The organism is Sphingomonas sp. ID0503, assembly GCF_048565625.1.
GTDB lineage: Bacteria > Pseudomonadota > Alphaproteobacteria > Sphingomonadales > Sphingomonadaceae > JBLZUR01.
Window position 1 is genome coordinate 114,792 of sequence record NZ_JBLZUR010000001.1, and the last position, 54,139, is coordinate 168,930.

Sequence of the window (54,139 nt, forward strand, 5' to 3'; positions counted from 1 at the left end):
ATGCCCGCGCTGGACCGTGCAATGATCCGGCCCGATCTCGCCGCCGGGCTCGGCGCGCTTGAGCCGAAACCTCGCATCCTCCTCCTCTACGGCTCGCTGCGCGAGCGGTCGTTCAGTCGCTTCGCGGTCGAGGAAGCGGCCCGGCTGCTCATCCTCTTCGGCGCCGAAGTGCGGATCTTCGATCCGGCCGATCTCCCGCTCCCCGACCAGATCAAGGACGATGATCACCCGGCGGTGCATGAGCTTCGCGAGCATGCGCTCTGGTCCGAAGGCATGGTCTGGTGCAGCCCCGAACGGCACGGCCAGATCACCGGCATCATGAAAGCGCAGATCGACCATTTGCCGCTCGAATTCGGCGGCATGCGTCCGACCCAGGGCCGGACCCTGGCCGTCATGCAGGTTTCGGGCGGATCGCAGTCGTTCAACGCAGTCAACACGTTGCGGCTGCTCGGGCGGTGGATGCGCATGTTCACCATCCCCAACCAGTCGAGCATTGCTATGGCGTTCAAGGAGTTCGACGAGGACGGCCGTCTCAGTGCCTCAAGCTATTATGACCGGATCGTCGACGTCATGGAGGAGCTGGTGCGCTTCACGGTGCTGACACGTCGCCATGCCGATCAACTCGTGGACCGCTATTCGGAACGCAAGGCGGCAGCCGCCAAGCGCGACGCGGCACAAGATCTGGCCTCACGGTCGACGGCCTGACGGCCCGGCGCTTGCGATGCGACGCGCTTTCATGCCGTCCTGTGCGCATCGGGAGATCGGGTTGCGGGTGCCCTTCTTAAGGTCCTCTGCGCCATGAATGCCTGACGCGACAGGGCCTTCGCGCCTTTCGCCAGAGGATGCGGCACATGGGCCATCGCGCTGGCGGCGGCAACCCGAACGCTCCGGCCGTGTTGGCGCGCCGAGGCGCGCCGGCCCGCACCACCCGGACCTTATCGGGTTCCCCTTGGGCGTTGCCCGGCGGTGCCGCCGCCGCTTTTTCGATGGCCCGGAGGGTGCGCATCCGGCGGGAAGGCCGCCGGCCCTGCGACACGGAAAGGCAATCCCTCATGACCAGCTCCCTTTCAGCAGTGCTCCAAGCACTCGAACTCGGCCATCTCGACCTGACGGGCGACCAACGCACGATGGAAGCGCCGCCACCGGCCGAGGCGCTCGAACAGACCGTCAGCGCCATCTGGAGCGATCTCTTCGCGCTCTTCCCCTTCACCGCGCTCGAACGCGACATCGAGGATCTGGGCTGGGGCTTCGTCAATCTCTTCCACCGCGCGGCCGCCAAGAAGCATCAGCTGATCGACCGCCTGACCGACGAGATCCGGCTCCTGCTCGCCGAGCAGGACGGGTCGGAGATCGCGACCGCCGATCTCGAGGACAAGATCGATCTCGCCCGCAAGGTCGAGCAGTCCGCCCAGGCCTATGAGGGGATGCGCGACACCGCGGCGCGCCACTATCTGCACGAGACCGGCCGCTCCTGGGTGCCCGCGACCGGCAACCGCATCTCGCTCGGCACGACCGCTGCGATCGTCGATGGCCGGGCCTATTTGCAGGCGCGGCGCGAGCGGGTGCGCGATGCCAATATGGTCCATGGCACGCCCGTGGTCTTCGCCGGCGGGCGCCTTCGCTTCGCCAGCGACGACGAGGCCAAGCAGTTTGCCGACAATCTGCTGCGGACCCTCAAGGCCGTGCGCGAGCGTGTGGGCGACATGTATCTCGTCCATGGCGGCGACATGAAGGGCATCGAGCGTCTTGCAGCATCCTGGGCCGAGCAGAACGGCATCCAGCAGCTGCGGTTCGGCCTTGATCGCAAGCTTGGCGATCGTGCCGGCTTCCGGCGCAACGAGCAGATGCTCTCGGTCAAGCCGCGCTACGTCATCGCCTTCCAGGGCAACGGCGTCACCGAAAGGCTGGTGATCGAGGCCAAGGCGCGCGGCATCCATGTCGTCGATCGCCGCGGACCGCTCGGAACGCCGCCGGCGGCTTTATCCCGCGGCTGACCGCCGTGCCGGCCGCTTCGGCGGCCGGCTTTTCTCAATCTCACGAATGCCGGTGCCGGAGGGGAGGGGGCGGGGTGGATGCGTCCCTTGTTCCCTTTCGGAGGTTCCGCATCATGTTCATGCCCGATCGCGCCAGTGCGTGCGCGCTCCTTGCCTTCCGCGCCGCGCATGGCCGCCACTGGAAGGCGAAGCTACTGTCGTTATGGTCAACGGGCAGCGATGTGGACGAAGCCGATGGCGCTTACTTACGGCATTTGCGCAACCAGGCCGGTCCCTCCTGGCTCCGCCAGCTGACGCCGCGCCGCTGGCGCGCGATCGAAAGATTGGCGGCGCCCGGCGATCCGGTGCTTGCAGCCGTGTTTCTTGATCGTGCGCGCGAATTTCATCGCGGCGCGCAGATTGGCGCGCCTATTGCGCTTGCGCCGGCACTGCACTTGCTCGCGATCTCCTGCGAACTGGGTTTGAAGGCGCATCTTTTGGGTCATGGCTGGACGGACGATGCGCTGGCCCGCGATATCCGTCATGACCTTGTCCGCGCCCTCGACGAGGCGCGGCAGCTAGGCCTGCCGGCGCCCGGTCGTCCGCTGGCCGATTTCATCAAGAGCCTCGGCCCGGCCTATGCGGTGCATCGGATCGACGCGCTGGTGGCAGGTGGCTATGCCTGCAACATCGGCGCCGTGCTTTGCGAGACCGGGCAGCTCCTCGATGCCGTGGCGGCCCGCCTGAGCCCAGCCATGCCAGGCGCCGCCACCTTGCTCACCTCCTCATCCCCCTCCGCGTGATCGTGCAACGGACATCGTGTCGAGCCCGCGAGAGGCCATGCGAAGGACCTACAATCCCGTCCTGCGGCTCAAGGGACGGGCAGATAAGGCACGGGCGTAAGGTCCGCGAGATGCCGGACCGGCGAGCTCAGTAAAGCCGGCAATATCGGCGGTTTCGATGGGTGGGCTCCGGTCATGGCCCAAGCGACGCACCGTCCTTCTCCTCATCTGACCCCTAAGCCGGCCGTCCGGCCCATCCAACCCGCAAGCCATCGGGCCGAGTTGCCGTGTGCCACGGCTGCCCGCACCACCCCTTGTCTCGGGGTTCCCCGGCGCTGCGCTGCCGGTGGATGGGCCGTCCTGTCCGCCTTGGCCGGGGATCAGTCGAAGGGACGGTCCCTTGGACCCACATCGAAGGAACTCAGGCCATGCAGAACCTCGTCATCCTCGCCGGCAATGTCGGTGGCACGCCGGAAACCCGCACCACCCAGGGCGGCACCCGCATTACCCATTTCAGCCTCGCCACCTCGCGCCCGAAGCGCGACAGCAACGGCAAGATCCTGCGCGACGACAACAATCGCCGCCTCGAGGACACCGAATGGCACCGGATCACCTGCTTCAACGGCGTCGGCAAGACGGTCGAGCAATATGTCGACAAGGGTATGAAGGTCATGGTCCGGGGCCGTATCCACTACACCCGCTGGACCGACAGCGAGAATATCGAACGCTACGGCGTCGAGATCATCGCCGACGAGGTGACCTTCCTCACCCGCGCCAAGTCCAACGAGAATAGCGGCGGCGGCAACGAGCCCGAAGACGATGAAATCCCCTTCTGAGCTCGGACAGGGCGGCCCGGCGGCATCGCCGCCGGGCCTCTTATCCTGTTCAGGCGCGGCATGGTCCCAAGCGGATCAGCGGGATCGGCATCGCCCCTTGGCATAGCGCTCCCAGCGCAGCACGGTGCCGGTCGCAATCATCGCGCAGCTGAGATCGCCGATGCCGGGCGCGTTGCACCAGGCGCCGGTCCGGTTGCCCTTGGCTTCGCCGGTCGAGACGCAGCGCATGGTGGGGCCAGCCACGCGAATATGCCCGGTGGATGTCTGGCCGCGCGGTCCGCCAAGCAGGCGCACCAACGCATCGCGGGCGGCCGGGCCACTTGCTCTCGGACAGGGCTGGCCGGGGCGGCAGCTGTTGTCGATCTCGCGCGCGGCAATGCCGGCGAGCCGCACATGGGCGCCCTCGCGGCACCAGATCGGGCCATCGCCATCCCAGACGCGCGTCGGTGTGCAGGCGAAGGTCTGATCATTGGGGACCACGGCGGCGGCAAGCAGGAGCGGGAACAGCATCCGGCGGGGCTAACCGACAAGCGGCGGCCTGTCATCCGGACCCGTTGGATGGAGCGGCAGGCAGGGCAAGGGGTGGGGCGCGACATCGGCGGGGACCTGGCCTCCTGGCCGGCGGGTTCGCCCGCTCTCAATCGGCGCGATCCTTGGTCCACCCGGTGACCTTTTGCGATCAACCCGCAAGGGGTCCGGTCGCTTCGCTACGGCTTTTTGGGCCTCCAGCCAAAAAAGTGATCGCGGCCACCGGCCGGACACATCGGGCGCCTGTCGAGCGGGACGAACCCGCCGGCGCGCAAAGGAGCCTCGACATGTTCACCGACATCGCAATCGCTCGCCGCCACGCCTTCAGCCTCTCGCGCAGCCTCATGATGGTCACCTTCGTCATCGCGATCGGGCAGCATTACGGGGTCATCACCGCCGAAGACGCCGACGGCAGCGTCGCCATCGTCACCGAATTCGATCCCTTTGCCTGACGGCTCGACCGGGAGCCGCTCGGCTCCCGGTTATTCCCCGCGCTTCGCTCGCGGCTTGCGCCGAAGACGAGAACCGATTGTTCAGATGCCGCGACTATGCTGCGATAATGACGATTGAGGCTGCGATAGCGAATGCCGGCGATGATGCCCTGTGGGCGCGCGTCACCCAGGAGGTGAACGCCTGGCGCGGTGCCTGTCTGCAATGCTTCGCCGCGGTGGAGGTGGCCGTTACCGAGACTTTGCTGCATCTGAGCGCTCAGCCGGGACGAGGACAGTCGGTGAAGCTACGGCATTTGGTCGGGCAACGGCTCGATGACCTTGCTGCACTCGTCAATGAGGGCGGCCCCTTTTCCGTGGAGGGAAAGGGTGTCGCGAGCCTGCTGGCGGAATTTCGGCACCAGGAAGGGCTGCGCACGATGCTCGCCCATGGCCAGGCGAAGCTGACAGTCGAACGGACCAGTCGATGGGCCGCCATCTTTCGTGTGATCGCGATCCGGGCACGGCAGGCTGATCGTTCGACGCTCGTGATCGAAGAGAACGAGGCGGCGGAGAGGCTTCAGCAGCTCCGTAAGGTATCGCAGAAATTGTGTTCTGCACTTGGCAATCTGCGACGGGCGGTTGCCGTCTGAAAGTCGGATTTCTCTGCATCTATGCGCTGAGAATGGCGGCTCCGGCGCGGCCGGACCGGGCTCTAGGCTTCGCCCTGAGCCTTGTGCCAAGTCTCAGCCCATTCGGGTGACGATCCCTGCCGTGACTGCTCGCACTTCTCAACCCTGCGCGCAAACTATGGCCCGGCCGGTCGCGCCGCGCGCTGGAGGGCAGTTGGCCAGGCCCGCACGCAGGTGCTCATCGTGCAGCAATATGTGCCAGGGACGGTCATGGCCCCGCGCCGCGAGATAATAGGCCGCGCCGTCGCAGCCGACCATGCGGCATCGGGCCTGCCGGTCGATGAGGCTGGCGCCTGCTCCATGGAGCCCGATCAGGGCATCGACATCCTCGCGCATCAACGCACCGCAGCGGCGGCATTGCGATCGGACGAGGATCTGGCGCAGCCGCATCGCCTGGAGTGACGCGGTCCAGGCCGGGGCAAGGCGGAAGAGAGTGGCGCTGCTCGTCATGATGGGCGGAGGATAGCGCCGGGCTCTCCGCGGAGCCAGAGAATCAGGACACCGCGATCATCTCTTCGCGATCCCGCCCGCCAAGACCTTCCTCCTGTCGGCTTGCCTGGCCGGCGCGCGCGCCCGCGCAAGCCCGCTTTGCGGGCTTCTCCACTGCCGTTGCGACCCTGCCGGTGCGCGGCCGCGCTCTGCCGCCGGCCCTTGGCACGCCTGTCGGAAGGCCCCGGCGGGCGGGGCCGGACAGATCAGGAGCGTTCTCATGTCCCAATCCTCCCCGAATGCGATGAGCCAGGCCGAGCGGATCGCCCGCGTCGCCGAACTCAATGACGCGCTTCGCCGGTCCATCCATAGCCCGGGCCGCAACCAGATCGTGATGACTGCGGGCGTTGCGGCGCTGATCGGCGACGTCGCCCTGTTCCGCGGCTTTCGCCGCCGCGCGGAGATCCTCCGGATCGTGCGCGACTATGACAGCTTCACGCCCGACAACGATCCGATCGACGAGCATGATTTCGGCCGCTTCGAGTTCGAGGATGCGATCCTCTACTGGAAGATCGACTATTACGATCTCGAGCTCGCCTATGGCTCGCCGGATGCCGCGAACCCCGAGGTCACGACGCGCGTGCTCACTATCCTGCTGGCCGACGAATATTGATCCGGCGCAGCCATCCCCCCGACCGGGGGGATGGCCCGCATAGTCTGCTTGAGCAGACTATGCGGGCAACGGACGCCGCATCCGCAAATGCGGGAGGGGAGGGCGCGGGTCCGAGATGTCGCGCGATTGCGCGTGGCCGGCGCCAGTGGCGCCGTTCGCTTGCCCGTTCACTGGCTCCAAGGAGACTTATCATGGCCGCATATTTCGCCGCGCATCCCGATCACGCGTTTCTCTTCGCGTTCGGCTGCTTCGCCCTCACCGTCTATCTGTTCCGCTATGTCGGTCCCGGCATTGGGGGTGGCGGCGACTGGTCCTCGCGCGATCATTATGAGCGCAACCTGCGCGATGGTCCTGACGACTATTGCTGAGGTGCCGCGGTCATGAAGACGATCGTCGTCAGCCTGCTCAAGGGCGGGGTCGGCAAGACCTTCCTCGCCAGTCATCTCGCCTGGTATCTTGCTGAACCGCCTGAGCGCCGCGTCGCCTTCGTCGATCTCGACCCGCAGGGCAGCTCGACGCGGCGCCTGGGCGCCGAGCGGCAAGGCGGATTTTCCGCCGACCTGTTCGATCCTGCCGCTGCCCTGTGCGCCGACGGGCAGGCCGGGCTAACCGTGCTCGGTGCCGATCCCCGTCTCCAGATGGTCAAGGCGGCGCAGGATGTGCGCGACTTCATCGGCCGCTTCCCGGCGCTCCGCCCGCATTTCGACTATTGCGTTATCGATACCGGTCCCAAGTGGGACGAGCTCACCTTGAGCGCGATGGCGGTCGCCGATGCCGTGATCGCGCCGGTGCAGGTTGCCGAGGATTCGGTCGAATGCGCCAAGATGCTGCTGACCGCGCTGCGCAAGGCCGAGGCCGCGCGCGCCGGCCGCAAGATCGCTTTCCTCGGGCTCCTCCCCTCGATGGTCAATCCGTTCGACCGGCGCGAGATGGAGAATGCGGTGAAGCTGGCGCATGCGGTCGGCGAGAAGCTCATGTTCCCGGCCTTCATCAAGGCGCGGCCGACCTACAAGCATGCCGCGGAAAATCATCGTCCGGTATGGCAGGAGACCGGCAGCGGCGCCAAGGCGGCGGCCGAGGAGATCCGCGCGGTGCTCGCCGAGATCGAGGGGCGCATGACAAGCCAGGAGGTCGCGGCCGCCTGATGGGCAAGTTCGACGAGCGCATCGAGGAGTTCGGACTTCTTGTCGGCGACCATGAACGGGCGCGCCGGGTCGAGGATATCGAACTTGCGCGCATCCTGCCCGACCCCGGCAATCCCCGGCGCAGCTTCGACGATGACGCGCTCGCCGAGCTGGCCGCCTCGATCGCGTCGCGCGGCGTGCTGCAGCCGATCACGGTTACGCCGCCCGACGCGAACGGCATGCACCGGATACGTCTGGGCGAGCGCCGCTTCCGCGCATCGCAGCTGGCGGGCCTTGCCACGATCCCCGCGATCGTCGTGCCGGTCGGCGAGGGAGTGCAACTGCTGGCCGACCAGATCGTCGAGAACGACCAGCGCGCCAATCTGTCGTCGGTCGAGCTCGCCCATGCGATCGCCCGGATGCTGAAGGGCGGGATGAACCAGGTCGAGATCGCGGCGGCACTCGGCCGATCCAAGCAGTTCGTCTCGCTCTATGCCGCCTATGGCGACATGCCGGCCTATCTCAAGGCGGCCCTGCCGTTTGCGCCTATTCGCCTTCTCTATGATCTGCACCGGACGGCGAGGGACTACCCTGCCGAGGTCGAGGCCTATGTCGCCAGCTGGGGCGACGCCGGCGCAACGCTCGCCGCAGGATCGCGCTTCATCGCCGAACTCAAGCAGACGCACCCGGCGCCGGTCCCTCCGCGGGCGCCTGTGGCACAGCCATTGGCCCCCACCGACCGCGATCCGGTTCGATCGGGCCTCACGGACAAACCCTCCGCGCCGATCCGATCTCCTAGACTACCGGTCTTGGTCGACGGCTTCCCTGCGTGGCTCCCGCTGGCGCCTTTGGTCACGGTGATTTTCGAGGATGGCCGCGAGCGTGAAGTCGCTGCCTCGTCGATCGGTCCGACCGGCGAGAGAAGCGAGGCCTTGCCAACAACTGACCCGCCTCCTCCGCGTTCGTAGTTTATCTTGCACGATGGTTTGGGCCGTACCCTTCGGGGTGCGGCCCTTTTCGTGTCGATGGGCGGGGGCGGCGCCGAAGGCGCCGCCCCTTGCTGCGGACGATCGGTGTTCGAGAGGGGTTCGCTGGCCGAAGAACAATAGTCTGCCCAAGCAGACTATAAGATGAGTTGAGTAAAGGTAAGGGCCGGATAGGCTTGGCGCCGGGGATGTATGACAATAGCGTTGGCGACATGCCCGTCCTCACCTTTCGGCTCGACGATGATGTCGCCCAGCGTTTCGCCGCGCTCGCGGCGGTATCGGGCGGCCGCTCGGCGCTGCTGCGCCGCTTGATCGGTGACGCCTTGGCCATGGAGGCGGGGGAGGGGCATCAGGCGCCGCGCGCCCGCCAGCGCGCAACCTGCCGGGTCGAGGTTCGGCTGATCCCGGAAGAGATCGCCGCGCTCGACCGCGCGGCGGATGTGCTGGGGATGAAGCGTACCGACTGGATCACCACGTTGCTGGCGCGGCGCTTGCGCGCAAACGCGCCCTTGCCGCGCGAGGAGCGGGCGGCCGTCGCGCAGGCGTGGCGCGAGCTCAACCGGATCGGGATCAACCTCAACCAGGCGACCCGCGCGCTCAACGCCTCGGTGATGGTCGAGTCCGGGCTAGACGTCGCGCGGGAAGCGGCCAGGGTCGCAAGCTTTAGGTCCGAGATCGTCGATGCGCTCGCCGGTCTCGGGGCCGCGCTCAAGGGCGATCTTCGCTACTGGGACATGGCCGATGCGTGAGGAGGAGGGGGTTCTCCCGCTTCCCAGCCTGATGGAGGCCTGGCGGCCGCCGGCAGGCGGCAAGCGGACCCTGCGCGGCGCCTATGTTCGGATCAAACCGGGCGGAAGCGGGGGCGGGGCCGGACGGCCGATGTCGATGGGCCAGGCCGAGGCGCGCGCCAAGCTTGAGCGGATCGTGCGCAAGGCGCCCGAGGTGATGGTGAAGGTCTCGGGCAAGCAATATGGCGCTCATCATGTCGCCGAGCATTTCGGCTATGTGGCGCGTCACGGGAAGCTTGCCGTTCGATCAAGCGAGGGCGAGGTCATCACCGAGCCTGGACGGCTCAAGGCGATCGCCCAGGACTGGGCGATGCTGGACGAAGCCATGAATGAGCATGGGCGCGAGCGGCCGACGTCGCTGTCGCTGGTGCTCTCGATGCCGGGCGGATCGACCGACGCCGAGACGCTTCACGATGCCGCACAGGCTTTCGCGCGGATACTCTTCGAGGGGAGCCACGGCTATATGCTGGCGCTGCATACCGACACCGATCATCCGCACGTCCATCTCACGGTGGCGACCGAGGGAGCGGACGGAAGACGCTTCAATCCGCGCAAGGCAGACCTCCATCATATGCGTGAGACCTTCGCGCACGAATTGCGCGCGCGCGGTGTCGCAGCGGAAGCGACGCCCCGGCGCGCGCGCGGCCATGTCCAGAAGCGGGTCCGCTCGCCGGCGCTCCATCTCGATGCTCGGCTCGGAGCCGAGGGGCGCAGGCTCAATCTCGAGCAGCTGAACGAGCTGCGGGCGCAAAGCTTCGTGCGCGGGGCCGACCAGGAGCGCCGCGCAGAAGATGTCATGGCGCTGGCGCGCCAGAAGCAGATACGCGGCGCCTATGCCGAGGCCGCCGTCGCGCTCGCGGGCACAGGGAAACCGGACGATCATGCCTTGTCCAACGATATCGCCGGCTTCCTGGCGGACATGCCGCCGGCGGTGTCGCGGCGCCTCGCTCGCGCGCGCGAGATCCTGCAAGCGGCGCGGCGGCCGCAGGATCGTACACGCCCGGCGCAGGATGGCTCTGCGGGGACGGACGAGCGGCAGCCGCAAGGCCGGGACCGCGAGCGATGATGTCGGCCGCGCCGGCTTCGGCGACTCGGGCGGCTTTCCAGCCTTGCCGACAAAGGGAGCAAGCCTATCTATGAGGGAGGGAATTTCCCGGAAAAACAAGAATATTCAATGTAAGATCGGGCTCATAGCTTGTTAGAAAAAACCATGTTATTATCTAACAAGGAGGAGCATCGATTCAATGTCTGCGGTAGCCGATCGGATCATGAAGCGTGTGCGCGGCAAGGGCCGCGGCTGGGTGTTCACGCCCAAGAACTTCGTCGACTTCGGCACGCGCGGGTCGGTCGACATGGCGCTGTCGCGCCTCGCGAGCGCTGGCGACATCCGGCGCATCGGCCGAGGCCTTTATGACTATCCACGCCAGCATGACAAGCTCGGCGATCTTAGTCCCGATCCCGCCAATGTCGCCAAGGCTCTCTCGACGCAGAGCGGGGACAAACTTGCGCCGTCCGGAGCGACGGCAGCCAACAACCTCGGCCTCTCGACCCAGGTGCCGGCCCGGGCCAGCTATGCCACCACCGGGCGGTCCCGGGTCAGGCAAGCGGGCGGGCGCAGCCTGACGCTCAAACACAGCCGCGCACCGGTGCTCGACAATGCGCCTGAACTCGGTCAACGCGGTCGTGCAGGCGCTCGCGCATCTGGGGAAGGACAATATCGACAGCGGCAAGATCCGGCACTTCGCAACGCGGCTCGATGATCGCGACATGCGGATGCTCATCCAGGCCCGGCCGGAGATGCCCGGATGGATGGGCGACGTCGTCTTAAAGATCGGCGCCGCCCGCAATGGATGAGTTCGCGCGCAGACCCGCCGAGGACCGGCGGGCCTACATTGATGAAGCCGCCGCGCGGCGGGACCTCACGCTCATCATCATCGAGAAGGATTTCTGGGTCTGCTGGACGCTGCGCCGCCTGATCATGTGCCCCGACCTTGCCGGTCATATGACCTTCAAGGGCGGAACGTCGCTGTCGAAGGCCTATGGGATCATTGCGCGGTTCTCCGAAGATATCGACCTCACCATCAGCCGCTCGGCACCGCTTCTCAGCGACGTTGCGTCGCCGATGGACAGCGACATTACCGGCAAGGAACGCGAGCGCCGGACCAAGGCGCTCAAGACGGCGGCGCAGGCCTATGTCGCGACCGTCGCAATGCCGCTCCTGGCGCGCGAAATCGAAGCCGCTCTCGGCACAGCCGAGGGTTGGAGCCTCGCCCTAGATCCCGACGACAAGGACGAACAAACGCTGCTCTTCGTCTACCCGCGCACTTCGGGCTACGGGCTCGCCTATGGCGAGAACTACGGCGGTGCGGACGAAAGCGGCTACATCAAGCCGCGCATCAAGCTCGAATTTGGCGCCCGCGGCGACACCGAACCGTTCGAACTCCGACCGATATCATCCTATCTGGCCGAGGATTTTCCCGAGGAGCTGCCGAATGCGGTGACCGAGGTGCCGACGCTCGCCGTCGCGCGGACCTTCTGGGAAAAGATCACGATCCTTCATGCCATCCATCACAACGGCAAGCTGCGCGAGGGCATGTCGCGCCATTATTATGACGTGCTGATGCTTGACCAGGCCGGCGTCACGGCCGAAGCGCTGGCGCGGATCGAGCTCTTGGAACAGGTGGTTCACAACAAGAGCCTGATGTTCGCCGACAAGTCGGCATCCTACGAGACGGCCCTCATTGGAACGTTGCGCCTGTCGCCTGATGGCGCGACCCGGGAAAAGCTCGAGCGGGACTATAGCGCGATGGCGGACATGTTCATGGCCGCGCCTCCGAAGTTCGATGCTCTTATGGAAGGACTGGCGGCGATCGAAGTCACGATCAATGGTCGTTAATGCCAGGGACCGGAAAAAGGCCACCAGTCTAACACATTGAAATACAACGATAAAAGACTGATAACATAGATTATGTTAAATCCGTGCCGACCATCCCGCAAGCGAGCGGCTGCTCAGCCGAAAAGCTGCTGTTCTCAGGTGGGATGCCGAAACCCGACAGGCGTTGGCCAGCTGAGTTTCACGCCTGCACAAAAATGGGCTAAATGCGGCACCAATGGAAGCGAGCGAGGGAACTGCATGATCACCGCCAAGCACATCCCTTGGGAGCCGATCGGCACTTTGCCGGAAGACCGGAAAGATGGCCGTCGCTTGCTGCTCTGGGAAGTTGACCTCCCTGTGATCGGGCGATGGGGTAGCGACCGCGAAGGCTGGGAAGATCCCGACAGCATGCATATCCTGGAAGAAGTCACCTACTGGGCCGACATCAATCCACCCGCGTGATGGGCGGATAGCAAAGGGGCTGGCCGAGCCCCCCTTTGCGGGCGGGCGCTTCATGCAGAACGCTAACTAGAAGGGTCGCAGCAGCGGTAGCAGGGTCACCTTCAACAAGCGCCCGAAATCCTTCGGCAAAGCGGTCGTTCGAGGAGCAGTTTGACACCCCTAATAGCTGTCCTTCGTTCATCGCCTCGTTATCGTTTGGGCCCGGGGCCAGGATATGGCCCGGCGACAGTGTTCAACTCTTGGGCAAGGCAGGCTTTCTCGTTCCGATGTCATCCATGATGCCTGCACCCTCGATGCTGCGCGGAGCGACGCCCATGATTGGCAGGGGCTGCATGAGCAGCCCTGCCTGCGAGGTCAGAGTGGCGACCAGGGTTCGAAAATAAGGATAGGTGGCGATCTTTCCGACGCGCTCCAGAAAGAGTTCGCAGGCATCGCCATCGCAATCGCCTTCCACCCGGTAGTTGGTCAGGTAGGTCGCGCTGATGCCGAGCACGCGCTTGCGTCCCTGACGGCAAACCACATCGAAAGCGAATATGCCGTATAGCGAGCCCGATTCCGCCTCGAGGAAGCTGTGCGCCAAGGCGGCGCTAATGCCGTTGCGCCAGCCATCGGGATCAAGCCCCAGCGCTTCCGGCTTCAGCTCGAACTTGCTGGTGGTCAGCCGGATCGTCCGGAGATGCGCGCGCGACACCAGATTGTTGTAGACGGTGGCGTCGGCTGCGTGAGGATCCTGGACCAAGTCGTGCTCCTCAAGCGGCTGCAGCAGCGGTGCGTCGTGGTAGTGCTGCCTCGGCGCGCAGCCAGCGCTCAAAAGAAAGGTGCGAAGCTGGTACGTCGGCAACGGTCGGCGCATCGGCCAGTGCAACGTCGCCTGCCATCTGGAATTTATCGGACTCCAGACCGATCACGGTCCAGCGGTGTGCATCGTCGGCCTGCGCGCCGCGCGCGTCTGCGAGCTGCCGCTCAAACTCTTCGAGTGTGGTCAGATAAGCGGTTTCTCCGAGCTGATGGAACACGCGGGCAACCGTTTTGATCGTCAGGTTTGTAGCCGTGTCGCCAAACATCTGGCTCACGCGCGCTTCGGTCACGCCCATCCGCCGCGCAAGATCACGATAGCGCAGGCCTTTGCGATTCATGATCTTTTGCATCTCGGTCTGGGCGAGCAGGATGAACGCGGCCTCGGCCGCCTTCGCGGCATAGGTGTCGGCATCGCATTGGCTGATGCTGTTGGCCTCTTGTGATTTCATCGTTCTGCTCCTCTCGAATGGCTGTGATGGAAGGGCAAATTGCCCTGAACCGCGCGTGGCGCTGCCGCCGCGGGTTCGGCGGCAGCGCCACGCACTTCCGTCACAAAGAAAGTCCGAATCGGCTCTTCGGTGGCGCGGCGACCGATCACATGGACGCCGAACGCGACAAACTCCTCCAACCGCGCGGATTGCGCGCCAGGGACGGGGTGAAAAAGCTGCTCGGGCAGATTGTCGCCGCCATGGGCGCAAAAGTGGTCCAGCGCGCTGCGCAGACGAAAATGGGCATCTGCGGGAACGGCGGTATTGAGCTTGTCCCAATCGGAATTTCGCATGGCGATGCGCCAGCGCCGGCCGGACAACCGGACCTCATACAGTTCACCAGCAATGCGCTCGTCCGCATCCAATCGCCACCTCGATGGCTTAATCTATAACTTAAGGCCGCGACCGTCCAGCGCAAAGCGGCATACTGGATTTTCTGGTTAACATTAGGTATATGTAATGTTCAGACGACGCTCTCGTAGCAGGGAGACAGGGCGCCGCCGAAGCGCAAGCGATTGAAAGGGAATTCAAAAATGGCGGCAACTACCACCCACTTCCGAGTCGGCAACGGAGACATGACCCTCGTCGAGCTCGAAAGCGGACGTACGATTCTGATCGACATCCGCATCCGCGCGGACGCGGACCATCCCGACGGTGAGGCCTCCGATGTCGCGGCCCAGCTGCGCAGCCGGCTGAAGCGGGATGCGGCGGGCCGCCTCTATGTCGATGCCTTCTTGTTGACGCACCCCGATGCCGACCACATCTGCGGTCTGCGCAATCATTTTCATCTCGGGACGCCGGAAGGCTGGTCAAAGTCGAGCGACAAGATCCTCATCCGCGAAATGTGGTCGTCGCCGATCATCTTCCGCCGCGCCAACCGCAAGTCGCACATCCTGTGCGACGACGCCGCCGCGTGGGCCACCGAGGCGCGCCGCCGCGTCGCCTATTTCAAGCAGTGGGGTTTCGCGAACACCGGGGACCGTATCAAGGTCCTGGGTGAGGATATCGACGGCAAGACCGATGCCCTGAGTGCGATCCTGATCAAGGTCGACGAGACCTTCTCGACGATCGACGGCGCTTTTGACGGCAGCTTCTCGGCGCGATTGCTGGGGCCGCTTCCGCCCGCGGACGAAGCTGAGGAAGAGGTGCTGTCGAAGAACGACTCGAGCGTTATTATCCAATTGACGCTCGCGTCCGGCACCCAGCCGCAGGCCGCGCGCTATCTGGTCGGCGGCGACGCGGGGGTAGCGATCTGGGAGCGGCTGTGGACGAAGCACAAGCTGGCCCCCGAGGTTCTGGCCTACGACATCCTGATCGCGCCGCACCATTGCTCGTGGCGCAGCCTGTCCTGGGACAGCTGGTCCAAGAAGCGCGAGGAGGCAAAGGTATCGTCCGACGCGCGGTCTGCATTGGCACAGGCTCGCCCGGGTGCGGTCGTGATCGCCAGTTCCAATCCCGTCAAGGATGACGACAATGATCCGCCGTGCATCCGCGCGAAGCGCGAATATGTGGCGATCGTGAAGCCCGTCGGCGGTGAGTTCCGTTGCGTATCGGACGGCGGCGGCGACGAGCCGCTGGTGATCGAGACCAACTGGGCCGGCCCCAAGCTCAAGCGGGCCAGCCTGATCGGCGCCGGCCTCTACGCGACCGGGGTTGGCTCCGAGGCTTTGGCTCACGGGTGACCGAATCGAGCGCAGCGCCCACGGCGCCGATCCCCATCCAGGTTGCCCGCGCGCTGCGTCAGGCAAGTGTGCACCCCTCGGTTGTCGGCGTGAAGATTGTCGCTCGCGAAGACGATGAGCTTGTCTGCGCGATCGACATTCGCACCGAAATGCCGGCGGCGTGGCGCGCCGCAGGCCAAAGTCCCATCGGCGTCAAGGTGGTTGAGGCGGTGACGGTGACGTTTCCGTCGCTCTATCCCGTGTCGGCGCCGCTGATCGAGCTTCGTGCGGATTTCGATCGGTCACATCCACATCTCAACCCGGCGCAGGCTGGTGCGCCGCCGGTCCCCTGCCTTGTCGCCGGAAGTCCGCGCGAACTGATCCAGACCCGCGGCTTCATCGGGCTGATCGATCAGCTGGTCGAATGGCTGGAGAAGGCTTCGACGCTGGAACTCAACAACCCTGCGGCGGGTTGGGAGCCGGTCCGGCGCGACCATATCCACGATATTTCGGTTGTCGATTCGGCCGCATTGCACGCTCTGGTCGAGCGCAAGGGCGGCGCGGCCTATATGTGGGCCCCGTACATCCATACCCGCGGCGACATCGGCCATTATCGGTTGCATGTTCCGATCGAACCGGGTCCCTTCGGCCCAAACGACACGCGGCTCTTCGCGCGGCGCAATTTCAGGTCTCGCGAGGACAGCGGTCTCGGCCTGGCGATCGCGGCGTGGGCCGGCAAGGGGCCGGACGGCCAGCTGCAAGTAGCTGACGGTTACAGGCCCGAGGACGTCGCGACGCTGGCCGATCTGCGGGCGCGTGCGGCGGAGTACGGGTGCCTGGAATTTCTGGATGCCAAGCTCAAGCATGTCGCATCCCGGCTGACTGCGCAGCCGATCAGCATCATCGTCCCGATCGTCGTGCTGCTGTTGCCCCGGCGACCGTATGTCGTGGTCGGCACAGGCAGCAGCATCGAGACCTGCGGCTACCTCGTTGAAGTCGCCAAGGGCGCTGACCTGCTCAATCCGGAGACGGCGGTCCGCCTTCTGGGTCATCGTGACACGCCGTCGGTGGCGGTCCTGCGGCGCACCTCGGGCGATGATCCGGCGGCTGCGACACCACCATGGACCCTGATTGGCTGCGGGAGCGTGGGGTCGAAGCTCGCGCTTCACCTCACACGGGCCGGTCGGGCGCCGGGTGTCCTGGTCGATCGTGATTTGCTGGAGCCGCACAATTTCGCGCGCCATGCGGCGCTGCCCTTCGATGGCGAGCGGCATTCGCTCTATATGATATCGAAGACGTACAGCGTCGCGGAGATGGTGCGCAGTCTCGCCCTCGAACCCAGGCGGCTTGATCTTGACGCACTTGCTCTGCCGCTCCGCGCCGAGGGCCGCAGCGTGGTCGCACCGCCTGGGACAGCCATGATCGTCAACACGACCGGCTCGGCGGTCCTGCGCGAGGTCTATGGGCATGCCGATTGGGCCGGCCGCCCGCCGCTGGTCGAAACCTGCCTGTTGGGGGCCGGCAGGGCCGCCTTCGTGGGGATCGAAGGAGCCGGCGCCAATCCCAACGCCAGCGATCTGATGGCGGAGGCGTATAATGTGATCCGGCAGGACGCCGGGCTTGCCGAGATCGTCTTCAGCGCCGAGGCCGAAGCGATCCAGATCGGCCAGGGCTGCTCGACCTTTTCTTTCGCGCTGTCTGATGCGCAGCTTTCTGCGTTCACCGCGTCCATGGCGATGGTGGTCGCCGAGGGACAGCGCGAAGGTCTGCCGCAAGGCGGCGAGGTCCGGCTGGGACGGCTTGGCGATGATGGCGTCAGCCAGCAATGGTCGCGCCATGCGGCGGCGCCATGGATCGTGGTCGAACGCCAAACACCCGACCAGCCGGCAATTCGTATCCACACCCGGGTTCACGCGGCGATCGAGGCAGACATCGCTCGATGGCCGGGCGTCGAAACCGGCGGTGTCCTGATCGGGCGTTTCTCGCAGATCGGCAATTGCTTCCAGGTCGTCGATACGCTGCCGGCGCCGGAGGACAGCACCCGCTCGGCCGCCGAGTTTGTCCTGGGAACGCGCGGGCTCAAGACGTCGATTGATTCGCTCGTTCAATCCAGTCGCGGAACGCTGCAAGTGGTCGGGACCTGGCATAGCCACCTGCAGCCGAGCGGTCCGTCAGGGACGGATATTGCGACAGGGTCGTTGCTGGCAACGCACCAATTGGGGCCGCTGCTCATGCTGATCCATACGCCTGGAGGTTACAGCGCATTGACGGCCGAAGCGGTGGGCGGCGGCAAAGTGCTGTCCATGGCGGCGGCGAGGGGGAGCGAAAGCAATGGCACTTGATGCGGTTATGAAAGAGCTCAATTTCGATCGCTATGATCGCAACGCAAGGTTGCGCCCGGCGCTTTTTACGATTCTGCCGATCCTGGTGTCGATCGCGATCTGGTATCCAAAAATCTGGAGCCTGTTCGGTGCCCTGGCGTCGCTGCTTGTCACCTGCGGCGTGACCTTTCTGTTGGCACAGCTCGCCCGTCAACGTGGGCGGCGCCTTGAAGCGCGCTGGACGCCGGCGATCGGCCGCCCCCACAGTGCCAAGCTCCTCAGCCATGCCGATCCGAAGCTGCCCGCGGCGACGAAGGCCCGGTATCATGCTTATCTTTCGAGCCATGGTGTCGTACTCCCGACCGTCCAGCAGGAACGGCGTGATCCTGCAAAGGCGCAGGATCAATATCTCTCTGCGGTCATGTGGCTGCTTGAGCATACGCGGCAAAATGCCGACAAGTCGCTGCTGCTCGACGAGAATATCGCTTATGGTTTCCGGCGCAATTTGCGGGGGCTCAAGCCGTTCGCGCTGGCCATCCTCGCGCTCGCGCTGGCGGCGAACGTCGCGCTGGTTTGGCGAGGAGGTGGGTGGGCATCACCGATGCTCGAGACGGGCGTCATGCTGGGCGGCGGGCTGGCGCTGGTGACGCTGATCTGGATTTTCTATATTACGAAGCCCTTCGTTGAAGATGCCTCGTTGGCCTACGCTCAGCGGCTGCTGGCGCAAAGCGATGTAACCGCATCCGCCGCTGCTGCGAATGGAGCGCAAAATCGCTAACAGGACCGATCGGCGAACAAGGGGACATGCGAGGATATCATCCTGCGCGATGAGATGGATCCGAACCCGCAATCGAGCAACGAAGGCCGCTATGCGGGTCATCATCTGCAGGGCCCGATAGTCTTCAACCGAGACCCCCCGCCGATCCGGCAAAACGTAAATGCTCGATGAAGCGTCGGATTGCCTGCATCTGAACGGCGTGAAATGAAGAAAGCACCTACCGGCTGCGAGACCGTTGAATAGTCGGACGAACTTTCGATGCTTCTTGTCGGCTGAGCTCAGCGCCGACAACTTTCCCTTCCCGCCCTTCCCTGACCATAGCAGAACGAATTTGACGACCCTGTTCGATGTGCCCCTGCAGCTTCGTGGCCGCGACCTTCATCACACGCGAGATCGCCTCGGGATTGTCGAACAGTGCGGTTCGCACCACGGCTTCGATCACCCGCAACTGACTTTGTGCGGCTCGCTCGTTTCTGCCCCCGGACGCCGCAGCTCGGGATCGAGCCGAGCGCTCGTGAGCCTGTGACTGATCTCCGCCGGACTCCCGGCTGACTGACCGAACGGCCGCCGGCGCGATGCTGTTGCGGCTATTGCCAAGCTTGAAGCGATCCAGCTCCTGCAGATCGCGCTCGTTCGGGCGATATCCTCGAACTTCCAAACCTTGGCGGCTGGCCTCCAGCCATGCTGCCCGGCGGAAGGCCTCGCTGCCAGTGACGTGAACATTCGTCCACCCGCGATGCCGGGCGATGGCGACGAGATCACGCACGACCTCCTCACTCTCGTTTGACGTGACGAGGCGCCGCCCCTGGTCCCGAAAAGCTGGCTCCTTGGCCTGGGCCGTCGTGAAGTAGGCCGGTTCGCCCGACCATTTGCCGGTCGACGAAAAGTAACGCTTTTGCAGAGGCTCCGGTATGTCGCCGGCGGAAACAGATCGGGGCTGAAGTCCGGCCCGATCCTTGTGTTTACTAGGGGTGTCGGGATCCTTGGGAATGTCGTCACGCGTGTCTTTCCCAGCACGGGGTGCCGACTGACCTTCACCGATTGAAATGGCATTGGCGCGCTTCTTGCTGCCCCGCGAATTCTCGGACTTCTCAGCGGACATGGGCTGTCCTTTCCTGGATAATGGATGTGGATGGCTGCCCGACCGATGGCAAAAGTGCCCGCTCGACCATCGCCGACACGAACGCGATCGCGGCGGCCTCGTCGCCCGGGGGCGGCAGTTCGGCCAGGTCGCCCAGAACCAGCATGTCATCCGTGATCTTGGCCGCACCTGCCAGCTCGGCGTCGGTCATTTCCCGCATCACAATTTCCTCCTGTATGGTCTCGCCCGAGCTTGTCGCCGGCTGCTGTGGGGCGCCGCTCAGACCGGGTGTACCAGCGCCCTGCCGCGCTGAAGCCGGCGTAGGTGGGGAAAGCATTGCCGCGATTGGACGGGCGGACGGCACAGGCGGAGCAACCACCCGCCGAGTGAAGCGCGGCATCCGGTAATAGGCGATCTTGCGCCCTCGAATTGGGGGGATGCCGGCGCGAAGGAGCAGGAGCTCGTTCTTCGGCAGCTGCATGAGCTCTTGCGGCAGCAGGAGCGCGCGGCGCTGATCAGATTCCGAGATGCTCCGGTTCGCCAGTAGCCCGTGGATGGTACGGCTGCGGGATTTCACGTTCATCGTGAAAAAGCCGAGCCGTTCGGAAAGTTCGTTCGCGACCTTCAGCTCCTTAGGCGTGAAGACAACCTCGAGGCCGCAATTGGCGATGATCTCGTCGGTGACATCGGGACCGTAGATTGCGCGAAGCTGGGATCGGCTCTGAATGACCGGAACCAGGCGCAGGCCATAGCCGGCGACGTAGGAGAAGCCGCTCGCAATCACCGAGGCTTTGCCGAGCCTGGCGAACTCGTCGAGCAGGACCAGGACCGGGACATTGCTAGCGCCCTCAGGAAGGTCGCGGGTGTTGAGATCCACGAGTTGCTGCAGGAACAGACTGTAGATCGGCGCGATGCGGTCGATATTGTCAGGCGACACGCCAAGGTAAATCGACATGCGCCGACGCCGCACCTCGCGCAGGTCGAAGTCGCTCTCCGAGGTGGCGGTATCCACCATGGGGTTGAGCCAGAGATTGAGCCGTGCGGTGATGGTCTGCTTGATCCCGGAAAAGGTGTTGTCCGAGGCCGAGGTGAAATCTTGGATCGCGGACACGCAAGCTTGGCTGAGGCGCTGGCCCACCCTGCGAGCTTCCTGAAGCGCTGCGGGAAGGTCGCTCTTGGGATCCCCGCTCGTGAGGCGGCGGTATATCTCGCCGATGGTGAAGGGCAGGCCCGGGTTGGATGCGACCAGGGCGCCGACGCCGACAAAGGCCGCTCGCGCGGCCTCCGCCCAGAAGGGATCGGATCGCTCGGGCGCGGGGAACAGCATGCCCGCGATCTTCTGCAGCTCGTTGATGACTTCGGTGTCATCAGTCCGCCTGATGTGCGCCAGGGGGTTGTACCGCGCCGTCCGCCCCTCCGCGTCGAGCGGATCGAACAGATGCACTGCTTGGCCGGCCCGTGCCCGATAGCCGGCGCTTGCGCCCCAGTTCTCCCGCTTCACGTCGAGCACGATCACCGAATCTGGCCAGGTCAGCAGATTGGGAATGACGACGCCCACGCCCTTGCCCGCTCGCGTGGGCGCCTCGAGCAGAACATGCTCGCTCCCGCCGAATATCAGGAAACGTCCAGCCTTGCGGCCGACAACGATGCCGGCAGCGTCGCGAAGGCCCTCCCGCCGGATCTCGCCTTCGCGCGCAAACCGGGCGGTGCCGTGCAATGCCGGCCCGCGGCGCAGAATCCCGATTGCGAGGAGCCCGACCACAACAGCGCCCGCCAGAGCCCCGCGCTTTAGCCAAAGAATAAGCAGCGGGTCCGCCCGATAGTACCACAACCATGCGGGCAAGGCCGTGATGTCGGTGTTCGGGCCGATCTGGCCCATCCCAAATAGGGCAACTGGCACGGCGATGGCGCAGCACAATAAGGTGCCGCCGGCAACGGACAGGCCGATGATCCAGAAGTTACGCTGCACCGGCATCGCCCACCTTCGGGTGGAAGTAGACCTCTTCGACCTCAAAGCGACCGCCATGGCGCCGGGTCTGGACGACCACATCGATGAGCATTCGCAAAAGTCCGCGGATATCATCGCGCGCGAGATCGCGGCCGCCCTCGGATTCCTTGACGAGCAATGTCAGCTGCTCGAAGGCGCCCGCCGCAGAGCCAGCATGGACGGTGGTGATCGACCCAGGGTGCCCCGAGTTGACGTTGCGCAGGTAGAAGAAGGCGGTGCCGTCGCGCAGCTCCTGCAGCAGGATCCGGTCCGGGCGCATGCGCAGCGCGCTCTCGAGCAGCTGCTTGGGACCGACCTTCGCACGGCCCTGCCCTTCGCCCGAATAGACCATGTGAACGACATTGCGATGGGGCACGATGAGTTCGCGCGTGTCCTCGATCGTAAGCAGCCGCTCGTCGGGCGGGATGAGCTGGATAAGCGCTTTCGCCAAGGTCGTCTTGCCGGACCCGGTCGCCCCGCTGACCAGGATATTCTTGCGCGCGGCGACCGCGACCTTGAAAAAGGCTGGCCAGTCGCCCGCGTCGCGAAGTGCCACCAACTCGGCGTCGGTTTCGGTAAGGTCCCGGGCGCTCGCGCGCGTCGTGTCAAAGAGGCCAGCGCGTGCGAGCTGGTCGATCGGCAGGGTTACGGTCGAGGGCTTGCGTATCGTAAAGGACGGGCAGCCGCTCGGCGTCACCGACGGGATCACGATCTGGCAGCGCTCGCCGCCTGGGAGGACGGTCGAACAGATCGGCGTCTGCCCATCGATGTCCTGGTGCGTGAAGCTTGCCGCGGCGACGGCGAGCGTTCCAAGCCACTCGCTGTCCAGTTCAGGCAACTCATGCCATCGCCACCCCTGCCGGTCCTCGATCCCCGCCTCGCCCGGGCGGTTGATGACGAGCTCGGTTACATCATCCGGCTCCAGCAACGGAAGAAGCGGTTCGAGATAATGGCGGAGGACGGCGGTATCGCGCATGGCTTACCGCCGCAGCTCCAGATTGTAGACATCGGCGAAGTTGAAGTCCTTGGCGACGAAGATACCGACCTCCTCGCCCTGGTTCTTTTTCAGCACCGGCCGGATGTTGATGTTGTTCTGGAGCGCGATCGCGGCCCCTTCGCTCGGCGCACGCGTGACATTGTTGAAATTGCCGTTGCCGCTCGATGCGGCCTGCCCGGCAATATAGGCGGCGTCATCGACGAGCGAGAGTAGGAGCGCGCCGCCGAACCGTGCCCAGAAGAAGCTGTCGACCGCTCCGGCGAGCCCGGCGCGGCCGAGCGCGTCTGACCCAGGCGAGGCAAGGTCGATGCGGACGCCTTGTGGCGTCACCGCCCGGGTCCAAAGCACAAAGAGGCGGTTCTGCCCCTGTTGGATGCCCCCGCGATACTCGCCGAGTACGCGCGTGCCCTTTTCCATGAGCACGACCCGGCCATTCTCGGAATACACGTCCCGTGGAATCAGGCAGGACGTGTATCCAGGCTGTGCGGAATTGATGGCCGTCTGAAGGGTGCAGGGAATCAATGTCCCCGCAGTGATCAGAAAATTGCGATTGGGGAGCATCGAGGCTCGCGCTTCGCCTACGGCTGAGCTTTGTCGCAGCAAGTCCAGCGCATTGGGCGCACCGCCCTCCGTACTCCCTGGCGTTCCTGAATTTTCGGTCGGTTGCGCGCTCGAGGCCGCCGCCGGGCCTTGCGAGGTCTCTCCACCGAGATCGCGCCCGCCATAGGCGATGAGTGTCGACCGTCGCGCCTGGTCGGCCAGGTTCGGCCGGGCGCCTGACGGGCCGGGCGCTGCACCGGGCTGCATGGCAGGGACGATCTGACCGTCGGGGCCAGGAACCCCGGCTGCGGGATTGAGCACCGGTGCGTTGGGATCGTTCCCGCCTGCGCCGAGCGGTCTCGGCTGCGGCGCGACCGCCGCGTAATCGACGGTTTCCCGGGCCACGATATCGCGCCGCTCTTGGGCCGCCCCGCCCGGTGCAGTGAGGTCACGATTGGAGGCCTGTTGGCTCGTTCCGGAATTAACCCACAGGATGCCGAGTACCATCGCCGTGCCGGCAAAGATGAGGGCGGTATTACGCTTGGAAGGCGTCATCCCCCCGATCGGCTCGATACCGCGCTCGTGCAGGATCTCGTCTTTTTCTGGCGTGAGATCGGCGCTCGGCAGAGGGCGCGAAACGGAGGATGGATCTTCAACCATGGCTCATTCCTGCGGATGTGTGATGGTGCGCTCGACATGGGGCGACCCGGTGTTCGTCCCATGATCGACCCCATAGGGTTCTGGCGCCTGATTATAGATGCACAGCACCTCGCCGCCCCGCCGAAGGCGCAGCTGACGCGCCACCAGATGGACGACGACGAATTCGTCACGGACGTCGAAGGGAACCAGCGTCTCAGACCCGTCTGGTCGCACCAGATATATAGCCGGCACCTCGCGGTTCGCTGGGAAACGCAACACCGTGAACTGCCCGTTATCGGAGACCTCCGACGGCTGAAGCTCGCTGGAGCCCTGCACCTTGTAGTTCATGTTGCGAGGCCCTTCGACGACCCCATGATCGAGAGCGCCGCGAACGGCCCGGCTCTCCAGGGCAGCCGCCTGCATGGCAATCTGCGCGGCCCTGAGACGCGCGGCGCGGTCTGCATCGTCCCTGGGATATCGGAACCGCACCTGAAAATAGGCTTGGCCGTTGCGGCCCGTGATCGGACCGCTGCGAGCGGTCAACTCGAACGCATAGCTGCGCAATTCGCCTCCGCGCGACGTGGTGACGATGAGATTGGTCGGTCCGGCACGCTCACGCGGCTTGAGGAACAGGATGTGCCCGGCGACGGCGACCTCCCAAGATACGGTGTCGCCCAGCGCGACGTGCTGGATCGTCTCATCGTCGCTCAGGACAATCTGTGTTGCGGTCCGGAACGTGCCGACGATCCGATAGACCTCGGTCTCTTCATATTCGACGAACTTGACGCGCGGGTCGGACGGACCACCTCGCGGAACTTCGACCGCGTGCGCCGCCGTTACAGGCACCAGCGCGCAAATGATGGCGGCGGAGAGCGCCCTCATCGGATCACCTCCGGATCGGCACGATAGTTTTCGACCTGGAATCCCAGCGGGTTCCGGTAGCGATCGCCTTCCGCCATGGGCGCGTTGGCGTAGGCGAACGTGATCGTGGCGATCCAATCGCTGTTCTGGATGTCGGTCTCGGTCTGGACTGTCCGCGTGAACCGGACATTGGCGACGCGATCGTTGATGAAGGCGATGTTGCGCACGCGCGCCTGCACAACTGCGTTCTTGCCCCAGACATTTTGGGGACTGGCACCATTGTTGCTACTGTAGAAGCGCGCCCAGCGCTGCTGTTCGGTCGGCTGCGAGAGGATCGTCACGAACCGAAAATTTTCTTCGGCCGCTGCCGGGATCCAGCTTTCGCGGGTTCTCACATACTGGGCGAGGAAGTATTTGGTGACCGCCTCATCGTAGCGCATCGGCCGCTGCGTGAGCGCGGTCTGGACATCCACCGCGCCGGTGGTCTGGTTGACGCGAATAACATAGGGCACGACAGTCTTGAGAGGCGTCAGAGCCGCAACTGCGAAGATCGAGGCCGCGGCCAGGAGTGAGGCGATGGCCGCGATGCTCCAAGCGATGCGGGTCGAGCGCAGCGCGTTCCGGATCCTGTCCTGATCCCAGCTTCGTGCGTCCCGGAAATAGCGCTGCAGCCCCGATGCCGGCACCGCCTCCGAGCGGTCATCAGCAGCTCGCATAATGCGGTCCCCTTGGTGCGAACGATACTTTGTCTCCGGAAGATGACGCGGAAGGCACGGCGGGCGGTGGGGGTGGATCGCCGTCTCTTGGATGCGATAGCGGCGGTATGGGCGGCGCAGCTCTCGGCGCCGTGGTCGCAGGCACAGGTGAGCCCGGTAAGACGCTTCCATAGATGTTCACGTCGCGCAGGTGATGGCCATTGCAAACCGCGAGCTTCTTTGGACCGGATGCACAGCCGACGACGCCGAGCGCAGCCAGAACAACGCCCAGGCAGGTGACGCTACGGCGGAAGCTAGGCGCGAATATTGGTGAAGAAAAAGCCATGAGATGCCTCGCTACGCCGCTTCGATGGTGCCGCCGCGGTGAGCGGCGCGCTCCAAGTTGCGGCTGTTGCGCATGACGCGACGCTGTCGGAAGGGAGATGCCATCGTGCCCCAGGCCGTTCCGGCGAAGGCACCCACGCCGGCAGCGGCTCCCCCGGCTATTCCCGTTGCAATGGCTGGAGCCTGGAAGAAGAAGATCGTGCCCAAAAATATGTACGCTGCAAACAGGACAGCACCGAAAGCCGTATCCACGACGCCTTCAGATGCTGCTGTTGCAGCCGCTCCGAGGTCTGTGATCAGGGTCGTGATGGCTATGATTACAGCAAGGAGAACGATATAGTTGAATACTTGCCCCAGCCAGCCGTGGAAAAAACGCCTCGTTGGCTCGAAGAGAGCTAGAGCGATGAAGATGGGGCCAAGTGCGATAATGATCGCCAACGCAACTTTGGCAAATATAGTAATAGCAAATCCAACCGCTGCCGAGAGCCCAGCTAATGCCTTCAGCCCCAGGCTCAGCGCATAGAGGACCAGTTTATATGGGTTAATGTCGCTGTACGTTGCGGCTTCAGTCTCTATCCGTGCAACTATAGCATCACTTTGAGTGTAATAGTCGTCGAAGGCCTCTCCTACTGTGTCGATCGTCTTACCGGCGAGAGCTTGGGAGATCGCATCGGGCATTCCGTGGAAGAGCGGCGTCGTGATCCAATCGGAATAGGCGACCGTCGTCGCAGCAACATACAGCAGACAGAGCTTCACCATCCGATAGAATAGCTCACCCCATGGTTCGCTGATGATGCCCCGCATCACCATGTAGCCGAACAGGGCGATGTAGATAACCAGCCCGACAGCGAGCGGACCACGGACAACCTCTACGACGTTTTGGAGACGCTCGTTGAGGAAAAGATCAAGCTTCCCATCAACGTTCGCGTAAAGTGAATTGAACATGTCCGTGGCCATGCGAAGCTCCAAGGCGCTGGATTATTTCGAAAGCGACCGCATCTTGTTGTCGAGAATCCGGAGGCTTTCAGCGTTGGAACACTCCTGTTCGTTGGGATGTGATCCGTCGGCACAGGCCTTGACGAGTCCTCTGAGCTCTTCCGGGTGAGAGGTTAGATAGTCCTTCCCGCGCGGTGCCCGCTCGCATCCTGCGAGCATTCCCGCTGCGGCAAACCCAAGCAGCAAAGCTCTCGCGGTCATTGCGACAAGCTTTCTAGCTTCGTCGCCAGTATCGCTTCGCTTTCGCGCTGTGATCGCAACTGGACGTCTGCTTCTTGCCGCATTCGCAGCGCCTGCAATTGCAAGGCGTCGTTCTGGATATGGGCATTCTCGACCCCTACCCTCGCCTGGATATCCATGACCTGCTTGGCGTCCGAAGCCGTATCCAGCGAGGTTCTCAGTTCTTCGAGCCCGGCGGTACGCTGGGCCGACACGCCATAGGCCGCCTCCGCGATCGCGGCATCGCGCGCTGCGAGGTCGCCGTTCCGCAAGAGGTTGTCGCGGGAAGCGCGCTCATACGCCGACGCACCTGGTCGCAATTCCGGCAAAGCGATACGGTTGGCGTCCCGGATACGGGTCGCGGAGCTCCCGAGCGAGCCCAGGCTGGCATTGTCCGACGACATCAGCCGGCTGATGTCACGGGCCTCCCGCGGCAGAAGGTGGCGCATGGCATCGGTGGAAAGAGATGATGCGATGCCGTTGACGTCGGTGACCTGGTTGAAGCTGCCATAGAGCTGCTTCGCTTCTGCGATCTGCTCCTTCCCCTGATCGATCATCGACAGGGTGTTCTTCACCGTGGCCAGCGCCTGCAGATAGCCGGAGCTGTCGTAGACGGGGATACCTTGCGCGACTGCAGGCCCCGCCATTCCAAGGGCGATGGCGCCAAGTGCTGCGTATATGCCCTTACCCATAGCTCATCCTTTCCTGATCGATGCAGACCGACGCTGCTGGTGAAAAAGAGCCAACCATTTCGCCGGGTCGTCGCCGACATCAGCGCGAATGGCATCGAGGAGCGTCACGGTTTCCGTGGTGCCCGAGAGCACCGCGAGCTCGTCGGAGAGGCCGCCCAGGTCCAGTTCCACCACGATCGAGTCATGACCCTGCTTGATGAGGAAGCGGCGAGATTCCGGGTTCAGGTCGTGACGGACGAGCTTGAATTCCGCCTGGGTCAGGCCCAGCCCGTCGATATAATCCGTTTCACGCCCATAGGGGTTGGGCAGCAGGATCTTGGTCGCGACCTGCTCCATGATACTGTGCGAGATATCCGAGCGCAGCGCATCGGCCGGGCTCTGCGTGCCGAAAACCAGGAAGGCGTTCTGCTTGCGGTAGGTCTTCAGGCCATCCTGGGCAAAGGCGCGGAAAGCGTCATCACCCAGCGCCTTCCAGAACTCATCGATGTCGATCACCAGTCGTCGGCCATCCAGAAGGCCGTCGATGCGATGGAACATGTACATCATGATCGGCGTGCGAACTTCCGGATTGTCGAGGAAGTCGGTCATGTCGAAGCCGAGGAACGGCGCATCGAGCGACAAAGCATCGATCTCGTTGTCGAACACCCAACCCAGCGATCCGCCTCGCGACCATTTCTCAAGCCGAGCGCCGATGCCTTCCGGATCGCGCTGGCCGAGCAGCTGGCGCAGGGCCAGAATGGATCGGTTCTCCGGTGCGAGCCGCCCGAGCGACGCCAAGCCTTCGTCGATCATGCGCTCCTGGGTGACGCCCAGCGTGCCGCCGGGCGGCGTCACCAGCTGCCGGATCAGACGACCGAGAAAGACGAGGTTGCGCGGCCCATATTCGAGCGCCCGCAGCGGCGCGAAGCCGGTTGGCTCCCCGTTCTTCAGCGTCAGATAGATCCCGCCAGCAGACCGCACGTAGATCTCGGCGCCGCGATCCTTGTCGATGAAGATCTGCTGCGCGCCCGTCTTCTCGAGCTGCGCCATCAGGAAGTTCTGAACGACCGTTTTGCCCGCGCCCGAGGGACCGATGATGAGCGTGTGGCCGAGATCCCCGACATGGAAGTTGAAATAGTAGGGCGATTGCGCGGCCGTTTTCATCAGCGCGATCGCCGGACCCCAATGATTTCCGCTCGGCCGGCCTGCGGGGTAGGTATGAAAAGGTGCCAATGCGGCGAAATTCCGCGATGTGATTGCCGCCGGCCGCGCCCGCCACGCGAAGTTACCGGGAAGCTGAGCCCAGAAGGCTGCTTCGAGCGCCGGCCCTTCCCTCGCTGATACCAAACCAGCGTCCGCGAGCGCCGCCCGCGCGGCCGACAGATTATCGGCGAGTCGCCTCTGGCTTTCGGCAAACACCCCAAGCGAGAAATGATGTTCGCCAAGGACGAACCGATTGCTTTGAAGATCGTCGGCGGCGTCTTCGAGGTCGAGCGCCTGGCTTGCTGCCGCGTCCTCGGTCGAAGCCATCTGGTTCTGTCGCCGGCGCAGCCTTTCGGCTGCGCGCGCCTTCCCCATGAAGGTGAAGGACTGCGAGACGACGAACGCGAAATCCTGGCCGAGCAGAGCGTTCATCTGACCGGGACGGGTGAGCGCGGGATATTCCCGGATGCCGAAAATGCCCAACCAGCGGCTCGCATCATGGGCGCGGATCTCGACCGTCTCGCGTCCGAAGATCACCCGCTCGCCGTAGAGGGCTGATCCAAGATGGCCTCGGACCAGCGGGACCTTGGCCTTTGCGCCCATCATGACTTGCTCGAGCACTTCGAGCGGCCTGGAGAATAGGAGGCCATTCTGCTCATAAAGAGCGAGCCGCGCGGGGCTGCACCGCCGAAGCAGCTTTTCGATATCGCGCGCCTTCTCCTCGAAGCGGGCCAACTCGTCGGGGTCGACTTCCTCATCGGCCGCCCTGGCCTTGGCGATGCGCTTGAGGAGAAGCCCGGTCCGATCGGCCGAGCCGACCGCCGGCCGCATGATCAGCGTCAGATAATGCTCGTTGACGAACATGCGCTTGGCAGTCACCCGCGCGCGATATTTTTCGTCCAGATCGGCCGCGAAGTCCGAGCGGAATTGGCCTTCGGGATAGTCATCGACCGGGCGGCGAACGATGTGCGTCCAGAGCGCGAGCCGATCGTCGGCAATGTTGCGCCAGGTGCCGTTGAGCTTCTCGTGCCAGTCATTGAGGTGGATCGGATCCGCGGTCTCGAACGCAAGCCCTTCAAGGCGGAACATCATCATGAGGTCGCCGCTATCGAGCGCGATCACCTCCGATGTCACGTGGCGCACGTAGGGCAGATAGCGACCCGGCTCGGCCTCTTGCCGCAATATGCGCCACGGCGTCTTGCGCGGCGGAAGCTGGGCAGCCGCGCTAGCCACGCGCAAAGCCCTTGCGTTTCAGCCCGGCAACCGGGAGCGGCGAATAGGAACTGCCGCCCCACCAGGCGCGGTTCCGGCTGCGCGCCTTGGTCATGGTCCACAGCCACAGCAGCCGGAAGGCATTGGCATCGTGCCGCACGATGAGCCGCGCCACGGCAAGACAGGCGCCTCCGATGGCGCCGGCATAGAGCGGGTTGCCGCTGACGATCAAAGTGAGACAGGCGGCAAGCGCGATCGGCAACGAGGCTTCGAGCGGCACGCCGAGCCACATCGTCGGCCGCGTGACCGCCAGGAACAGCGTCTCCTCGCGCAGCCGCTCGTCCAGGGCGGCGCTCTCCTTCACGCACCACCTGTGATGGTGTCGACGATCCACTGCGCACTGAAGACGATGAAGATGCCAACGATGACCGTCACCAGAAGGCCGAGGCTGGCGCGCCCGGTGAAAAACATGAACCCAACGATCACGACCGCGATCACCGCGATGGTCTTGGCGAAGGTCCCGGTGAGCCAGGTCTTGATGTTCTCCGCCATGGACGTGATGCCGTCGGCACCTTGCGCGTGTGCAGGATCGCTCAGCAGCATCGAGACAAGCAGCGCCAATGCCATCACGCCGATGACGCGCAGCAGAAGTCGCGCCCATTGGGGCCGTCCGCCCGGGTGGGCGGTGATTGCTGTCATGGATGCTGTCCTTTCTGAGATGCGGCCCCGTCGCCGAACACCATGAGCGAGGCCTGGCTCGCCCTCGCCGCTGTATTCCACCCAGCTGCGGCCGGTGGCGAAACAGGGGTGTCGGGTGGCGGAGCGAAGGTGGGCAGAGATTGAGGAATCGCTGGTGCGGCAGCCACCGGCGCCGTGCCACGGATCAGCGGAATGACGGCCGACGCGCTGGCATAGACCCTGGCGACATAGCCATTGCGAAAGCCGCGCTGCCGGTCGCCGGTATTGTACATCGACAGGGCGGTCGCGATCGCATGATCCCGGCTCGGGGCAAGGCGCGCGACCGCCTGGTAGTTGGTCGCGAGGACACGCGCGGCGGCGGCCAGATTGGAGCAGGGTTCGAACGCATTTTCGACCGAAAGCCCCAGCCAGCCGAGATTGGCGCTGTTAATCTGTCCCAGGCCGAGATCGATGTTGTAGCCTCGACCAATCAGGCTGCGCGCCGCAGCGATTGCCTGCGCCTTGGTCGCGGGCTTTGGCGCGCGCACGCCGGGACTATTGACCCCGATTGCGAGACTGTTGAACCGGCTCTCCGTGTGGACGATCGAAATGAGCGTCTCAGGCGCCACCGTCGGTGCGCAAGCTCCTGCAAGCGAAAGAAGGGTGGCGACATCGAGGATCATCGGCGGCCGCCGTCCAAACGCTCGATGCCGGCCAGCGAGAAGGTCTGGCTGCGGCCGTCGTTGAACGTGATGACCACCCGGCGGCGAGTTGTGGAATCGCGATCATAGACCTTCGTGCGGGCGACGCCGCCGCTACAGCCGGGAAAGGCGCCGCCGGTGGCCAAGCGTTGCCATAGCTTGGTCATCGGCGACACGCATTGCGCGTATTGGGTCGCGCCACCGGGATTGGAAAGACACAGGAGAACCTGGCAGCCCAGGTCATTCGCCGCTGCCGGTGCGCTTGGAAGGGCTGTGGCGAGGGCGAGCATCGCCATGCCGAATATTGCACGTTGCATCGGGTCTTCCCCCGCGAGAGACAGCTCCCGCGTCGGGAAATGCCGTCAGCTATCCGTTGGATTTCACCTCTCTTTTGTTCCGACCGCGCTCGATTTCGGCAATCCCCCTAGCCGGGGGGGGAGTTGATCGGTTTGCTGCCGCAGGAATTCGGACAGAGCGCCTTCCTGGTCGGGCCGGAGAGCATCGATTGCGGCGAGATGGTCTGGCGGATCGCCGCCGAGCAGGATGGACGGGCACTGCCCGTCATAATTGCCGAGATTGGGGCGGTGCTGCTGGTAGCCGACCAGCGCGGCAAGCTCGGGATAGAATGCGCTGGCCACCTCGGGCGGATAGGTCAGCCACTGGTTCTCATAGGGCTTCAGCCAGCCGAGGCAGTAGCTGACGATGATGCCTCGGCGCACCGCGTTTGAACGATTCGCGCCGGCGCCATGGAGGGTCGATCCCAGGAATATGATCGCCGATCCCGGATCCGCTTCGATGGCGACCGGCTCCGCGCCGTCGTCGCCCTGCCCGCCATTGTGGCTCCCCGGCCAGACCAGCGTCGCCCCATTTTCGGCCTTGAACGGCGAAATCGGCCACATGACGTTGACGAGATATTCGAGCTCGCCGGTCGGACCGCGCCACATGTCCTGATCCCGGTGCGGAAATTGCGCTGGCGCCCCCGGGTGCAGCTCGAGCGCTTGCGTGAGGTTGAGCTGGACCGTGTCGCACCAGGGCTCGAGGATAGCGTGGACGAGGCGCATGACGGCAGGGTTTTGGACAAGACTTTCAACCGTCGGCGCGCGCTTCAGCAGGCCACCGAAGCGTTTTGTCCGAGGGCCGTAGAATCCGCCCTGGCAGAAAGGCGTGGCGGCAAAACGCGGATGGAGGGATCGATTGATCTCCTCGATGCGTGACCGAGACTCGACATCCCGCAGGATGCAGAAGCCGTGCTGCCGCAGATTTTCGTCGGCTTTGGTCGCGGCGGAGACGCCGCGCCGTGCGATCGTGGCCATGATCGCCCTCCTCATGCTGCGGCGGGAAGATCGGCAAGGCCGACAGGGCGGAAAATGCCGCTCGCGCGCAGCTGCTCGCGCGTTCGGTCGTCCACATCGATTTGCAAGGCGACGAGACTTCGCCCTTGCTCGGACGTGGGAAGACCCAATGGTCGGCAAGTCCAGCCGAAACCCAGGATCTGCTGGAACCACGGCCACTCGGCGACCCCGGTGAAGCTGTGGATCTGGTTGGCGAGGGCATATTCGACGAGCGCGGTGACCAGCTGATTGCGCAGCTCGAGACGCTCCCGGGCGCGCAATTTTCGCGCAAGGCAAAAGCGGGTGATTTCCAGGATAGCACTGCCGCGCGGCGGCGCTTCCTCGCAAAGATCCGGGAAGATCGTGCCGAGAATATGCTCGTGCGTGGTCGGCAGAAGCCGTGCGGAGGCCCGGTGTTCCCCGTCGTCCCCGGTAACAACGATGTAGACGGCGCGATCATTGTCGAACTGATCGATCTCGTAGCGACCGGCGATGACCGGAACGTCCCAGCGAAGAAGATCGACGAAGACCCGCTTGCGCTCCTCGAACATGGAGCGAAACAGGCGGTGTTCCATGGCTTGCGAAAAGCCGGTCCCGATGTGCATGACAGCCTCCTTTTGGTGAGGCCTGTCAGTCGATCAGAGGCGGCTTTTTTGCGTTATCCCCAGTTCTGGGGAGATCATCGGCCGAACACATCGGCAAAGCTGATTTGCCCTTCGAACAAGGCGCGAATGGCGAGGAGGGTGCGCTTGGTGACGCCATAGCGGTCGCGCGCATCCTTCACATGCTGGATCACCGTTTCCTGGCCGATGCCGAGGATCTGGCTGATCTCCCAATCGGTCTTGCCCCGCGCGACCAGCGCCACGCATTCGGCCTGCCTTTCGGTCAGGCTCGGGCATTCGGATTGCGGCGCGTGGATCCGGGAAATCTTGCGTGCCGCTTCGAACGCGAAGCTGCCGACGAGCTGCACGAACGGCAGCTGCCGATGGTCGAGCATCTCGCCCGCCGCCATCGCGAAGGAACAGGATCCATTGAGCTCGCCAGGAATATGGGCCGGAACGGTGAAGCCGTCGCCCAGCCCGGCCTCGTAGGCTTCTGCCAGGATCGAGCGATCGGCGGCCGTCAGAGAGATGATCGACTGAACCGCCGACCAGGCAAAGCCCACATTGGTGCGATGGCTGGCGCGGTGGATCGGGTCGCTCGCATAGAGGCGTCTCGCCTGGAAGCGCTCCACCCAGTCTTGCGGATAGTCGACGATGTGGACCGAGCGAACCGCAGGCTTCAGGTCGACATGATGGACCAGGGCATAGTGCCGAAAGCCCATGGCCTTCGTGATTTCGGCCATCAGGTCAGACAAGGCCGTAGCGTCCTTGATCGCGCCAGCGACAGCGCAGAAATCCTGAACTTGCCCAAGCCCGATCATCATATGGCCGGCGAGATCAGAGCAGCGCTTCCATGTTGAGATGACCATCGCGAACCGCGCGCAGCACCAGCTGCGTGCGTCGTCGCACGCCATAACGCCTGCGGGCCGATTCAACATATTCGTGCACGGTATCGCGGCTGAGGCCGAGGATCTGGCCGATCTCCCAGTCGCTTTTGCCTTGCGCGACGAGCGCGATGCATTCGACCTGGCGAGGACTGAGAGGGACGCAGGCCAATGGCCCTGCCCTTTCGCCAAGCAGCTCGCGCGCCCGATCATAAGCGACCGAGCCGAGCAGACGGGCGGTCAGAACCTCTTCTGCACTCAGCGGCTCGTCGCGTGATCGGGCCGCAGTGAAGATCGCCTCGGGCTCGCCCGGGGTCCGGATCGGCAAACTGTAGCCCGATGCAAGGTCATGATCCCGGGCGCGGTCAAGGATGCCTCGCTGGCGCGGCGTGAGCTCCAGCACGTCGCCGACACGGTCCCAGGCCAGTCCAGAGGGCGTACGTGCGCAGGCCGCATGGATGGGATCTTCGAGATAATGGCGCTCTTCGAGCACTTCCTCGAGCCAGGCCGACGGATAGGTTGTGAGGAACAGGCTTTGCTCGTCGCCGCGCCGAAGGTCGATATTGTGAAGCAGCGTGAACCAGCGGAAGCCAAGATCGCGCACGGCGGCATCGATCGTGCCATGCAGATCGCCAAGGGTTTCAGCACGCTGACAGTCCGTCGCAAAGCGCGTGAGATCATCAAGGCGGCCGCAGTCTTTTATCCTGTTCGCCATAGGCGACGGAAGCTCGTTCGCGAGGAGACGGCTCGTCCACACCTAAGCGGCGAGCGCCATGATTATCAGGATGAGTTGAGAACGATTCGCAACAATCTACGATTAGAATGGATCGCCTATGACACTTTATCCGCCGGCAAAGTGTCATAGCTGACAACCCGTCTGTGGCCGCCGATTTGGGATTCACATTGATCCTGCTTTGTGCTTGATTCCATCATGTTATGTTTCATGCAGGCAAGCCTCTTGAACCCTCCATTGGCTGTGATGTCGCGGCCGTGCTCGAGACGCTGGCGACCGTATCGAGCCGGCCCCGTTATGCCTTCATGCTGCTCAACCTGATCGCCCAGGTGGCGGGGCCAGATGGAAGCGCCGGTCCCTGGGTCAGGCGGAACGATGGGCTCGTTTCCCTGCGCGATTGGCTATGCGACGCATTGACCCCGATGGCCCAGCGTGGTCCGCGCAGCATTACGCTGGCCGAGCGGGTCGAGAGCGACCTCGCTAGAAACGGACTGCTCCCCGGCGATCCGGAGAAAAGGCGCGGCGTGATCGCGGAGGAAATGCGGGCACGCATTCGCACAGCCGGCAAGAGTAATCTCAGTCGCGCCGTTTCCGAACTGGTGAATGCAGGCCTGCTCCGCCGACATTATCAGGGCTATCGCGTCGACCATCGGAACCGTGGCGGCCAGCGCCACGCCGTCTATACCTTGATCGGCGATGCTCTGCGTCTAGTGCCGGGCATCAGCTCCACACCGAATCTGCCCGTGCAAGGCGAACTTGCCCTCCCAAGATGATTGCGCAGTCGAACCGGGATTGCTGCAGTAGTGTGCTGTGAGGTCGGGTAACGATGTCCGAATAATAAGGCCAGTCAGAACGTCAGCATTGACCTTGCCGGCAATTACATCAGCCATTCCCGTCAAGGATCGCCATGGCCTTCTTCGACGCGAATGGATTGTCAGATTCGGAATGAAGCCGGGCACGCGAGCCATATAATCGCGGTAAACCTCGCCGAAGTTGGCTAGCGCCTCCTTTTCCTCATGCCGAGCCAGCCGAATATACATCACGACGAGCACCGGAAACATAGCAAGGGTCAAAAGGGTCGGCCATTGTAGCAAAAAGCCGAGCATGACGAGAATGAAGCCGACATATTGCGGGTGCCGGATCCGGGCATAAATCCCAGTAAGGGCCAATTGGTGTTTGCGCTGACTCAAGTGAAGGGCCGTCCATGCAACCGAGATCAGCCAGTAACCCACGCCGATCAGCACAAAGCTGGCGATGTGGAATGGACCGTAATGGGGATTAACTCGCCAGCCGAACATCATCTCCAGGAGATGTCCAGCATCGTGGCTCCACCAGTCGACAGCGGGGAAATACGACTGGAGCCACCCCGAAAGCACGAAGATCGTGAGCGGGAAGCCATACATTTCCGCGAAGAGCGCTATGATGAAAGCGCTGAACGCCCCCAAACTGCGCCAGTCTCGTTTAGTTGCCGGCTTGAAGAAGCTGAACGCAAAGAGGATGAAAACGGCGGCGTTAACCAGCGCGAGCCCCCACAGACCATAGCCATAGTCGGCGTGCGTCATCGCGACTCTCCTTCGATGCGGCCGTTGGGATTGGCCGGTAAGCCGGCGGGTGCCTGACCGGGCTCATGGCCATGCTGATGCCCACCATGGCCGCGGTGCATGAACAGGTGCATGAGCGGGCAGGCGAGCAGGATGAGATAGGGCAGCACACCCAGGAAGTGCGCGGTATGCTCGGTGAGGAGGAAGAAGCTAGCGACGAGCAGGAAGCCGATCAGAACGATCTTGCCGCGCTTGCGCATGCGATGGTCATGTTCGCCCATATGCCGTCCTCTTCTGGTCAACGTCCGGGCAGCATAGGCTCGAGTCCAAGGAGCAAGGTATAAGTAGAGACCGAAGTCCCCCGGGCATCGCGCAGGCATGGGTAAGGCGATCGATGGGATCGGCCATCGGCGTTCGGGCGACGCAGCTGTCGGGGAGCAGCAGTCGTGCTGCGGATTTTGCGTATAGGCGTGCGGCGTCCGCGAACCAATGCTGCGCTCACGAACATAATCGTGAGAGGCAGGCCCGCGTCCATGCAAAAGAGAAAGAAACGGCACCATTCCCGCGTGACCATCTTCGAGCGTGAAGCAAGGATCGATCTGGCCAAGCGCCCGGCCGATGGTCTCGGCGTTGCCTTTCTCGGCGCATCGGGAACGGTCACAGGGTCGCGTTATCTGGTGGACGATGGTGAAACTCAGATCGTGGTCGATTCCGGCCTGTTTCAGGGACCCAGGGATCTGCGCCGCCTTAATTGGGCATCGATCCCACCCGAAGTCGCGGATGTCGGCCAGGTGCTGCTGACCCACGCCCATCTCGATCACTCGGGCGCACTACCGCGCATGGCGCGCCTGGGCTGGGACGGGACCGTCCTTGCCACGCGGGCGACCGCGGCCCTGTGCGAGCTCCTTCTTCCCGACAGCGGCCATCTGCAGGAAAAGGATGCGGAGTTCGCCAACCAGCACGGCTTCTCCAGGCACCAGCCGGCGCTGCCCCTCTACACCCAGGCCGACGCGCGTCTGGCATTGCAGCTCTTCCGCCCGATCGAGTTCGGAGCGTGGCATGCAGTCACGGACGGCATCAGGGTGCGCTACCATCGCGCCGGCCACATCCTCGGCGCGGCGTCGATCGAGATCGACTGGAAGGGGCGGACAATCCTCTTCTCAGGCGATATCGGCCGTTACGGCGATGCGGTGATGAAGGATCCCGAGCCGCCCGCGCGCGCCGACTATGTCCTGGTGGAATCGACCTATGGCGATCGGCGCCACGAGCAGGTCGATCCGACAAAGACGCTTGGAGATCATGTCGAGCGATGCGTCGAGAGAGGCGGGACGGTGGTGATCCCGGCCTTCGCCGTGGGACGGGTTCAGTCGCTTCTCTATCATTTCTCGCGTCTGCGCGCGCAGGGACGCCTCCGCGACATCCCGATCTTCCTCGACAGCCCGATGGCGATCAACGCGAGCGGGCTGATGTGCGATTTCATGGACGAGCATCGCCTGGCTCGCGCCGAGTGCGAAGCGGCGTGCAGCGTCGCGCACTATGTGCGCGAAGTGGAGGAATCCAAGGAACTCACCGCCAACCCCACCCCCAAGGTCATCATCTCGGCCAGTGGAATGGCAACGGGCGGCCGCGTGCTCCACCATCTCAAGCGCTTCGCGCCGGATGGGAAGAACCTCATCCTCTTCTCGGGCTTCCAGGCGGCGGGCACCCGCGGCGCCGCCATGATCGGCGGCGCCCGGACGATCAAGATCCACGGCGAGTATATCCCGGTCGAAGCCGAGGTCGCCAACCTGACGATGCTCTCGGCGCATGCCGACAGCGACGAACTCATGCGCTGGCTCGGGTCGCTGCACGAGGCCCCGCGCCACGTCTATGTCACCCATGGCGAGCCGACCGGCGCCCAGGTCCTGGCGAAGCGTGTCTCGGAGGAACTGGGTTGGGCATGCAGCGTACCGGCGCTGGGTAGCTGGGGCATGCTCGCGTGAAGCCCGGGATCATCGAGGACGCCGAAGCAGAGCCTGTCGCGACGACGCTGCGGGCACGCCGCATCGGCCTGTCGGCTGCCGGAAGCGATCTGATCGCGGTCATGCGCCACGACTGTCCCGTCTGCCGCTCGGAAGGTCTTGCGTCCCGCGCGCAGGTCGCGCTGCGCGCCGGCGGGCGGGAAATCGTCGTCTCGCTGCTGCACAGCTCCGCGGAGACTCCAGCGCCCGGCGAGATCGGCCTCTCCGAATCCGCATGGCAGCGGCTCGGCGTCAGCGATGGCGATCCGGTCGAGATCGCGCACGCCCAGCCTCTCGCCTCGCTCGCCGAAGTGCGTCGGCGCATCTATGGCAATCGTCTCAGTGACGGGGCTTTTTCAGCGATCATCACCGACATCGCCGAGCGACGCTATAGCGATGTCCATCTCTCGGCGTTCGTCACGGCCTGCTCAGCGGTCCCGCTCGATACGGACGAAACGATCAGCCTGACCAGGGCGATGGTCGATGTCGGCGAGCGATTGCAGTGGCCCGGAACGGTCATCGTCGACAAGCATAGCGTCGGTGGCTTGCCGGGCAATCGCACCACGCCGATCATCGTCTCGATCATGGCCGCGGAGGGCCTGATCATGCCCAAGACATCGTCGCGGGCGATCACCTCACCGGCCGGCACGGCGGACACGATGGAGGTGCTGGCACCTGTCGACCTCGACGTTTCCGCAATCCACAAGGTGGTCGAGCGCGAAGGCGGCTGCATCGCCTGGGGCGGCGCCGTCAACCTCAGCCCTGCCGACGATGTGATCATCGGCGTGGAACGGGTGCTCGATATCGATGCCGTCGGGCAGATGGTCGCCTCGGTGCTGTCCAAGAAAATCGCGGCCGGTGCGACCCATCTGGTCATCGACATCCCGGTCGGGCCGACCGCCAAGGTACGCGGCGCCGATGCCGCCGACACGCTCGAGCGGGCGCTGAGCTCTGTCGCCCAAGCCTTCGGGCTTCGCACGCGCGTGATGCGCGGCCCCGGCGCCGAGCCGATCGGACGGGGCATCGGTCCGGCGCTCGAGGCGCAGGATATCCTTGCCGTGCTCCAGGGGCAGCCGGGCGCCGAGGATCTCGCCCACCGGGCCTGCGAGCTGGCGGGAGGACTGCTTGAGCTCGCGGACGCAGCCCCGGCCCGCGAAGGTTATGCGCGTGCGCGGGCGTGCCTCGAAAGCGGCCGGGCCTGGGCCAAGTTCCAACGTATCTGCGAAGCGCAGGGCGGCATGCGGGCTCCACAGGTCGCCCGGTTCCAACAGGATATGATCGCTCCCTATAGCGGCCGCCTGGTGAGTATCGACAATCGCAAGCTCGCGACGGTCGCGAAGCTTGCCGGCGCGCCGATGGCCAAGGCCGCCGGCGTCGCGCTGCAGTGTCGGCTGAACCAGATGGTGGATGCCGGGGCTCCCTTGTGTAGCATTCATGCCGAGAGCCCGGGCGAGCTCGACTATGCGGCGGCCTATGCGGTGAGCGACGGGCCGATCTTCGGGATTGAAGCGCTATGAACCGTCCCGTGCTGTTCGCGCTGTCTGGCAGCGAGGCCCTGGCACAGCCGCTATCCGCCGCGCTCGATGCAGAGGTCGGCACGATCGAGCATCGTCAGTTTCCTGACGGGGAAACCTATCTCAGGGTCGGAAACGACGTCAGCGACCGCGAGGTCATCCTGCTGTCCAGTCTCGATCATCCGGACGCCAAGCTGTTGCCGCTGCTGTTCGCAGCCGACACCGCGCGCGATCTTGGCGCTCGCAGGATCGGGCTCGTCGCCCCTTACCTCGCTTACATGCGCCAGGACATACGCTTCCATGCCGGCGAGGCGGTGACGTCGCGAACCTTTGCTGCGATCCTGTCTCGCCATCTCGACTGGCTGGTGACGGTCGATCCGCATCTCCATCGCTACCATGAATTGTCGGAAATCTACCGCATCCCAACCCAGGTTGTTCATGCCGCGCCGTTTTTGGCCTCGTGGATCAAGCGCAATGTCGCTCGCCCGCTGATCATCGGTCCGGACCTGGAAAGCGAACAGTGGGTCTCGCAGGTGGCGGCCGATGCCGATGCTCCGTTTCTCGTGTGCGAGAAAATCCGATCCGGCGACCGTCACGTCACCATCTCGATTCCGAATGCCCCAGCGTTTCTCGATCGCCAGCCGGTGCTGGTCGACGATATCGCCTCATCCGGTCGGACCCTCACCGAGGCGGCGCGCCAACTGGTCGGCATGGGGTTCGCGCGACCGGATTGCGTGGTCGTGCATCCGCTTTTTGCCGGCGATGCAGCGCAGGTTCTGGGTGGGCTTGTCGAAAGGATCGTCAGCACGAACGCGGTTGCACATGCGTCGAATGATATAGACGTCATGCCAGCGATCGCGGAGGCCGTTCGCCACCGGATTGAATGGCGTGCTGCGCGTCAGTTCTAAGACGGAAATGAACGCCCGGCAAACGCTGTGCGCGTCCTCATCCATTGACCCTAAACGAGTCCGAACCAATCTCCTGAGATCTCCCTTTCGGAGAAAATCGCGGCAGGGAAGGAGGATATGTCGTGTCGCACACACGCTCGTTCATCGATCCCCTCGACGTTGCTGGGCACCTGAAGCTTGAGCCCGAAGTAAAGCGCGCCACCCTGCTATCCTGGGCGTCCGATCGCGCAGCCGTCAAGGGCCAACCCGCCCCCCTCGCCCGCCGGGCGCCAGTAACCCGCTGCCGGTCGACGATGTGATGGAAGCGTAGCGATGGCTCGATCGCGCCGAGGGCGGCGCGGGCAACTCGCATGCATCGTCCGGAGCAGAGACCCGGCAATGAGCCGCAGCGACCGCGGCATTGGTGTGAGCGGAGTAGCCGAACCCTCACAGTTTCGCTGTCCTTCGCCGTTTTGCCTCGCCAAATTTTTACTCTTGACCTGGGACCATAGTCCAACGTGCAGAGAAGTATCCCTTGAAGCGCTGCCCTCGCGGCACTGCGTATTGATCGATCTCGGGGGCTATGGGGAACAAGCGCGTCGTGCATATCGTCGATGACGAAGAGACAATACGAAAAGCACTAAGTTTCACGTTGCGGACCGCAGGGTTTGCCGTAGAAGCCTACGCTTCGGGGCCGGAGTTTCTGTTGAGCGCAGAGGACGCCGAGAAAGGCTGCGTGGTTCTCGACATGCACATGCCCGACATGGACGGCCTGCAGGTTCAGGCGGAGCTGACGCGACGCGGTATCGACATGCCCGTCGTGGTGCTGACGGGCAATGGCGATCCTACGCTCGCCGTACAGGCGATGAAGGCGGGCGCTGCCGACTTTCTCGCCAAACCGGTCGAGAAGGCCGCATTGCTCGGCGCGATCGACCGCGGCTTCAGCTGGCTTGAGAGTATAGCCCGTCGTGCCTCCGAACAGGCCGACGCTCTTTCGAAAGCCGCGAGACTGACGCAGCGCGAACGGGCCGTTCTGAGAGGAATTTCGCGAGGCTATCCAAATAGCCTTATCGCAGATGAACTCGGCGTCACGTCGCGCACGGTCGAGCTGCATCGGGCCAGTCTGATGATCAAACTCAACGCGCAAAGCCTGCCCGACCTGTTGCGGATCGCTTTCGCCGTCGACCTGCACGAATCGACCGAAAACGGGCACCCCTAAAATTCTCGGCCGTGCGATGCCGGATGCTATGCGGATCGGGCCGCGGCCAGTTCGGCGATGATCGGACAATCCGGCCGCTCGTCGCCTTGGCAGCGCTCAGCCAGGTCGATTAGCGTGTCGCGCAGCGCCGTCAACGCCTCGGCTTTGCGCTGAAACTCATCGGCGCGGGCAAGGGCAAGCCGCTTCACCTCCGCGCTGGCACGGCCGGTATTGGCCCAAAGGCTGAGCAACGTGCGGATCTCCTCGATCGGGAAGCCGAGATCGCGGGCATTGGCGATAAACCGGAGGCGATGGAGGTCGCGCTCGCCATAGTCACGATAGCCAGCACCCCGACGCGCCGGCGCCGGGATGAGGCCGATCTTTTCATAATGGCGGATCATCCGCTCAGAGACGCCGCTCTGCCGTGACGTCTCGCCGATGTTCACAGTGCTTTCCGGTTGAGGCGCAGCGCGTTGGTGACCACGCTCACCGAAGAGAGCGCCATCGCCGCCGCCGCGATAATGGGCGAGAGCAGAATACCGAACAGCGGATAGAGCGCACCCGCCGCTACGGGCACGCCCGCGACATTGTAGATGAAGGCGAAGACGAGATTCTGGCGGATGTTCGACATGGTCGCTTGGCTGAGCCGCCGCGCCCGGACGATGCCAGTCAGGTCGCCCTTGAGCAGCGTGACGCCAGCGCTCTCGATCGCGACGTCGGTGCCGGAACCCATGGCGATGCCGACGTCGGCGGCGGCCAACGCGGGGGCGTCGTTGACACCGTCGCCGGCCATGGCGACGACCCGCCCCTCGCGCTTGAACCTGGCGACCACGGCGCTCTTCTGATCGGGCAGCACCTCGGCTTCGACCTCGTCGATGCCCAGGCGTCGGGCGACCGCTTCCGCGGTCGTGCGGTTGTCGCCGGTCAGCATGACCACGCGAATGCCCTCCGCCTTGAGCGCGGCGAGCGCTTCTGGTGTCGTGGCCTTCACCGGATCGGCGATCGCGAAGGCGCCGCCGACTGTGCCGTCGACCCCGATGAAGATCGCGGTGGCGCCATCCCGGCGCAGCGCGTCGGCCTGGCTGGCGAGCGCATCGGTCGCAACCCCTTCGTCGGCAAGGAACTGCGCATTGCCGAGGACGATGCGCCGCCCTTCGACCGTGCCGAGCGCGCCGCGCCCGGTCGGCGAGTCGAAGTCGATGACGTCGCTCGTGACGATGCCGCGATCCTTCGCGGCCTCGACGATTGCCAACGCGAGCGGATGCTCGGACGCCCGCTCGACCGAGGCGGCAAGACGCAGCAGCTCGGCTTCGTCGAAGCCGGGCGCCGGCACGACCTGGGTGACGGCAGGCCGGCCTTCGGTCAGCGTGCCTGTCTTGTCGACGACGAGAGTGTCGACCTTCTCCATATGCTCGAGTGCTTCGGCATTTTTGATGAGGACACCGAGCCCGGCGCCGCGGCCGACCCCGACCATGATCGACATCGGCGTTGCCAGCCCCAGTGCGCAGGGACAGGCGATGATCAGCACGGCGACCGCCGCCACCAGCCCATAGGCGAAGCGCGGCTCGGGACCCCAGATGCCCCAGGCGATGAACGCGACGGCCGCGACCGCGATGACCACGGGCACAAACCAGCCCGACACCTGATCGGCCATGCGCTGGATCGGCGCGCGCGAGCGCTGCGCCTCAGCGACCATCTGGACGATGCGTGCGAGCATGGTATCGCGGCCGACCTTGTCGGCGACGATCACCAGCGCACCGGTCTGGTTGAGCGTGCCGCCGATCACTGTGTCGGCCTTTGCCTTGGTGACGGGCATGGATTCGCCGGTGACCATCAACTCGTCGAGCGAGGAGCGGCCGTCCTCGACTACGCCGTCGACCGGCACCTTCTCGCCCGGCCGCACCCGCAGGCGGTCGCCCACCGCAACCAGATCAAGGCTGATTTCCTCTTCGTTCCCATCAGAACCGATCCGGCGCGCGGTCTTTGGTGCAAGGTTGAGCAGCGCCTTGATCGCGCCCGAGGTGCGTTCCCGCGCGCGCAGTTCGAGCATCTGGCCGAGCAGCACGAGGACGGTGATCACCGCGGCCGCCTCGAAATAGACGGCAACCATGCCGTCCTCGCCGCGGAAGGCCGGCGGGAACAGCTGAGGCGCGAGCGTCGCGATGACGCTGTAGATCCAGGCGACCCCGGTCCCCATCGCGATCAGGGTGAACATGTTGAAGTTGCGGGTCTTGAGCGAGGCCCAGCCACGCTCGAAGAACGGCCAGCCCGCCCACAGCACGACGGGTGTCGCCAGCACGAACTGGATCCATACCGAGATAGACATCGGCACGAGGCGATGGATCGCGGGAAAGACATGCGCGCCCATCTCGAGGATCAGCACCGGGAGAGCCAGCACGAGGCCGACCCAGAAGCGCCGCGTGAAATCGACTAGCTCGTGGCTGGGGCCGCTGTCGGCGGTCACGGTCGCGGGTTCGAGCGCCATGCCGCAGATCGGACAGGACCCGGGATGGTCCTGGCGGATCTCGGGATGCATCGGGCAGGTCCAGATCGTGCCTTCGGGCGCCGCGACCGGCGGCGTCGGCGGGCCGAGATAGCGCTCGGGATCGGCGATGAATTTGGTCCGGCAGCCCGCGCTGCAGAAATGATAGCTTTCACCGCTATGCTCGGCGTGATGCGCCGTGGTCGCCGGGTCGACGGTCATGCCGCAGACCGGGTCCTTGACGCCGGTCGCCGCTTTAGCGGTGCCGTGGCCGCCGCAGCAACCGCCGCCATGCGCCGCTCCATGTGTCTCGTTCATCGCCTCGCTCCTTTCGACGCCTGACGATCTAGGGTCTGACACCGTGTCAGGGTCAATACGTAATCGCCTAAGTGGCCAAATCGGCGGGCCCGTTCGCTTGGCCGCCATCAGGCCGGGGAGCACGCCGTCGGCATTGGGCTGGGTATCGTCGATGCCATCGAGCCGCTGCACGGTCAGGCGGAAGGCGAGCCGCATGAGACCCGTGCTGGCGGCCATAATCGGCGATTACCAGGCGCCAATCCGGGCGCAGCATGGCAAGCATGGCGGCACGCCACCGCTTCTCCCGCGCCCACAGGCGGATCGCGCGATCATAGTCTTTCGTCGATCCAGTCCCGCGCGGCGGGGTGTACGATTGCATTGGCTTCTCCCAACGCGAGGCGTTCGAAACGATAAACTACATCGACATGGGTGGCGACAGTGTCCCCAGCCAGGCGACCAGCCCGAGAATGACGATCGCAAGACCGCCTTCGACGACGAGGCTCGCGCGCAGCAGCGCCTGCGCCCGTGGCGCGTCCTCTTCCTCGATCGCCTGCGCAAGTGCCGGGGTCAGGCGATAACGGTTGAGCGCGGCCAGGCCCAGCATGCCGGCGAAGAGCAGCAGCTTGGCGATGAGCAGCAGGCCGTAGGTCGACTGCCCGAGAGACGCGATGTTGCCCGGGCCGACCAGGAACCAGCCGTTCACCGTCCCGGTCAGGATCAGCAGGGCGACGATGATCGTGCCGACGAAGGAGAAGCCCCGCAGCGCTTCCTCGGCGAGCATGACCCGGTCCATGTCTTCAGTGGCGAGATCATCGGTTGCGAGCCTGGTAAGAACCAGCGCAAGGAATGCGGCAAGCGCGCCGACCCAGGCGCCCGCGGCGAGCAGATGGATGAGATCGGCCCCCAGTTGCAGCCAGCCCGCCTCGCCTTCGCCGGCCGCGCCATGCCCGCTCCAGGCGAGGGTCGCGAGTGCGACCGCGCCTGCCAGAGTGGAGGCGATGAAGGCAGGACGGGATTGCCGGCGATAGAAGGGGATGGAGAGCAGAAGAACGAGGAGCGCGACGAGGCGCGCCTTCAGCGCCGTTCCCATGGACGTGCCGTTGAACAGCTCTGCGACCATGGAAAGATCAGGCTGGGTGAGCGGCAGCCCGGTCATGGCCGCTGCCTGCAACGCGAACCCCAGCGCCGACAGCAGGAGGGCGAGACAGGCGAGACCGGCCACCATTGCTACCATCGGCAGATGCCGCTGTACCATCCGGCCGCCGCCGGGCGCATAGAGCGCGAACAGCGGCAGGCCGAACAACAGGCCGAGATCGACGTAGAGCGCCCAGCGGACGGCGACGAGTGCCACGTCGTTCATGGCGTCACTTGACGGTAAAGGCGAGATTGCCCTGGATGCGGTGCGTGTCGGTCGAGACGACGTGCCAGGCGACCTGATAGCTGCCCGCCATGAGCGGCTTGGCGAGCGTCAGCACGAGCGTCTTGTCGCCTTCGACGGACGTCTTGAAGCCGGTTACCGCCATGCGGTGGTTGGGCATGCCGGGCATGCCGGTCATCACGATCTCGGCGCCCGACAGCTTCGGCATCAGACCTTCACTGAAGGTGAGCGTTATACGCGACGGCGCCGAGACGCTGGCGTTCGCGGCGGGCGTCGAGGACACAAGCTTGGGATGCGCGTAGGCCGGAGCAGAAACACTCAGGCCGACGGCGGCGATAACTGCGAGAGGCGAAAAGAAACGCATTGGAACATTCTCCTGTAGATCCCATGAGACAATACGCAGCCCGAGCCCCCACCCCTCGCAATTATTCTTTTCAATCTACAGCAAGGGTTCCTGGACCATCGTGCGTATTGATGGATGAAGACGGAGAAGCACCATGGATGAACTTGACCACCTGCTCTCGCGGTTGCGCGATGCGCCTCTCGATCCCAGGCTCGGCGGCCTGGAAAGCCGGGTCATGGCGGAAATAGCGCGCATCCGGGCCATACCAAGCCTTGGCGCTATGACGTTCGGCATCGCGGCCGCAACCGCGCTGTTCATCGGAATTGCCGGCTCGGCAGTTTCGACACGGTCTGCTGATGCCAAACCGCTATCGCCCTTCGATGCTCGGCTCGCGCTTGCGCCCTCGACGCTGCTGAGCTCGCAGTGATGCGCGACCGCCGCCGGCTCCTGCTCCTCGTCCTGGTGACCTTCGCCGCGGCGATCGCTGGCGTTGTCATTGGCCGCGTCTATGTGGTTCCAGTGCGCCCGGTCGAAAATGAGCTGCACGAGCTGCTCCATCGCGATCTGAAGCTGAATTCAGCGCAACACAGCCGACTCGAGACAATCGAGAAGAACTACGCGATCCGGCGTCAAGCGCTGGAGGCCGAATTGCGCGCCGACAATGCGCGTCTCGCGGAAGCGATCGAAGCGGAGCATGGCTATGGCCCGCAAGTCGCAACTGCGGTGGATCGCTCGCACCAGGCCATGGGCGCGCTGCAGAAAGAAACACTTGAGCATATCTTCGCGATGCGGGCCGTGCTGCGCCCGGATCAGACGGACAAATTCGACGACGCCGTGGTGAAAGCGCTGACGGCCAAATCCGAATGACCGCGTGCCTCCCCGACTGCTCGGACGGGGAGCTCGCGGCTCTGGCGCTTGGAGGCCGGCAAGCGGCCTATGGCGAGCTGGTCCGCCGGCATCAAGGTTGGGTTCACCGGCTCGTGCGCAGCCATGTCGGATCTATGGATGAGGCATTGGATGTCACCCAGGCGAGCTTCGTCGCGGCCTTTGCCGCACTCAACCGCTATGACGTAACCCGACCCTTCCAGGTCTGGATGTCCCGGATTGTCATCAACAAATGCCATGACTGGCGGCGTCGGCGAGCGGTTCGAAATTTCTTTGCCCTAGCCCTACCGCTCGGCGAGGCGGACGGCGTCGCCGACGACGCACCGCTGCCCGATCAGGCGATCGGGGCCGAACAGCAGCTCGCGCAAGCAATGAAAGCGATTGCTGCCCTGCCGTCTTCCCTCAAGGACACGCTTATTTTGCGTACGATCGACGAGAAATCGGAAGCTGAAACCGCCGAAATTCTCGGGATCAGCCAGAAGGCGGTCGAAACGCGCCTCTATCGAGCTAGGGCACGCCTTTCGGAAATATTAAAGAAAGTTTGAGGGGGATGAGGCCATGCTGCGTATTCCCAATAGGTACGCCCTCTTTCTTAAAGCTGAGACAACCGAATGATTTCTGCTCTCGACCGCCGCCAGTTCCTCCGCGGCGCGGCCCTCGCCGGCGGCGGCGCAGCATTGTCAGCCTGGCTGCCGGCCTGGGCGCAGACGATCTCGCCGGGGATGCGACCGACGCTGCCGACCGTGTCGGGCGAAGACATTACGCTCACCATCGCCCGGCAGTCGATGACCATCGACGGGCGCAAGTTCCGGGCAATCGGCCTCAACGGCACGGTCCCCGCCCCGCTGATCCGGCTGCGCGAGGGCCAGCGCGTGCGGCTCAACGTCATCAATCAGCTGGAGGAGGACAGCTCGATCCACTGGCACGGGCTGATCCTGCCGGCCAATATGGACGGTGTGCCGGGCGTGTCTTTTCCGGGCATCAAGCCGGGCTCGAACTACCTCTACCAGTTCTCCGTCGTGCAAAGCGGCACCTACTGGTACCACAGCCATTCAGGCCTGCAGGAACAGGAAGGCCATTACGGCCCGATCATCATCGATCCCGCCGGTGCCGATCCGGTCGCCTATGACCGCGAGCATGTCATCGTGCTCGCCGATCACAGCGCGCTCTCGCCGCAGGCGATCTTCCGGCGCCTCAAGGTCAACCCCGGCCATTTCAATTTCCAGCGCCAGACCCTGGCCGGGCTCCTGTCGGGCAAGGATCAGCCGCTCAAGGACCGGCTCGACTGGGGCCAGATGCGGATGGACCCGGCCGACATCTCCGATGTGACCGGATCCACCTACACCTATCTCGTCAACGGCCATGGTCCGATGGACAACTGGACCGCGCTCTTCACCCCGGGCGAACGGGTGCGGCTGCGGGTCATCAATGCGTCGGCGATGACCACCTTCAACGTCCGCATCCCCGGCCTGCCGCTGACCATCGTCCAGGCCGACGGGCAGAATGTGGTGCCGGTCACCGTCGACGAGTTCCAGGTTGGTGTTGCCGAGACCTACGACGTCGTTGTCAGCCCAGGCGATGACAAGGCCTACACCCTTGTCGGCGAGGCGATCGACCGCTCGGGCATGGCGCGTGCCACGCTCGCGCCGCGCGCCGGCATGGCCGGCGAGGTTCCCCCCTTACGCAAACGGCCGCTCGCCGACATGAAGGACATGGGCATGGACATGTCCTCGATGCCGGGCATGGAAGGCATGGACATGTCGGGCGGCGCTATGCGGGGCGTCGATCCGACGGCCGAGAAGAACGCGTCCGCGCGCCTCGCGACCGGCGCGGCGGCAGCGATGGCGACCATGGACAATAGCGCCATGGCAGGCATGGATCATTCGGGGATGGATCATTCCGCGATGAGCGGGATGGACCACGGCGCGATGGGCGCCGATGGCCAGATGGCGGGCATGGACCATGGCGGGCACGCGATGGGGTCGATGAAGATGCGAGACTTCTCGAACGCGCCGCAGGTGAAGCGCGACCCGAGCGTCCAGACCATCTCGCCGATGCCCGTCGACCGCACCGGCGAGCCCGGCCAGGGCCTCGCCGACGTCGGCCACAAGGTGCTTGTCTACAGGGACCTGATGGCGCTCGATCGCAATCCGGACGTGCGCGCGCCGAGCCGCAGCATCGACATTCACCTCACCGGCAACATGGAGCGGTTCATGTGGTCGTTCGACGGCGAAAAAATGTCGGACCATCACGAGCCGATCCCCTTCATCGAAGGCGAGCGGGTGCGCGTCAATCTCATCAACGACACGATGATGGGGCATCCGATCCATATTCACGGGCATTTTTTCGAGCTGGTGACGGGGCATGGCGATCATGCGCCACGCAAGCATACGGTAATCGTCCAGCCCGGCGGCAAGGTGACCTGGGACTTCACCGCCGACGCGGTCGGCGACTGGGCCTTCCACTGTCATCTCCTCTACCACATGCATGCCGGGATGATGCGGGTCGTGAGCGTCCGTCCGAAGGGAGACGCGTAATGACCCGCATCCTCACGCCGCTGGTGAGCGCGATCGCCCTTTTCGCTGCCGCGCCCGCCTTTGCCCAGGATCATTCAATGCACGGCATGCCCGGCATGGCGCCGCCGGGCGAGGTGCCGCCGGCGCAGGAGAAGAAGAAGGACAAGGCCGCCGCCAGGCCGCGCGCTCAGACACCAGCGCCAGACGCCACCTCGGCGATGGACCATTCGCAGCACCAGGCCAGTCCTGCGCCGCAGGGAGATGCGGCCGGTCAGCCGCAACCCGCGTCTCCCGCGATGCCGGACATGCCGGGCATGGACCACTCCCAGCATCAGGACGGCGCGATGCCGGACATGCCCGGGATGGACCATTCGCAGCATGGCCAGACCGCCATGCCCGGCATGCAAATGACCGGCACGGCGCTTCCGGCCGGCAATGCGCCCCCGCCGCCTCCCCCCAGCGACCACTTCGCCGATCGTGATTTTCCCGGCGCCGAGATGGCGCGCTCACGCGACATCATGATGAAGGACAGCGGCGGCAACAATTTCGGGCAGGTGCTGCTCAACCTGTTCGAGTATCAAGCGCATAGCGGTCGCGATGGCTATCGCTGGGATGGCGAAGGCTTTTACGGCGGCGATATCAACCGGCTCTGGCTCAAGAGCGAGGGCGAAGGCGAGTTCGGCCGCGGCATCGACAGCGCGGAGGTGCAGGTGCTCTATAGCCGGGCCATCGACCCCTATTTCAATCTTCAGGGCGGTATCCGCCAGGACTTCGGCCGCGGGCCCGACCGCACTTACGCGACGGTCGGCGTCGAGGGCCTGGCTCCCGGCATGTTCGAAGTCGAAGGCGCGCTGTTCCTCTCGACCAAGGGCGATGTTCTGGGCCGGGTCGAGGGCTATTACGACCAGCGCATTACCCAGCGCCTGATCTTGCAGCCGCGCGCCGAGGTCAATTTCGCCGCGCAGGATATTCCGGAGAACGACATCGGTTCGGGGCTGGTCAACATAGAGCTCGGCGCGCGCCTGCGCTATGAGTTCAGCCGCCAGTTCGCACCCTATATCGGCGTCTCTTATCTGCGCAAAGCCGGCGACACGGCGCGGCTGTCGAGGCTTGCCGGCGAGGACGTCCATGCCACCAGCTTCGTCGCCGGCATCCGCTTCTGGTTCTAGCATCGGGACGGCTGATGGCGGGGGCGAACAGGAGAGCGGGGCGTTACACTGAGACCCAGGTCGGCCTGCGCCGAACGAAGGAGATACGCCATGGATCATTCGTCCCACATGAGCACACGGAAGATGGGCGCCTATTGGAGCCTGGCCTTCCAGACCGTCATCAGCGGCGTCATCATGTATCTGGTGATGTTCGTCATGATCGACGGGCTCGACAGCTTCTACAACAACCTCAACATGCTCTACATGACGCTGATGATGGTCTCACCGATGGTGGTGCTCATGATCCTCGCCATGCGGCACATGTTCCCGTCGAAGGCCGCCAACATCGCGCTGATCGCCGCGTCGCTGGTCGCCTTCTTGGGCAGCTTCGCGTTCATCCGCACGCAGACCACGATCGGCGACACGGCCTTTCTGCGCTCGATGATCCCACACCACTCCGGCGCGATCCTGATGTGCCAGGAAGCAAAGCTGAGCGATCCCGAAGTCATCCGGCTTTGCGAATCGATCAAGCGCTCGCAGCGGCAGGAAATCGACGAGATGAAGGCCATACTCGCGCGGCGCTGAGTGGCACGGTCCGGCTACGCCCGGATACGTGCGCCCGGCCGGGCGTGTGAGCCGGCCGATGGTCTACACGAGGCGCGGGCCCGACGAGATTGCCAGGGAGGTGGCGCGGCTTGCGCCGCTGTTCCTGCGACAGGCTGGCGGCCACGTCCTGACGCTGCTCGATCCTTCCGGGATGGTGCTGAGCTATAATGAAGAAGGCGAGCGTGCCGAATGCTGGCCGCTCGATCGCGTCCTGGGACAGCCCCACGACCTGTTCTACCCGCCCGACGAGATTGCGGCGGGGCGTCCAGGCGCAGACCTGGCGGCCGCCCTTCACGAGGGCACGCTGGAGCGCGAAGCGTGGCGGGTCTGCGAGAACGGCGCGGAATATCTGGCGCGCCTGACGATCACCGCACTGTTCGAAGGCGACACACATCGCGGCTTCGCCTGCATCAGCCGCGATGTCACCGACGAGGCGGCGGTCCGCGCATCGATCGAGACCCGCGAGCAGCATCTGCAATCGATTCTGGCGACGGTGCCGGATGCGATGATCATCATCGACGAGACCGGCGCCATCACGTCGTTCAGCGCAGCGGCACAACGCCTGTTCGGCTACAGCGAAGCCGAGCTCGTCGGCCGCAACGTCTCCTGCCTTATGCCCCAGCCCGATCGCGACCGTCACGACGAATATCTCGCGCATTATCTGCAGACCGGCGAGCGCCGGATCATCGGCCTCGGTCGCGTCGTGGTCGGCCAGCGCCGCGACGGCTCAACCTTCCCGATGCAGCTGTCGGTCGGCGAGGCCGGTGAAGACGGGCAGCGGTTGTTCACCGGCTTTATCCGGGATCTCACCGCCAAGGAGCAGGATGAGCTCAGGCTCAAGGAACTGCAGGCAGAGCTGGTCCATGTCTCTCGGCTGAGCGCGATGGGCACGATGGCCTCGACGCTCGCGCATGAGCTCAACCAGCCGCTTGCCGCGGTCGCGCTCTATCTCGAGACGATCCGCGACATGCTCGACGAGCGGGACGACGAACCCTTCGTGTCGCTACGGTCGGTGATGGATGATGCGGCACAGGAAACGCTGCGGGCCGGCCATATCGTCCGGCGCCTGCGCGATTTCGTCGCCCGCGGCGAGGTCGACAAGAGCCTCCACGAGCTGCCGCAGGTCATCGCCGAGGCGAGCCAGCTCGCGCTGGTCGGTGCACGCGAGCGCGGCATCCGCAGCTTCTTTGCGGTCGATCCCGCCGCGACGCTGGTCCTCGTCGACAGGGTGCAGATCCAGCAGGTGCTGGTCAACCTGATGCGCAATGCCATCGAGGCGATGGCGGAGTGTCCGGTTCGCGACCTCAAGGTGGCGACCAGGTTGCGCCCTGACGGGCTGATCGAGGTGACCGTGGAGGATACCGGTCCCGGCATCGCGGACGGAATCCGCGAGCAGCTCTTCACGGCGTTCAACTCGACAAAGGCCGACGGCATGGGCCTCGGCCTCTCGATCTGCCGGACCATCATCGAAGCGCATGGCGGCCGTATCTGGATGGAGCGCCCCGACCGCGGCGGCACCCGCTTTCATTTTACCTTGATCCATGCGCGGGCGGAGGAGGAACATGGGGGATAGACGCGTCATCCATCTGGTCGACGACGAGGAGAGCATCCGCAAGGCGGCGAGCTTTGCGCTCAAGACCGCGGGCTACGACGTCGTGACCTATGCCTCGGGCGTGGAGTTTCTCAAGGAGGCGAAGTCGGCGGCCGTCGGCTGCGTCATCCTTGACGTGCGCATGCCCGAGATGGACGGTCTCGAGGTTCAGGCCGCCATGGCAGCACGCGGGGTCAACATGCCGGTCATCGTCCTGACCGGCCATGGCGACGTGTCGGTTGCGGTGCAGGCCATGAAAGGCGGCGCGGTCGACTTTCTCGAGAAGCCCTTCGAGAAAGCGGCCCTGCTCGGCGCCGTCAGCCGCGCGTTCGCGCGTCTCGACGATGTCGACTTTCGCACTCTGGAAACCTCTGAAGCCGGCGTGCGGGTCGCTGCACTGACGCCCCGGGAGCGTGAAGTGCTGGAAGGGCTGGCGAACGGCCTGCCCAATAAGACGATCGCCTATGACCTGGGCTGTTCATCGCGAACGGTCGAGGTCCATCGCGCGAGCCTGATGGCCAAGCTCGAGGTCCGCAATTTGTCCGAAGCCCTGCGGATCGCCTTTGCCGCGGGCATGGGCCGCAAGCCGAAGTGACTGCGACCTCTACGTAGCGACGGGACGAGGCGCGATATGCGATCGATGGTGCAATCGTCACACGGGTGTCCGCTTCTCGCAATGCCATCGGTCCGTTCCACTCAGCATGATGGCAGATACACCATCCTCGTCTCCGACGACGATCCCGGCGTGCGGCGTGG

At 64.5% G+C, this 54,139-nt stretch carries 59 protein-coding genes and 2 pseudogenes (2 of these 61 only partly in view); 32 read left to right on the forward strand and 29 right to left on the reverse strand.

What is annotated here, in order from left to right; all coding sequences use genetic code 11:
* The 4 genes from arsH to ACM608_RS00560 all read left to right on the forward strand — a co-directional run.
* A protein-coding gene (gene arsH, locus ACM608_RS00545) for an arsenical resistance protein ArsH (protein WP_056383962.1) crosses the window boundary here: on the forward strand, positions 1 to 705 show its 3' portion. 36 nt of this gene lie to the left of the window's left edge; the window shows 705 of its 741 coding nt (coding positions 37-741); its start codon lies off the left edge, out of view; the stop codon is at positions 703 to 705.
* 347 nt (positions 706 to 1,052) lie between these two features.
* Entirely contained in the window at positions 1,053 to 1,994 is a 942-nt protein-coding gene (locus ACM608_RS00550) for a DUF2493 domain-containing protein (protein ID WP_056383887.1), read from the forward strand.
* 113 nt (positions 1,995 to 2,107) lie between these two features.
* Positions 2,108 to 2,776 carry a hypothetical protein gene (locus ACM608_RS00555; protein ID WP_419680991.1) on the forward strand — a complete coding sequence of 223 codons (669 nt, stop codon included), beginning with the start codon at positions 2,108 to 2,110 and terminating at the stop codon, positions 2,774 to 2,776.
* 407 nt (positions 2,777 to 3,183) lie between these two features.
* Entirely contained in the window at positions 3,184 to 3,591 is a 408-nt protein-coding gene (locus tag ACM608_RS00560; RefSeq protein WP_007688067.1) for a single-stranded DNA-binding protein, read from the forward strand.
* 75 nt (positions 3,592 to 3,666) lie between these two features.
* On the opposite strand, the gene ACM608_RS00565 is transcribed toward ACM608_RS00560, so the two are convergent.
* Positions 3,667 to 4,101, reverse strand: a complete 435-nt coding sequence (locus ACM608_RS00565; RefSeq protein WP_007688066.1) for a thermonuclease family protein — start codon at positions 4,099 to 4,101, stop codon at positions 3,667 to 3,669.
* A gap of 305 nt (positions 4,102 to 4,406) precedes the next feature.
* Here ACM608_RS00565 and ACM608_RS00570 point away from each other — a divergent pair, with 305 nt between their 5' ends.
* Complete coding sequence (locus tag ACM608_RS00570) at positions 4,407 to 4,571, forward strand: hypothetical protein (RefSeq protein ID WP_007688065.1); 165 nt, start codon at positions 4,407 to 4,409, stop codon at positions 4,569 to 4,571.
* Positions 4,572 to 4,678: 107 nt separating this feature from the next.
* Positions 4,679 to 5,200, forward strand: coding sequence for a hypothetical protein (locus ACM608_RS00575; protein ID WP_031295760.1), 522 nt, complete (start codon positions 4,679 to 4,681; stop codon positions 5,198 to 5,200).
* A gap of 138 nt (positions 5,201 to 5,338) precedes the next feature.
* Here the strand turns inward: ACM608_RS00575 and ACM608_RS00580 are convergent, their stop codons facing one another.
* Positions 5,339 to 5,689, reverse strand: a complete 351-nt coding sequence (locus tag ACM608_RS00580) for a hypothetical protein (RefSeq protein WP_066564291.1) — start codon at positions 5,687 to 5,689, stop codon at positions 5,339 to 5,341.
* 259 nt (positions 5,690 to 5,948) lie between these two features.
* Here ACM608_RS00580 and ACM608_RS00585 point away from each other — a divergent pair, with 259 nt between their 5' ends.
* The 9 genes and pseudogenes from ACM608_RS00585 to ACM608_RS00625 all read left to right on the forward strand — a co-directional run bounded on the left by ACM608_RS00585 (position 5,949) and on the right by ACM608_RS00625 (position 12,576).
* Positions 5,949 to 6,341 (forward strand): DUF3768 domain-containing protein, encoded by a 393-nt coding sequence (locus tag ACM608_RS00585; protein ID WP_007688057.1) that lies wholly within the window; start codon positions 5,949 to 5,951, stop codon positions 6,339 to 6,341.
* 191 nt (positions 6,342 to 6,532) lie between these two features.
* Positions 6,533 to 6,709: a hypothetical protein gene (locus ACM608_RS00590; protein WP_013039042.1), complete on the forward strand. Its 177-nt coding sequence runs from the start codon at positions 6,533 to 6,535 to the stop codon at positions 6,707 to 6,709.
* A 12-nt stretch (positions 6,710 to 6,721) separates the two neighbouring features.
* On the forward strand, positions 6,722 to 7,486 hold the full coding sequence (locus ACM608_RS00595; protein ID WP_007688046.1) for a ParA family protein: 765 nt from the start codon (positions 6,722 to 6,724) through the stop codon (positions 7,484 to 7,486).
* Complete coding sequence (locus ACM608_RS00600; RefSeq protein ID WP_007688045.1) at positions 7,486 to 8,433, forward strand: ParB/RepB/Spo0J family partition protein; 948 nt, start codon at positions 7,486 to 7,488, stop codon at positions 8,431 to 8,433. Before ACM608_RS00595 ends, ACM608_RS00600 begins: the two co-directional genes overlap by 1 nt.
* 230 nt (positions 8,434 to 8,663) lie before the next feature.
* Positions 8,664 to 9,200: a plasmid mobilization protein gene (locus tag ACM608_RS00605; protein ID WP_031295761.1), complete on the forward strand. Its 537-nt coding sequence runs from the start codon at positions 8,664 to 8,666 to the stop codon at positions 9,198 to 9,200.
* Positions 9,193 to 10,305 (forward strand): relaxase/mobilization nuclease domain-containing protein, encoded by a 1,113-nt coding sequence (locus tag ACM608_RS00610; protein ID WP_419680996.1) that lies wholly within the window; start codon positions 9,193 to 9,195, stop codon positions 10,303 to 10,305. The genes ACM608_RS00605 and ACM608_RS00610 overlap by 8 nt, the downstream gene beginning before the upstream one ends.
* Positions 10,306 to 10,483: 178 nt before the next feature.
* A pseudogene (locus tag ACM608_RS00615) lies at positions 10,484 to 11,093 on the forward strand (DUF6088 family protein).
* A complete protein-coding gene (locus ACM608_RS00620; protein WP_419680998.1) occupies positions 11,086 to 12,135 on the forward strand; it encodes a nucleotidyl transferase AbiEii/AbiGii toxin family protein in 1,050 nt (349 codons plus the stop codon). The pseudogene ACM608_RS00615 and the gene ACM608_RS00620 overlap by 8 nt, the downstream one beginning before the upstream one ends.
* Positions 12,136 to 12,372: 237 nt before the next feature.
* Positions 12,373 to 12,576, forward strand: a complete 204-nt coding sequence (locus ACM608_RS00625) for a hypothetical protein (protein ID WP_419681000.1) — start codon at positions 12,373 to 12,375, stop codon at positions 12,574 to 12,576.
* A gap of 232 nt (positions 12,577 to 12,808) precedes the next feature.
* Here the strand turns inward: ACM608_RS00625 and ACM608_RS00630 are convergent, their stop codons facing one another.
* The 3 genes from ACM608_RS00630 to ACM608_RS00640 are packed head-to-tail and all read right to left on the reverse strand — an operon-like array spanning position 12,809 to position 14,227.
* Positions 12,809 to 13,315: a hypothetical protein gene (locus ACM608_RS00630; RefSeq protein ID WP_419681002.1), complete on the reverse strand. Its 507-nt coding sequence runs from the start codon at positions 13,313 to 13,315 to the stop codon at positions 12,809 to 12,811.
* 10 nt (positions 13,316 to 13,325) lie between these two features.
* Positions 13,326 to 13,823, reverse strand: a complete 498-nt coding sequence (locus ACM608_RS00635; protein ID WP_419681004.1) for a helix-turn-helix domain-containing protein — start codon at positions 13,821 to 13,823, stop codon at positions 13,326 to 13,328.
* Positions 13,820 to 14,227 carry a hypothetical protein gene (locus ACM608_RS00640; protein ID WP_419681006.1) on the reverse strand — a complete coding sequence of 136 codons (408 nt, stop codon included), beginning with the start codon at positions 14,225 to 14,227 and terminating at the stop codon, positions 13,820 to 13,822. The genes ACM608_RS00635 and ACM608_RS00640 overlap by 4 nt, the downstream gene beginning before the upstream one ends.
* 168 nt (positions 14,228 to 14,395) lie before the next feature.
* Here ACM608_RS00640 and ACM608_RS00645 point away from each other — a divergent pair, with 168 nt between their 5' ends.
* From ACM608_RS00645 to ACM608_RS00655, 3 genes are read left to right on the forward strand one after another with little or no spacing between them, the layout of a single operon-like run.
* Positions 14,396 to 15,544, forward strand: a complete 1,149-nt coding sequence (locus tag ACM608_RS00645; RefSeq protein WP_419681008.1) for a hypothetical protein — start codon at positions 14,396 to 14,398, stop codon at positions 15,542 to 15,544.
* Positions 15,541 to 17,865 (forward strand): Mov34/MPN/PAD-1 family protein, encoded by a 2,325-nt coding sequence (locus ACM608_RS00650; protein WP_419681010.1) that lies wholly within the window; start codon positions 15,541 to 15,543, stop codon positions 17,863 to 17,865. The genes ACM608_RS00645 and ACM608_RS00650 overlap by 4 nt, the downstream gene beginning before the upstream one ends.
* Positions 17,855 to 18,622: a hypothetical protein gene (locus tag ACM608_RS00655; protein ID WP_419681012.1), complete on the forward strand. Its 768-nt coding sequence runs from the start codon at positions 17,855 to 17,857 to the stop codon at positions 18,620 to 18,622. Before ACM608_RS00650 ends, ACM608_RS00655 begins: the two co-directional genes overlap by 11 nt.
* 217 nt (positions 18,623 to 18,839) lie before the next feature.
* On the opposite strand, the gene ACM608_RS00660 is transcribed toward ACM608_RS00655, so the two are convergent.
* The 18 genes from ACM608_RS00660 to ACM608_RS00745 all read right to left on the reverse strand — a co-directional run bounded on the left by ACM608_RS00660 (position 18,840) and on the right by ACM608_RS00745 (position 34,979).
* Complete coding sequence (locus ACM608_RS00660; RefSeq protein WP_419681013.1) at positions 18,840 to 19,724, reverse strand: LPD7 domain-containing protein; 885 nt, start codon at positions 19,722 to 19,724, stop codon at positions 18,840 to 18,842.
* The gene (locus ACM608_RS00665; RefSeq protein WP_007683415.1) at positions 19,714 to 21,678 is read right to left on the reverse strand and encodes a type IV secretory system conjugative DNA transfer family protein; all 1,965 of its coding nucleotides are present in this window, start codon (positions 21,676 to 21,678) and stop codon (positions 19,714 to 19,716) included. Before ACM608_RS00665 ends, ACM608_RS00660 begins: the two co-directional genes overlap by 11 nt.
* Complete coding sequence (gene virB11, locus ACM608_RS00670; RefSeq protein ID WP_007683413.1) at positions 21,662 to 22,666, reverse strand: P-type DNA transfer ATPase VirB11; 1,005 nt, start codon at positions 22,664 to 22,666, stop codon at positions 21,662 to 21,664. Before virB11 ends, ACM608_RS00665 begins: the two co-directional genes overlap by 17 nt.
* A gap of 3 nt (positions 22,667 to 22,669) precedes the next feature.
* Positions 22,670 to 23,887 (reverse strand): type IV secretion system protein VirB10, encoded by a 1,218-nt coding sequence (gene virB10 / locus ACM608_RS00675; protein ID WP_014072617.1) that lies wholly within the window; start codon positions 23,885 to 23,887, stop codon positions 22,670 to 22,672.
* A gap of 3 nt (positions 23,888 to 23,890) precedes the next feature.
* Positions 23,891 to 24,748 carry a P-type conjugative transfer protein VirB9 gene (gene virB9 / locus ACM608_RS00680; RefSeq protein ID WP_007683410.1) on the reverse strand — a complete coding sequence of 286 codons (858 nt, stop codon included), beginning with the start codon at positions 24,746 to 24,748 and terminating at the stop codon, positions 23,891 to 23,893.
* Positions 24,745 to 25,443, reverse strand: coding sequence for a virB8 family protein (locus ACM608_RS00685; protein WP_007683408.1), 699 nt, complete (start codon positions 25,441 to 25,443; stop codon positions 24,745 to 24,747). Before ACM608_RS00685 ends, virB9 begins: the two co-directional genes overlap by 4 nt.
* Before the next feature lie 336 nt (positions 25,444 to 25,779).
* Entirely contained in the window at positions 25,780 to 26,724 is a 945-nt protein-coding gene (locus ACM608_RS00690) for a type IV secretion system protein (protein ID WP_007683405.1), read from the reverse strand.
* A gap of 21 nt (positions 26,725 to 26,745) precedes the next feature.
* On the reverse strand, positions 26,746 to 26,964 hold the full coding sequence (locus ACM608_RS00695) for an EexN family lipoprotein (protein WP_150132838.1): 219 nt from the start codon (positions 26,962 to 26,964) through the stop codon (positions 26,746 to 26,748).
* Complete coding sequence (locus tag ACM608_RS00700) at positions 26,961 to 27,674, reverse strand: type IV secretion system protein (protein WP_007683402.1); 714 nt, start codon at positions 27,672 to 27,674, stop codon at positions 26,961 to 26,963. The genes ACM608_RS00695 and ACM608_RS00700 overlap by 4 nt, the downstream gene beginning before the upstream one ends.
* A 3-nt stretch (positions 27,675 to 27,677) precedes the next feature.
* Entirely contained in the window at positions 27,678 to 30,089 is a 2,412-nt protein-coding gene (locus ACM608_RS00705) for a VirB4 family type IV secretion/conjugal transfer ATPase (protein WP_014072616.1), read from the reverse strand.
* Positions 30,082 to 30,432 carry a type IV secretion system protein VirB3 gene (locus ACM608_RS00710; RefSeq protein ID WP_007683398.1) on the reverse strand — a complete coding sequence of 117 codons (351 nt, stop codon included), beginning with the start codon at positions 30,430 to 30,432 and terminating at the stop codon, positions 30,082 to 30,084. The genes ACM608_RS00705 and ACM608_RS00710 overlap by 8 nt, the downstream gene beginning before the upstream one ends.
* Positions 30,429 to 30,767: a TrbC/VirB2 family protein gene (locus ACM608_RS00715; RefSeq protein ID WP_007683396.1), complete on the reverse strand. Its 339-nt coding sequence runs from the start codon at positions 30,765 to 30,767 to the stop codon at positions 30,429 to 30,431. The genes ACM608_RS00710 and ACM608_RS00715 overlap by 4 nt, the downstream gene beginning before the upstream one ends.
* A complete protein-coding gene (locus ACM608_RS00720; protein WP_007683393.1) occupies positions 30,764 to 31,429 on the reverse strand; it encodes a lytic transglycosylase domain-containing protein in 666 nt (221 codons plus the stop codon). Before ACM608_RS00720 ends, ACM608_RS00715 begins: the two co-directional genes overlap by 4 nt.
* Positions 31,426 to 31,764: a hypothetical protein gene (locus ACM608_RS00725; protein ID WP_009823965.1), complete on the reverse strand. Its 339-nt coding sequence runs from the start codon at positions 31,762 to 31,764 to the stop codon at positions 31,426 to 31,428. The genes ACM608_RS00720 and ACM608_RS00725 overlap by 4 nt, the downstream gene beginning before the upstream one ends.
* 63 nt (positions 31,765 to 31,827) lie before the next feature.
* Entirely contained in the window at positions 31,828 to 32,760 is a 933-nt protein-coding gene (locus ACM608_RS00730; protein ID WP_007683389.1) for a phytanoyl-CoA dioxygenase family protein, read from the reverse strand.
* An 11-nt stretch (positions 32,761 to 32,771) separates the two neighbouring features.
* On the reverse strand, positions 32,772 to 33,383 hold the full coding sequence (locus tag ACM608_RS00735) for an acyl-homoserine-lactone synthase (protein WP_007683387.1): 612 nt from the start codon (positions 33,381 to 33,383) through the stop codon (positions 32,772 to 32,774).
* A 74-nt stretch (positions 33,384 to 33,457) separates the two neighbouring features.
* Positions 33,458 to 34,204: a LuxR family transcriptional regulator gene (locus tag ACM608_RS00740; protein WP_007683385.1), complete on the reverse strand. Its 747-nt coding sequence runs from the start codon at positions 34,202 to 34,204 to the stop codon at positions 33,458 to 33,460.
* Positions 34,205 to 34,217: 13 nt separating this feature from the next.
* Entirely contained in the window at positions 34,218 to 34,979 is a 762-nt protein-coding gene (locus ACM608_RS00745) for a helix-turn-helix transcriptional regulator (protein WP_007683383.1), read from the reverse strand.
* Between the two features lie 221 nt (positions 34,980 to 35,200).
* Between ACM608_RS00745 and ACM608_RS00750 the strand changes: the two genes are divergently transcribed.
* Positions 35,201 to 35,770 (forward strand): hypothetical protein, encoded by a 570-nt coding sequence (locus tag ACM608_RS00750; protein WP_013039076.1) that lies wholly within the window; start codon positions 35,201 to 35,203, stop codon positions 35,768 to 35,770.
* 117 nt (positions 35,771 to 35,887) lie between these two features.
* On the opposite strand, the pseudogene ACM608_RS00755 reads toward ACM608_RS00750, so the two are convergent.
* Both ACM608_RS00755 and ACM608_RS00760 read right to left on the reverse strand, forming a co-directional pair.
* A pseudogene (locus ACM608_RS00755) lies at positions 35,888 to 36,559 on the reverse strand (methyltransferase family protein); the annotation flags it as partial.
* The gene (locus ACM608_RS00760; protein ID WP_007683380.1) at positions 36,556 to 36,819 is read right to left on the reverse strand and encodes a DUF2933 domain-containing protein; all 264 of its coding nucleotides are present in this window, start codon (positions 36,817 to 36,819) and stop codon (positions 36,556 to 36,558) included. The gene ACM608_RS00760 and the pseudogene ACM608_RS00755, both read right to left, overlap by 4 nt.
* Before the next feature lie 252 nt (positions 36,820 to 37,071).
* Between ACM608_RS00760 and ACM608_RS00765 the strand changes: the two genes are divergently transcribed.
* From ACM608_RS00765 to ACM608_RS00780, 4 genes are all read left to right on the forward strand, one after another.
* Positions 37,072 to 38,520, forward strand: a complete 1,449-nt coding sequence (locus ACM608_RS00765; RefSeq protein ID WP_013849921.1) for an MBL fold/beta-CASP domain-containing RNA metallo-hydrolase — start codon at positions 37,072 to 37,074, stop codon at positions 38,518 to 38,520.
* The gene (locus ACM608_RS00770; protein WP_317518017.1) at positions 38,517 to 40,055 is read left to right on the forward strand and encodes a thymidine phosphorylase family protein; all 1,539 of its coding nucleotides are present in this window, start codon (positions 38,517 to 38,519) and stop codon (positions 40,053 to 40,055) included. The genes ACM608_RS00765 and ACM608_RS00770 overlap by 4 nt, the downstream gene beginning before the upstream one ends.
* Entirely contained in the window at positions 40,052 to 40,960 is a 909-nt protein-coding gene (locus ACM608_RS00775; protein WP_009823969.1) for a ribose-phosphate pyrophosphokinase, read from the forward strand. The genes ACM608_RS00770 and ACM608_RS00775 overlap by 4 nt, the downstream gene beginning before the upstream one ends.
* A gap of 562 nt (positions 40,961 to 41,522) precedes the next feature.
* Positions 41,523 to 42,158 (forward strand): response regulator transcription factor, encoded by a 636-nt coding sequence (locus ACM608_RS00780; protein WP_007683376.1) that lies wholly within the window; start codon positions 41,523 to 41,525, stop codon positions 42,156 to 42,158.
* A gap of 26 nt (positions 42,159 to 42,184) precedes the next feature.
* On the opposite strand, the gene cueR is transcribed toward ACM608_RS00780, so the two are convergent.
* The 4 genes from cueR to copC all read right to left on the reverse strand — a co-directional run bounded on the left by cueR (position 42,185) and on the right by copC (position 46,658).
* Entirely contained in the window at positions 42,185 to 42,583 is a 399-nt protein-coding gene (cueR, locus tag ACM608_RS00785; protein ID WP_004212744.1) for a Cu(I)-responsive transcriptional regulator, read from the reverse strand.
* Positions 42,580 to 44,937, reverse strand: a complete 2,358-nt coding sequence (locus tag ACM608_RS00790) for a heavy metal translocating P-type ATPase (RefSeq protein WP_419681049.1) — start codon at positions 44,935 to 44,937, stop codon at positions 42,580 to 42,582. Before ACM608_RS00790 ends, cueR begins: the two co-directional genes overlap by 4 nt.
* A 394-nt stretch (positions 44,938 to 45,331) precedes the next feature.
* Positions 45,332 to 46,276, reverse strand: a complete 945-nt coding sequence (gene copD / locus ACM608_RS00795; RefSeq protein WP_007683373.1) for a copper homeostasis membrane protein CopD — start codon at positions 46,274 to 46,276, stop codon at positions 45,332 to 45,334.
* A gap of 4 nt (positions 46,277 to 46,280) precedes the next feature.
* The gene (gene copC, locus ACM608_RS00800) at positions 46,281 to 46,658 is read right to left on the reverse strand and encodes a copper homeostasis periplasmic binding protein CopC (protein ID WP_007683372.1); all 378 of its coding nucleotides are present in this window, start codon (positions 46,656 to 46,658) and stop codon (positions 46,281 to 46,283) included.
* A 133-nt stretch (positions 46,659 to 46,791) separates the two neighbouring features.
* Here copC and ACM608_RS00805 point away from each other — a divergent pair, with 133 nt between their 5' ends.
* From ACM608_RS00805 to ACM608_RS00845, 9 genes are all read left to right on the forward strand, one after another.
* Positions 46,792 to 47,064, forward strand: a complete 273-nt coding sequence (locus tag ACM608_RS00805) for a hypothetical protein (protein ID WP_007683370.1) — start codon at positions 46,792 to 46,794, stop codon at positions 47,062 to 47,064.
* Positions 47,064 to 47,504, forward strand: coding sequence for a periplasmic heavy metal sensor (locus tag ACM608_RS00810; protein WP_007683368.1), 441 nt, complete (start codon positions 47,064 to 47,066; stop codon positions 47,502 to 47,504). Before ACM608_RS00805 ends, ACM608_RS00810 begins: the two co-directional genes overlap by 1 nt.
* Entirely contained in the window at positions 47,501 to 48,067 is a 567-nt protein-coding gene (locus ACM608_RS00815; protein ID WP_007683367.1) for an RNA polymerase sigma factor, read from the forward strand. The genes ACM608_RS00810 and ACM608_RS00815 overlap by 4 nt, the downstream gene beginning before the upstream one ends.
* 66 nt (positions 48,068 to 48,133) lie before the next feature.
* On the forward strand, positions 48,134 to 50,059 hold the full coding sequence (locus ACM608_RS00820) for a copper resistance system multicopper oxidase (protein WP_007683365.1): 1,926 nt from the start codon (positions 48,134 to 48,136) through the stop codon (positions 50,057 to 50,059).
* Positions 50,059 to 51,207, forward strand: a complete 1,149-nt coding sequence (locus ACM608_RS00825; RefSeq protein ID WP_007683363.1) for a copper resistance protein B — start codon at positions 50,059 to 50,061, stop codon at positions 51,205 to 51,207. The genes ACM608_RS00820 and ACM608_RS00825 overlap by 1 nt, the downstream gene beginning before the upstream one ends.
* Before the next feature lie 90 nt (positions 51,208 to 51,297).
* Positions 51,298 to 51,771: a DUF305 domain-containing protein gene (locus ACM608_RS00830; protein ID WP_007683361.1), complete on the forward strand. Its 474-nt coding sequence runs from the start codon at positions 51,298 to 51,300 to the stop codon at positions 51,769 to 51,771.
* A 58-nt stretch (positions 51,772 to 51,829) separates the two neighbouring features.
* Complete coding sequence (locus ACM608_RS00835) at positions 51,830 to 53,365, forward strand: two-component system sensor histidine kinase NtrB (protein ID WP_007683359.1); 1,536 nt, start codon at positions 51,830 to 51,832, stop codon at positions 53,363 to 53,365.
* Positions 53,355 to 53,978 carry a response regulator transcription factor gene (locus ACM608_RS00840; RefSeq protein ID WP_007683357.1) on the forward strand — a complete coding sequence of 208 codons (624 nt, stop codon included), beginning with the start codon at positions 53,355 to 53,357 and terminating at the stop codon, positions 53,976 to 53,978. The genes ACM608_RS00835 and ACM608_RS00840 overlap by 11 nt, the downstream gene beginning before the upstream one ends.
* An 81-nt stretch (positions 53,979 to 54,059) precedes the next feature.
* Positions 54,060 to 54,139, forward strand: the start of a protein-coding gene (locus ACM608_RS00845) for a response regulator (RefSeq protein ID WP_007683354.1). The gene runs 328 nt beyond the window's last position; only the first 80 of its 408 coding nucleotides appear in the window; the start codon lies at positions 54,060 to 54,062; its stop codon lies off the right edge, out of view.

What these genes read in the sequence shown, in the direction of transcription:
- ACM608_RS00555 (WP_419680991.1), top strand. Translation starts at nt 2,108, where the DNA reads ATGTTCATGCCCGATCGCGCCAGTGCGTGCGCGCTCCTTGCCTTCCGC.
- ACM608_RS00605 (WP_031295761.1), top strand. Translation starts at nt 8,664, where the DNA reads ATGCCCGTCCTCACCTTTCGGCTCGACGATGATGTCGCCCAGCGTTTC.
- ACM608_RS00815 (WP_007683367.1), top strand. Translation starts at nt 47,501, where the DNA reads ATGACCGCGTGCCTCCCCGACTGCTCGGACGGGGAGCTCGCGGCTCTG.
- ACM608_RS00645 (WP_419681008.1), top strand. Translation starts at nt 14,396, where the DNA reads ATGGCGGCAACTACCACCCACTTCCGAGTCGGCAACGGAGACATGACC.
- virB11 (WP_007683413.1), bottom strand. Translation starts at nt 22,666, where the DNA reads ATGCGCGATACCGCCGTCCTCCGCCATTATCTCGAACCGCTTCTTCCG.
- ACM608_RS00730 (WP_007683389.1), bottom strand. Translation starts at nt 32,760, where the DNA reads ATGGCCACGATCGCACGGCGCGGCGTCTCCGCCGCGACCAAAGCCGAC.
- ACM608_RS00660 (WP_419681013.1), bottom strand. Translation starts at nt 19,724, where the DNA reads ATGTCCGCTGAGAAGTCCGAGAATTCGCGGGGCAGCAAGAAGCGCGCC.
- ACM608_RS00635 (WP_419681004.1), bottom strand. Translation starts at nt 13,823, where the DNA reads ATGAAATCACAAGAGGCCAACAGCATCAGCCAATGCGATGCCGACACC.
- ACM608_RS00805 (WP_007683370.1), top strand. Translation starts at nt 46,792, where the DNA reads ATGGATGAACTTGACCACCTGCTCTCGCGGTTGCGCGATGCGCCTCTC.
- ACM608_RS00685 (WP_007683408.1), bottom strand. Translation starts at nt 25,443, where the DNA reads ATGCGAGCTGCTGATGACCGCTCGGAGGCGGTGCCGGCATCGGGGCTG.
- ACM608_RS00810 (WP_007683368.1), top strand. Translation starts at nt 47,064, where the DNA reads ATGCGCGACCGCCGCCGGCTCCTGCTCCTCGTCCTGGTGACCTTCGCC.
- ACM608_RS00600 (WP_007688045.1), top strand. Translation starts at nt 7,486, where the DNA reads ATGGGCAAGTTCGACGAGCGCATCGAGGAGTTCGGACTTCTTGTCGGC.
- ACM608_RS00760 (WP_007683380.1), bottom strand. Translation starts at nt 36,819, where the DNA reads ATGGGCGAACATGACCATCGCATGCGCAAGCGCGGCAAGATCGTTCTG.
- ACM608_RS00625 (WP_419681000.1), top strand. Translation starts at nt 12,373, where the DNA reads ATGATCACCGCCAAGCACATCCCTTGGGAGCCGATCGGCACTTTGCCG.
- ACM608_RS00715 (WP_007683396.1), bottom strand. Translation starts at nt 30,767, where the DNA reads ATGACAGCAATCACCGCCCACCCGGGCGGACGGCCCCAATGGGCGCGA.
- ACM608_RS00590 (WP_013039042.1), top strand. Translation starts at nt 6,533, where the DNA reads ATGGCCGCATATTTCGCCGCGCATCCCGATCACGCGTTTCTCTTCGCG.
- ACM608_RS00620 (WP_419680998.1), top strand. Translation starts at nt 11,086, where the DNA reads ATGGATGAGTTCGCGCGCAGACCCGCCGAGGACCGGCGGGCCTACATT.
- ACM608_RS00840 (WP_007683357.1), top strand. Translation starts at nt 53,355, where the DNA reads ATGGGGGATAGACGCGTCATCCATCTGGTCGACGACGAGGAGAGCATC.
- ACM608_RS00775 (WP_009823969.1), top strand. Translation starts at nt 40,052, where the DNA reads ATGAACCGTCCCGTGCTGTTCGCGCTGTCTGGCAGCGAGGCCCTGGCA.
- ACM608_RS00665 (WP_007683415.1), bottom strand. Translation starts at nt 21,678, where the DNA reads ATGCCGGTGCAGCGTAACTTCTGGATCATCGGCCTGTCCGTTGCCGGC.
- ACM608_RS00610 (WP_419680996.1), top strand. Translation starts at nt 9,193, where the DNA reads ATGCGTGAGGAGGAGGGGGTTCTCCCGCTTCCCAGCCTGATGGAGGCC.
- ACM608_RS00740 (WP_007683385.1), bottom strand. Translation starts at nt 34,204, where the DNA reads ATGATGATCGGGCTTGGGCAAGTTCAGGATTTCTGCGCTGTCGCTGGC.
- ACM608_RS00595 (WP_007688046.1), top strand. Translation starts at nt 6,722, where the DNA reads ATGAAGACGATCGTCGTCAGCCTGCTCAAGGGCGGGGTCGGCAAGACC.
- ACM608_RS00790 (WP_419681049.1), bottom strand. Translation starts at nt 44,937, where the DNA reads ATGAACGAGACACATGGAGCGGCGCATGGCGGCGGTTGCTGCGGCGGC.
- ACM608_RS00835 (WP_007683359.1), top strand. Translation starts at nt 51,830, where the DNA reads ATGGTCTACACGAGGCGCGGGCCCGACGAGATTGCCAGGGAGGTGGCG.
- ACM608_RS00560 (WP_007688067.1), top strand. Translation starts at nt 3,184, where the DNA reads ATGCAGAACCTCGTCATCCTCGCCGGCAATGTCGGTGGCACGCCGGAA.
- ACM608_RS00690 (WP_007683405.1), bottom strand. Translation starts at nt 26,724, where the DNA reads ATGGCCACGGACATGTTCAATTCACTTTACGCGAACGTTGATGGGAAG.
- copD (WP_007683373.1), bottom strand. Translation starts at nt 46,276, where the DNA reads ATGAACGACGTGGCACTCGTCGCCGTCCGCTGGGCGCTCTACGTCGAT.
- ACM608_RS00825 (WP_007683363.1), top strand. Translation starts at nt 50,059, where the DNA reads ATGACCCGCATCCTCACGCCGCTGGTGAGCGCGATCGCCCTTTTCGCT.
- ACM608_RS00735 (WP_007683387.1), bottom strand. Translation starts at nt 33,383, where the DNA reads ATGCACATCGGGACCGGCTTTTCGCAAGCCATGGAACACCGCCTGTTT.
- ACM608_RS00830 (WP_007683361.1), top strand. Translation starts at nt 51,298, where the DNA reads ATGGATCATTCGTCCCACATGAGCACACGGAAGATGGGCGCCTATTGG.
- ACM608_RS00655 (WP_419681012.1), top strand. Translation starts at nt 17,855, where the DNA reads ATGGCACTTGATGCGGTTATGAAAGAGCTCAATTTCGATCGCTATGAT.
- ACM608_RS00700 (WP_007683402.1), bottom strand. Translation starts at nt 27,674, where the DNA reads ATGGGTAAGGGCATATACGCAGCACTTGGCGCCATCGCCCTTGGAATG.
- ACM608_RS00575 (WP_031295760.1), top strand. Translation starts at nt 4,679, where the DNA reads ATGACGATTGAGGCTGCGATAGCGAATGCCGGCGATGATGCCCTGTGG.
- ACM608_RS00820 (WP_007683365.1), top strand. Translation starts at nt 48,134, where the DNA reads ATGATTTCTGCTCTCGACCGCCGCCAGTTCCTCCGCGGCGCGGCCCTC.
- ACM608_RS00565 (WP_007688066.1), bottom strand. Translation starts at nt 4,101, where the DNA reads ATGCTGTTCCCGCTCCTGCTTGCCGCCGCCGTGGTCCCCAATGATCAG.
- ACM608_RS00745 (WP_007683383.1), bottom strand. Translation starts at nt 34,979, where the DNA reads ATGGCGAACAGGATAAAAGACTGCGGCCGCCTTGATGATCTCACGCGC.
- ACM608_RS00585 (WP_007688057.1), top strand. Translation starts at nt 5,949, where the DNA reads ATGTCCCAATCCTCCCCGAATGCGATGAGCCAGGCCGAGCGGATCGCC.
- ACM608_RS00570 (WP_007688065.1), top strand. Translation starts at nt 4,407, where the DNA reads ATGTTCACCGACATCGCAATCGCTCGCCGCCACGCCTTCAGCCTCTCG.
- virB10 (WP_014072617.1), bottom strand. Translation starts at nt 23,887, where the DNA reads ATGGTTGAAGATCCATCCTCCGTTTCGCGCCCTCTGCCGAGCGCCGAT.
- copC (WP_007683372.1), bottom strand. Translation starts at nt 46,658, where the DNA reads ATGCGTTTCTTTTCGCCTCTCGCAGTTATCGCCGCCGTCGGCCTGAGT.
- ACM608_RS00720 (WP_007683393.1), bottom strand. Translation starts at nt 31,429, where the DNA reads ATGATCCTCGATGTCGCCACCCTTCTTTCGCTTGCAGGAGCTTGCGCA.
- ACM608_RS00780 (WP_007683376.1), top strand. Translation starts at nt 41,523, where the DNA reads ATGGGGAACAAGCGCGTCGTGCATATCGTCGATGACGAAGAGACAATA.
- ACM608_RS00550 (WP_056383887.1), top strand. Translation starts at nt 1,053, where the DNA reads ATGACCAGCTCCCTTTCAGCAGTGCTCCAAGCACTCGAACTCGGCCAT.
- ACM608_RS00725 (WP_009823965.1), bottom strand. Translation starts at nt 31,764, where the DNA reads ATGCAACGTGCAATATTCGGCATGGCGATGCTCGCCCTCGCCACAGCC.
- ACM608_RS00580 (WP_066564291.1), bottom strand. Translation starts at nt 5,689, where the DNA reads ATGACGAGCAGCGCCACTCTCTTCCGCCTTGCCCCGGCCTGGACCGCG.
- ACM608_RS00695 (WP_150132838.1), bottom strand. Translation starts at nt 26,964, where the DNA reads ATGACCGCGAGAGCTTTGCTGCTTGGGTTTGCCGCAGCGGGAATGCTC.
- ACM608_RS00750 (WP_013039076.1), top strand. Translation starts at nt 35,201, where the DNA reads ATGTTTCATGCAGGCAAGCCTCTTGAACCCTCCATTGGCTGTGATGTC.
- ACM608_RS00765 (WP_013849921.1), top strand. Translation starts at nt 37,072, where the DNA reads ATGCAAAAGAGAAAGAAACGGCACCATTCCCGCGTGACCATCTTCGAG.
- virB9 (WP_007683410.1), bottom strand. Translation starts at nt 24,748, where the DNA reads ATGAGGGCGCTCTCCGCCGCCATCATTTGCGCGCTGGTGCCTGTAACG.